General features: G+C 60.2%; 44 protein-coding genes (2 of these 44 only partly in view). 11 read left to right on the forward strand and 33 right to left on the reverse strand.

What is annotated here, in order from left to right:
• The 6 genes from BB029_RS15105 to BB029_RS15130 all read left to right on the forward strand — a co-directional run.
• Positions 1 to 360, forward strand: partial view of a hypothetical protein gene (locus BB029_RS15105; RefSeq protein WP_141157445.1) — the 3' portion only. The gene continues 126 nt to the left of window position 1, outside the view; the window shows 360 of its 486 coding nt (coding positions 127–486); the start codon falls outside the window, past its left edge; the stop codon is at positions 358 to 360.
• Between the two features lie 217 nt (positions 361 to 577).
• Positions 578 to 2,131 (forward strand): hypothetical protein, encoded by a 1,554-nt coding sequence (locus BB029_RS15110; protein WP_065939807.1) that lies wholly within the window; start codon positions 578 to 580, stop codon positions 2,129 to 2,131.
• A gap of 5 nt (positions 2,132 to 2,136) precedes the next feature.
• On the forward strand, positions 2,137 to 2,988 hold the full coding sequence (locus BB029_RS15115; protein WP_032885379.1) for an ABC transporter permease: 852 nt from the start codon (positions 2,137 to 2,139) through the stop codon (positions 2,986 to 2,988).
• A complete protein-coding gene (locus BB029_RS15120; protein WP_065939808.1) occupies positions 2,985 to 4,385 on the forward strand; it encodes an ABC transporter ATP-binding protein in 1,401 nt (466 codons plus the stop codon). The genes BB029_RS15115 and BB029_RS15120 overlap by 4 nt, the downstream gene beginning before the upstream one ends.
• A gap of 177 nt (positions 4,386 to 4,562) precedes the next feature.
• On the forward strand, positions 4,563 to 5,597 hold the full coding sequence (locus tag BB029_RS15125) for a polysialyltransferase family glycosyltransferase (protein WP_141696549.1): 1,035 nt from the start codon (positions 4,563 to 4,565) through the stop codon (positions 5,595 to 5,597).
• Entirely contained in the window at positions 5,597 to 7,300 is a 1,704-nt protein-coding gene (locus tag BB029_RS15130; protein WP_065939810.1) for a right-handed parallel beta-helix repeat-containing protein, read from the forward strand. The genes BB029_RS15125 and BB029_RS15130 overlap by 1 nt, the downstream gene beginning before the upstream one ends.
• A 51-nt stretch (positions 7,301 to 7,351) precedes the next feature.
• On the opposite strand, the gene BB029_RS32210 is transcribed toward BB029_RS15130, so the two are convergent.
• On the reverse strand, positions 7,352 to 8,344 hold the full coding sequence (locus BB029_RS32210) for a glycosyltransferase family 2 protein (RefSeq protein WP_256558294.1): 993 nt from the start codon (positions 8,342 to 8,344) through the stop codon (positions 7,352 to 7,354).
• 489 nt (positions 8,345 to 8,833) lie between these two features.
• Here BB029_RS32210 and BB029_RS15135 point away from each other — a divergent pair, with 489 nt between their 5' ends.
• Positions 8,834 to 10,642 carry a monovalent cation:proton antiporter-2 (CPA2) family protein gene (locus BB029_RS15135; protein ID WP_065939811.1) on the forward strand — a complete coding sequence of 603 codons (1,809 nt, stop codon included), beginning with the start codon at positions 8,834 to 8,836 and terminating at the stop codon, positions 10,640 to 10,642.
• Between the two features lie 72 nt (positions 10,643 to 10,714).
• Complete coding sequence (locus tag BB029_RS15140; protein ID WP_065939812.1) at positions 10,715 to 11,269, forward strand: hypothetical protein; 555 nt, start codon at positions 10,715 to 10,717, stop codon at positions 11,267 to 11,269.
• A gap of 235 nt (positions 11,270 to 11,504) precedes the next feature.
• Here BB029_RS15140 and BB029_RS15145 read toward each other — a convergent pair whose 3' ends face one another.
• The 22 genes from BB029_RS15145 to gspG all read right to left on the reverse strand — a co-directional run bounded on the left by BB029_RS15145 (position 11,505) and on the right by gspG (position 46,584).
• Complete coding sequence (locus BB029_RS15145) at positions 11,505 to 12,224, reverse strand: alpha/beta hydrolase (protein ID WP_065939813.1); 720 nt, start codon at positions 12,222 to 12,224, stop codon at positions 11,505 to 11,507.
• 11 nt (positions 12,225 to 12,235) lie between these two features.
• Positions 12,236 to 12,991, reverse strand: a complete 756-nt coding sequence (gene cobF / locus BB029_RS15150) for a precorrin-6A synthase (deacetylating) (protein ID WP_065939814.1) — start codon at positions 12,989 to 12,991, stop codon at positions 12,236 to 12,238.
• A gap of 45 nt (positions 12,992 to 13,036) precedes the next feature.
• Positions 13,037 to 13,591, reverse strand: a complete 555-nt coding sequence (locus BB029_RS15155; RefSeq protein WP_065939815.1) for a histidine phosphatase family protein — start codon at positions 13,589 to 13,591, stop codon at positions 13,037 to 13,039.
• 118 nt (positions 13,592 to 13,709) lie between these two features.
• On the reverse strand, positions 13,710 to 14,690 hold the full coding sequence (locus tag BB029_RS15160; RefSeq protein WP_065939816.1) for a LysR family transcriptional regulator: 981 nt from the start codon (positions 14,688 to 14,690) through the stop codon (positions 13,710 to 13,712).
• A gap of 51 nt (positions 14,691 to 14,741) precedes the next feature.
• Positions 14,742 to 15,683 carry a peptidylprolyl isomerase gene (locus tag BB029_RS15165; protein ID WP_065939817.1) on the reverse strand — a complete coding sequence of 314 codons (942 nt, stop codon included), beginning with the start codon at positions 15,681 to 15,683 and terminating at the stop codon, positions 14,742 to 14,744.
• Positions 15,680 to 16,141, reverse strand: a complete 462-nt coding sequence (locus BB029_RS15170) for a YbjN domain-containing protein (RefSeq protein ID WP_065924373.1) — start codon at positions 16,139 to 16,141, stop codon at positions 15,680 to 15,682. The genes BB029_RS15165 and BB029_RS15170 overlap by 4 nt, the downstream gene beginning before the upstream one ends.
• A gap of 20 nt (positions 16,142 to 16,161) precedes the next feature.
• Positions 16,162 to 16,788 (reverse strand): hypothetical protein, encoded by a 627-nt coding sequence (locus BB029_RS15175; protein ID WP_027607530.1) that lies wholly within the window; start codon positions 16,786 to 16,788, stop codon positions 16,162 to 16,164.
• Positions 16,789 to 16,806: 18 nt separating this feature from the next.
• Entirely contained in the window at positions 16,807 to 18,507 is a 1,701-nt protein-coding gene (locus BB029_RS15180) for a putative porin (RefSeq protein ID WP_065939818.1), read from the reverse strand.
• Between the two features lie 47 nt (positions 18,508 to 18,554).
• Positions 18,555 to 19,259 carry an energy transducer TonB gene (locus BB029_RS15185; protein WP_065939819.1) on the reverse strand — a complete coding sequence of 235 codons (705 nt, stop codon included), beginning with the start codon at positions 19,257 to 19,259 and terminating at the stop codon, positions 18,555 to 18,557.
• 3 nt (positions 19,260 to 19,262) lie between these two features.
• Entirely contained in the window at positions 19,263 to 19,688 is a 426-nt protein-coding gene (locus BB029_RS15190; protein ID WP_010211136.1) for a biopolymer transporter ExbD, read from the reverse strand.
• An 11-nt stretch (positions 19,689 to 19,699) separates the two neighbouring features.
• A complete protein-coding gene (locus tag BB029_RS15195) occupies positions 19,700 to 21,499 on the reverse strand; it encodes a DUF2341 domain-containing protein (RefSeq protein WP_065939820.1) in 1,800 nt (599 codons plus the stop codon).
• Positions 21,500 to 21,523: 24 nt separating this feature from the next.
• Positions 21,524 to 23,113 (reverse strand): ShlB/FhaC/HecB family hemolysin secretion/activation protein, encoded by a 1,590-nt coding sequence (locus BB029_RS15200; RefSeq protein WP_065939821.1) that lies wholly within the window; start codon positions 23,111 to 23,113, stop codon positions 21,524 to 21,526.
• 59 nt (positions 23,114 to 23,172) lie between these two features.
• Positions 23,173 to 23,766, reverse strand: a complete 594-nt coding sequence (locus BB029_RS34280; protein WP_065939822.1) for a transposase — start codon at positions 23,764 to 23,766, stop codon at positions 23,173 to 23,175.
• Positions 23,767 to 24,204: 438 nt separating this feature from the next.
• Complete coding sequence (locus BB029_RS15210) at positions 24,205 to 36,693, reverse strand: filamentous hemagglutinin family protein (RefSeq protein WP_065939823.1); 12,489 nt, start codon at positions 36,691 to 36,693, stop codon at positions 24,205 to 24,207.
• Positions 36,694 to 36,879: 186 nt separating this feature from the next.
• The gene (locus BB029_RS15215) at positions 36,880 to 38,064 is read right to left on the reverse strand and encodes a substrate-binding domain-containing protein (RefSeq protein WP_065939824.1); all 1,185 of its coding nucleotides are present in this window, start codon (positions 38,062 to 38,064) and stop codon (positions 36,880 to 36,882) included.
• A gap of 518 nt (positions 38,065 to 38,582) precedes the next feature.
• On the reverse strand, positions 38,583 to 39,794 hold the full coding sequence (gene gspF / locus BB029_RS15220; RefSeq protein ID WP_065939825.1) for a type II secretion system inner membrane protein GspF: 1,212 nt from the start codon (positions 39,792 to 39,794) through the stop codon (positions 38,583 to 38,585).
• A complete protein-coding gene (gene gspE / locus BB029_RS15225; RefSeq protein WP_065939826.1) occupies positions 39,794 to 41,212 on the reverse strand; it encodes a type II secretion system ATPase GspE in 1,419 nt (472 codons plus the stop codon). Before gspE ends, gspF begins: the two co-directional genes overlap by 1 nt.
• 142 nt (positions 41,213 to 41,354) lie before the next feature.
• On the reverse strand, positions 41,355 to 43,679 hold the full coding sequence (gene gspD, locus BB029_RS15230) for a type II secretion system secretin GspD (protein WP_065939827.1): 2,325 nt from the start codon (positions 43,677 to 43,679) through the stop codon (positions 41,355 to 41,357).
• Positions 43,676 to 44,188, reverse strand: coding sequence for a type II secretion system protein GspM (gene gspM / locus BB029_RS15235; protein ID WP_065939828.1), 513 nt, complete (start codon positions 44,186 to 44,188; stop codon positions 43,676 to 43,678). The genes gspD and gspM overlap by 4 nt, the downstream gene beginning before the upstream one ends.
• A complete protein-coding gene (gene gspL, locus BB029_RS15240) occupies positions 44,181 to 45,251 on the reverse strand; it encodes a type II secretion system protein GspL (RefSeq protein ID WP_065939829.1) in 1,071 nt (356 codons plus the stop codon). The genes gspM and gspL overlap by 8 nt, the downstream gene beginning before the upstream one ends.
• On the reverse strand, positions 45,248 to 46,126 hold the full coding sequence (gene gspK / locus BB029_RS15245; RefSeq protein ID WP_168166821.1) for a type II secretion system minor pseudopilin GspK: 879 nt from the start codon (positions 46,124 to 46,126) through the stop codon (positions 45,248 to 45,250). Before gspK ends, gspL begins: the two co-directional genes overlap by 4 nt.
• A gap of 8 nt (positions 46,127 to 46,134) precedes the next feature.
• Positions 46,135 to 46,584 carry a type II secretion system major pseudopilin GspG gene (gene gspG, locus BB029_RS15250; protein ID WP_065939831.1) on the reverse strand — a complete coding sequence of 150 codons (450 nt, stop codon included), beginning with the start codon at positions 46,582 to 46,584 and terminating at the stop codon, positions 46,135 to 46,137.
• A gap of 148 nt (positions 46,585 to 46,732) precedes the next feature.
• Between gspG and gspI the strand changes: the two genes are divergently transcribed.
• Positions 46,733 to 47,098 carry a type II secretion system minor pseudopilin GspI gene (gene gspI, locus BB029_RS15255; protein WP_027607546.1) on the forward strand — a complete coding sequence of 122 codons (366 nt, stop codon included), beginning with the start codon at positions 46,733 to 46,735 and terminating at the stop codon, positions 47,096 to 47,098.
• Here the strand turns inward: gspI and BB029_RS15260 are convergent.
• Complete coding sequence (locus BB029_RS15260) at positions 47,085 to 47,516, reverse strand: type II secretion system protein N (protein ID WP_027607547.1); 432 nt, start codon at positions 47,514 to 47,516, stop codon at positions 47,085 to 47,087. The genes gspI and BB029_RS15260 overlap by 14 nt on opposite strands.
• Positions 47,517 to 47,609: 93 nt before the next feature.
• On the opposite strand from BB029_RS15260, the gene gspH reads away from it, so the two are divergent.
• Together gspH and BB029_RS15270 are read left to right on the forward strand one after the other, a co-directional pair.
• Positions 47,610 to 48,062 carry a type II secretion system minor pseudopilin GspH gene (gene gspH / locus BB029_RS15265; protein WP_027607548.1) on the forward strand — a complete coding sequence of 151 codons (453 nt, stop codon included), beginning with the start codon at positions 47,610 to 47,612 and terminating at the stop codon, positions 48,060 to 48,062.
• Positions 48,059 to 48,670, forward strand: coding sequence for a type II secretion system protein GspJ (locus tag BB029_RS15270; protein ID WP_065939832.1), 612 nt, complete (start codon positions 48,059 to 48,061; stop codon positions 48,668 to 48,670). The genes gspH and BB029_RS15270 overlap by 4 nt, the downstream gene beginning before the upstream one ends.
• A gap of 1,458 nt (positions 48,671 to 50,128) precedes the next feature.
• Here BB029_RS15270 and BB029_RS32220 read toward each other — a convergent pair.
• The 9 genes from BB029_RS32220 to BB029_RS15295 all read right to left on the reverse strand — a co-directional run.
• Positions 50,129 to 50,659, reverse strand: coding sequence for an SMI1/KNR4 family protein (locus BB029_RS32220; RefSeq protein ID WP_083236422.1), 531 nt, complete (start codon positions 50,657 to 50,659; stop codon positions 50,129 to 50,131).
• Positions 50,660 to 51,137: 478 nt separating this feature from the next.
• Positions 51,138 to 51,425, reverse strand: a complete 288-nt coding sequence (locus BB029_RS15275; RefSeq protein ID WP_065939833.1) for a hypothetical protein — start codon at positions 51,423 to 51,425, stop codon at positions 51,138 to 51,140.
• Between the two features lie 8 nt (positions 51,426 to 51,433).
• Positions 51,434 to 51,703 carry a hypothetical protein gene (locus BB029_RS15280; protein ID WP_065939834.1) on the reverse strand — a complete coding sequence of 90 codons (270 nt, stop codon included), beginning with the start codon at positions 51,701 to 51,703 and terminating at the stop codon, positions 51,434 to 51,436.
• 124 nt (positions 51,704 to 51,827) lie between these two features.
• The gene (locus BB029_RS15285; RefSeq protein ID WP_065939835.1) at positions 51,828 to 52,103 is read right to left on the reverse strand and encodes a YrhB domain-containing protein; all 276 of its coding nucleotides are present in this window, start codon (positions 52,101 to 52,103) and stop codon (positions 51,828 to 51,830) included.
• Positions 52,103 to 52,489 carry a toxin glutamine deamidase domain-containing protein gene (locus BB029_RS32225; RefSeq protein ID WP_083236423.1) on the reverse strand — a complete coding sequence of 129 codons (387 nt, stop codon included), beginning with the start codon at positions 52,487 to 52,489 and terminating at the stop codon, positions 52,103 to 52,105. Before BB029_RS32225 ends, BB029_RS15285 begins: the two co-directional genes overlap by 1 nt.
• A gap of 740 nt (positions 52,490 to 53,229) precedes the next feature.
• A complete protein-coding gene (locus BB029_RS32235) occupies positions 53,230 to 53,535 on the reverse strand; it encodes a hypothetical protein (RefSeq protein WP_083236424.1) in 306 nt (101 codons plus the stop codon).
• Between the two features lie 285 nt (positions 53,536 to 53,820).
• Complete coding sequence (locus BB029_RS32890; protein ID WP_218188807.1) at positions 53,821 to 54,288, reverse strand: hypothetical protein; 468 nt, start codon at positions 54,286 to 54,288, stop codon at positions 53,821 to 53,823.
• Between the two features lie 93 nt (positions 54,289 to 54,381).
• Positions 54,382 to 54,906 carry a hypothetical protein gene (locus BB029_RS15290; RefSeq protein ID WP_141696551.1) on the reverse strand — a complete coding sequence of 175 codons (525 nt, stop codon included), beginning with the start codon at positions 54,904 to 54,906 and terminating at the stop codon, positions 54,382 to 54,384.
• Positions 54,903 to 57,671, reverse strand: partial view of a DUF637 domain-containing protein gene (locus BB029_RS15295; protein WP_065939837.1) — the 3' portion only. 3,396 nt of this gene lie beyond the right edge of the window; the window shows 2,769 of its 6,165 coding nt (coding positions 3,397–6,165); the start codon falls outside the window, past its right edge — the gene reads right to left on this strand; it ends in the stop codon at positions 54,903 to 54,905. Before BB029_RS15295 ends, BB029_RS15290 begins: the two co-directional genes overlap by 4 nt.

Below are 57,671 nucleotides of genomic sequence, written 5' to 3' on the forward strand. Positions count from 1 at the left end.
GGCTGCGATCAATCGTCCGACAAACAAGGACAGGCTCTTGGCCGCCCCGCCAAAGCGACCCCTGCGGTAACCCTTGAAAATCAGGCGCTTGAACTTGCACTGTCTTCGCCTGAAGGCGCTGCACAATTGGCTGCAAAATCCCCGGAAACCGTTGCCGTCGCGGCAATGCAAGCGTCTGAAAAGGCGCTCTCTGAAATCAAGTCCTCGCCGGAGTCGGCAATGCTGAGGCTTGATGCCTACGTGCAGCTTGCATCGGCCGCTTCTGCAGCAGCCCCGCAGTCACAAGTTGCGAAAGACGCAGCCCAAAAGGCCAAGAGCGCCAAATTGCGTGCCACAGCGGCAATCAAGGATGCTAAATAGATAGCAACCTTACCAAAAAGTGTGGCGGGCGAGTCGTTACCACGAGTAACTCAGTTTCGACCGCTCCATGAACTGTGCAACGGTCGACGGCAACACTCAGAGACCTGCGAGCCGCGTTTTTTGCGAAAGAATTTCTATCCTAGTTTTCCAACACATAACGACTTCATTAGCTTAGCGACGGAGATGTCAGGACGATGCACGCAACAAAAGGTGAGGAATGAAATTGGGCTCTCCACTCCCTGGCAAAAATGTGCTTTTTGTCGTAAACGAAGCCGGGGAGTTCGTCGAGCTTCGCCGTGTCGCAGTAGCTGCCAAGATGGCAGGCTACGACGTCAGCTTCCTTTTCGTACAAGCGGGCTATATCAACCTCAAGCCTGACCGTGCGTTTTGCCGCATGAACGGCTTCGGTGCTTACTACCCGGGGCGTCCGTTGAAACGCTCTCTATTGTCGATGAAGTACGAAAAGATCGCGAAGGAGCTTGAAAACGGTTATATCCCTCACTCCTTGGTGCAAAAGGCCAATCCCAAAGGTCGAGCATTCACATGGGCCGGCCTGATTCTGACGACAGTGCTCAGTCCATTTTTCAAGCTGCACGACTTCGCCACGCGCACCAAGCAAAAGCGCACGGAAAAAGCCAACAGCAAAAACTTCCAACCGTTTAACTACGCGCGTCAGTTATATAAAGTCCTCAAGCCTTCAATGGTGGTTTTCGGCCAGGAATTCCCGGGTTCGGTGAATACCCTGCTGACGAAAATCTGCAACAAAGATAACGTCCCAACACTGATCGTCCCGTTCGCCGTAGGCACGGCCAAGGAAATGGTCGAAAGCCTTTCCGACAAACCGATGTACGAAGCGGACAGGAATATCCTTAACAAACTGGCGGCGTTTCTGTTTCCGCACTGGGTCAACTACTACGCCTCGAAGAAACTCCTTCGTCTGCCCGGCCAGCGCATATTCTTGCTGGAAGCCTTCGGTTTTGCACCGGAACACCCCTGGATCCCCAATAACAGCAGCGTGACCTGCATCGCCGTCGAAAGCCCGGAAATGGAGCGTTACTATCGCCGCATGCGCTTCCCGGAGAAACAGTTGCGCTTGACGGGGGCCGCATACGACGACGTCATGCATGCCGCAAGAGAGTCGCAAACCGCCCGAGAGCGTATTTTCCGACGACTGCGCCTGGATCCTGCAAAGCCTTTGCTCGTCTGTGCCTGGCCCACCGACCAATATGGCTCACGCAGCATCCCAATGGAGTTCCAGGACTACAAGGCACTGTGCAAGGCCTGGGCTAAAGCCCTCGCAAGCGTCAGTCGCTTTACTGATTTCAATGTGGTAATTCGTCCACACCCCGTCACCGACCCCGAACTGTTGAGTGAAGTCCTCAGGCCCTATCGCCTGCATCACCGGGTGACCGATATCGACACACTTGAACTCGTTCCCGCGTGCGACCTGTTTGTCGCGTGCGTGTCGTCCACTCTGCGCTGGGCCACGGCGTGTGGAATTCCAGCTATCAACTATGACTGCTACGACTACGGCTATACCGACTTCGATAACGCCAAAGGCCTTGTTACGACCAACCGCTACAGCGTCTTCCAATCGACCCTGGAGCAATTGACCGACAACAAGGAAGCGTACGCCGAGGCCCGAGCCAATCAAATTGAATGCGCTCATGAATGGGGCCTGCATGACGGTAAATCGATGGCGAGAATTATCGACCTGTTCGACGAACTGACCAGCGCTCAGCCTCTTTCCACCCCCTCAACCAGAACCTGACCCTCATGAGTACCGAAGAAAAAATCCGCCCGCCTCTCAAGGAAACGGTCGTCAACAATTCCCGCCGTTTCGACCTGCGCGGACTGATCAGAACCCTATGGGATTTTCGATTACTGTTGTGGGTATTCTGCAAGCGGGATCTGAAGGGGCGTTATACGCAAACGATATTCGGCTTGGGCTGGGTCGTTCTGACCCCACTCATTACCGTTGGCGTATTCGTTATCGTGTTCGGCATCATGGTCAAGGTGCCGACCGATGGGCTCCCCACCATTATGTTTTACCTGGTGGCGGTCATACCCTGGTACGCCTTCATGAACGTCCTTAACCCCTCGGTCCAGATGATCGAAGGCAACGCAGGCCTGATCACCAAGGTCTACTTCCCTCGCCTGCTCATTGGCGGCGCCTACGCCGTAGGCGCGGCCGTTGACTTCCTGATCGCCTACACGTTACTGATTACGCCGTTCGCCATTATCTATGACGTCTGGACGATTCAATTGCTGCTCATCATGCCGCTGCTGCTGGCCTGCACACTCATGACAGGCCTGGGCATAGGTCTGATGCTCGCACCGTTAAATGCCAAGTATCGAGACGTGAAACATTTGGTCCCGCTGGCATTACAACTTTTTTATTACTCAACACCTGCCATTTACCCGGTCTCGGCTGTCCCGCCTTGGGCTAAACCCTGGTATGCAGTCAACCCACTCTCTCTGGTAATTACCGGTTACCGTGATGCCATGCACGGACATTGGCCAGCACAATCCACCCTGCTTACGCTTATTGCCATTGCAGTGACTTGCTTCTCGGTTGGCGTCTTTATATTCCAGCACTTCGATAAAAATGTGGTAGACACCCTATGACGTGGGCTATTCGTTGCGAGAACGTTTCCAAACTTTATCGGATCGGCAAGTCTAACGTTACAGCCGCCGAAATGATCAATATGCGTATTCGGTGGATGCTCGGTCGAGTCATTAACCCGATGCAAAAGTCGAAAACTGCGAAACCGGTGGAAACCACTCACGAATCGCACACCATTCTCGACGCCACGCAGACCCAAGACGCGCCCCCCAATCACTTCTGGTCTCTGAAGGATGTGGACCTGGAGATAAAACAAGGTGATCGAGTCGGTATTATCGGTCCCAACGGTTGCGGCAAAAGTACACTGCTGAAAATCCTGTCCAGAATCACATCCCCCTCCCATGGTGGCTTTCGTTTCCGTGGACGCTTGATCAGCCTGTTGGAGATCGGCACAGGATTTCACGGCGATCTCAGCGGTCGCGAAAACATCTACCTGAACGGCTCGATCATGGGCATGAAACCTCAGGAAATCAGCCGCCGTATCGAGGAAATCATCGAGTTCTCAGAACTCGGCGAACTGATTGACACGCCGGTGAAGCGTTATTCCTCAGGCATGTATGTGCGCCTCGCCTTTTCCGTGGCAGCGCACCTTGAGTCCGAGATTCTCATCGTCGATGAAGTTCTGGCGGTCGGTGATGCCGCGTTCCAGAGACGCTGTACCGAAAAAATGCTTCAAGTAGCCGACCAGGGACGCACACTGCTGTTCGTCAGCCACGATATGGATGCCGTCAACCGTATCTGCAATAGAGCCGTACATATGGCTCACGGCCGTATCATCAACGACAGCAAAATCGAACTGCCAAAAAGCGACGAAGACCCGCAACTTTCTACACAAAGCGTTTCAGACATCACCCGTTCTTATATACGTTCAGGCATTCAACTGACGCCGGCAGTCACTTGGGCTGAGGCCAGCGCGCCGATGTTTGACGACTGTGTAAGGCTCGATTCGATCATGGTGCTTGATCACAACGGCAATCCGAGCCCCGAATTTGACGTAAAGGAAGAGTTTGTCATCGAAGTCAAGTTCACGGTACTTGAGGCGAAGTGGCCGATTAATGTGCACCTTCACCTGAAAGACCTGGCGGGCCATTATGTCCTGGTGAGCATGGACAACCTGTACACAGGAAGCGAAATCCGGGCCGTGGGACAATATGTCGAGCGCTGCACCGTGAAGTCGCCGCTGCTCAATGTTGGGGACTATCGCATCGATGTCGAACTGTGGCCTGGCGCTGAAATCGACCACCGGATCATCAAACAGGCCGTTATCAGCTTTACCGTTGCCGATGACAGTGAGGCGACCGGGGTTCGTGGGAACTGGCCCAACGCATGGCCCAACTGCATGGTGCGGCCTCACCTGTCCTGGGACGTAGATATGCCCGTAAACCGTCAGGCGCGATAGTCAGTGGTCGCGGACAATGCGCACGCCCTTTCCCCCGCCTCTCGGGGGAAAGAGGTAATTTTGATCTCGTCTCCACATCAACTTTTACATGCTCTCTGCGCGCTACGCTTCGATAGAGAATCCAGGAATATTGCAAGAGAAAGCCCCGCCACTCTCGTGCTCTGGTCCTATCAACTAATGGACCACTCACCACACTCACAAAGCCGGCAATTCTTTGATGCTGCTCTTAAAAGTTTCCCGTTCGTCACCGCAGTGCTGCCATCCCTGAAAGAACGAAAAGGGCCTCTGTCACCGTACCGAAAATTGTCAAAACGCTCTGAGTGGCTCCGTGAGTACTTGAATATCACTCCCGGAGAATGCCCCGCGTTCTACTACGCACACGATGCCAGTTCAGAACATACTGCGCAGGCGTTCATGCAGGCTTTAGCAGCAAAACGGAACATCTGTTATGGAGACTCGCCTGGCTTTCTCTATCCACCCACAAAACCCCCTGCCCCGGCCTTTGATGTAAGCCTTCGTGGGCTTAAACATTTGTTTTGGTTCAGCCGTGTCAACATCGACAGCGAATGGCTTGCAGCAGAGAGAGCGTTGACCGTCATCGATTTTGACGACCTGGACCGCACCCTTCCCGGCCCCGAACACAGCATCATACCTACCGAAATCCTCGTCCAGACGCTCAGCACCCTGAAAAGATTTTTTGCACCCGTACTCCAGCTTGAACAGGAAATTGCCACAAGATCAAAAACAGAGCCATCCTGGTTACTCATCCTCAGCAACTTCACGAGCAGTAAACTGACTGATGAGTCTGACGAGCTTGAACTGTATGTACAAATCTGCAGAAAATACGTGACGCCGGGCAGCACCCTATTTATTAAAAAACACGCCGGAACGCCTGCCACATTCATTGCGCAGCTAATACAGCAACTTGATAACTATAATGCAAAAAAACTGCCTGACAGCCTGGATTGCCTGCCGATCGAGTTCCTAGGTCACGTACTCGAATCTTGCGGCATTATTTCCGTTTCATCCGCATCAGCGCTACTGAGCTTATTGCAAGCCCCCCATCTTATTCACGCACTGACTGCGCAAAACATTGATAAGTTCTTCAGGCCCGCCCACAAAGAATATATGACTCTGGCCAACGAAAAAATACTAAAAAACACCAGACAGACCTCAGCACCACTTCGCCCAACACCTCTAAGAATTAAATAATGCTCCGTCTCAATATAAAAGCCGCTACTCCCATATTTATTGCTGCACTGATAGTCCTCAGCGTTGCAACGCTGATCATTTCCCTGCACAAGGAGACTTACGACGACGCTACTATTATTGAAAGCATTCCCTACACCATCAGTCGGCCAGGAAACTATAGGCTTGAGCGGTCATTGAACAGCGATCGTAACGGCATTGAAATCCTTGCCAGCAATGTCACCATCGACCTTAATCAAAATACAATCACCGGACCGACTGACGGCGACAATACCGGATTCGGTATTTTTTCGTTCGGCCAAAGCAATATCACCATAAAAAATGGACGTATTCGCGGTTTCCAGTACGGAGTATATCTTTCCGGCCTCTCCGATCTCGCCACTCACTCTTCAATGCTGGAAGGACGCGATCATTTAGTCGAAGGCATGAATATTCGCTTCAGTACATTCAGAGGCATTCGGGTTGAGGGTGAGAATTCAGTCATTTCTGACAATATGGTCTCGGACATCGGTGGCGACACGACTACTGACAACGCTTATGCCATGGGCATCGAAACTTATGGCAAAGAGGTCCTCATTCAAAACAACAGCATCATGGAAGTAAGAGGCCAAGGCATTCAGGATATCAGTGAGGGAGTAGGCATTTCACTCTCGCGCTATGGCGAAGGCAGTGTCGTAGACAATAATCGCGTCGCCAATCGGGAGCTCGAAATAAGCAGCACATCTCCCGCCTGGAAAAGCAGATCAAGGTCTACTTACGGCATATGGGTAGGTGGCGATGGCATCAGGGATGTCGTCATCAGCAACAATCGGGTCAACAACTTCAAGCAAGGAATAACGTTTAAGCGATCCGAGTCGGGCTCTTTTCTTGGCAACCGGGTCACCAATGCGTTTATCCCTTATTACCTCCCCGACAATCACGACAGAACAAGAGTGGCAGATCTAGGGCAGAATACTTCGGATGAAGAGACTCTTGATTTGAAACCGGGCCGGGCAACACCCGGCCAAATCGAAACCGTGGAGCCCCCTTACCTGACCTACCTTTCACCGCTGCACCGTCGCTCCAACCCGGCCTTTCTTCCTCGACCGAATCCATCCAACGGTGACGACATCATCATTGGAATCGGCGAGCGGAATATGGTCGATTACTGGTCCCCGATCGACCCAAGCAAGCCCGACAACCCCGTATTCATTGATCTGGCCGCAGGACGAGCGTCTGGCGGCGGTGGTAACGATCGTCTGATCAACATTCGAGGCGCCCAGGGTTCGCCCTACAACGACGTGATCCTCGGCGATGCCCACGACAACTTGCTGGCTGGCGGAGGTGGCAACGATCGTATTGAAGGCGGGGAAGGAAATGACTATCTCTATGGTGATGATGGAGACGACGAGCTTTTTGGCGGCCCAGGTGATGATGTTCTGGATGGGGGTGAAGGCAACGATATCCTGTGGGGTGGCCCTGGCGCTGACACTTTTATTTTCTGGAAAGGCAGCGGTGGCGGAGAAACTATCATTGGAGACTTTTCAGGTAGTGCCGGTGAGCAAGATAGAATTGACCTTGCAGGTATTTTAGCTACCTTCGAAGACGTACTGGATGCCTCGGTAGAGGTGGGCGACAACTTGCTTATCACGCTGAACGCAGATGATTCAATCTTGCTGCTCAATATAAAGAAAGAAGAACTCACCCCAGCTGACTTCATCTTCTGACATAGACATACAACTATCAGGCGCTTGCCAACCGGCTCGCGCCGCCGTTTTCTATACGCGGCGCATAATTACCGCGACCACCAGACCGAGATTCCCGATCAGCGTCTGACGATAGACTCCTGAGCGCATAAAACCCCAAAGCCGCCCAAAAAACCTATTCTTTCTCGCCTCGGAAAATCGCTCAAGGATCTTTCTGTTTTCCGCGGTGAACCGATGGCTGATTACCTGCAACGAAACAATATTGTTATCAATCCAGCGCTGATAACGTCCACGCCAAAGTTCCTTTGCACGTTTACTGTTGTTACGAAACCCACGATTGGTACCGATGCAATTCAAACTGTGCTGGCGATAACGCACAGTGGGCGTTGAGTCATAATAAATTCGACCATTACAACCGCTGACAATCATGTAAGCCCACCAATCGTGAGACGCCGCAGGCACACGATCACCCGCCTCACGGATCAGATCCATCAGTGCCTGGTTGAAAACCATGGTATTTCCACCTGCAATATTTTGAACGAGTGCGTTCTGAAATGTTGCAGGCTTTGAAAAAAATGAGGAAAAACCGATACTCTGGCCATGCTCATCAATTAGCTCAGTGCGCGAACAATAGAGTGCCGGCACAGAACTATCGCCACCGGCAAGCTTATCTACAGCTATCTGGAGTTTATCCTCATTCCAAATATCATCCTGATCGCACCATGCATAATAGTCGGCATTTACATCAGCTCGACAACTAACGGATAAAAAATTCCGGGCAAATCCCTCAACTGGGCCGTGAGTCAGTTCAATGCACTCATGCCCCAAGCGCTCAACGTGAGCTGTAACGATGGCTCGTGTAGAATCACTGGAGCCATCGTCAGAAACATAGATTTTAAAGTTCTGATGGGTTTGACGAGAAATTGAAGCTATTTGCTCTTCGAGGAAGCGTTCACCATCTCGTGTGCACAACAATACGGCGACAGAAGCAGTAGCAGCCAAGCCCACACCATCCATTGGTACGTGATCGGGATCTAAACCTTTTGAAATCCTGTTTACAGTCACGTTTCGTAAATCCCCAAAATCCAAGTATCAGTGCCGATAGCAATAAAAATTTGCGTTTCACAAGCCGAGAATACTTTCGAGCTGTTTCTCTAGCGTAAAGTTCAAATTCGATACGCACAAAAAGCGCGACCAGCGCAAATCAGAAAAATCCGTTCTCGAATTGGCATTTTCCACTCCAGCTGTACGATTGTCTATCCTACTCTGAGTGAAAATCGATTCTCTAACACATTGCAAATTGCCACTAGTCAAATGTTCACCACTTTCCATGTAGGAAATACCTTACACATACGGCGGCAGACCTTGTTAGACGAAACAGCAGTAGCCCTCAAAAACTCATGAATTGAAGGCCCTTAATATTTTTCTGGCGCCCTATAAATGGGAGTTTCGTCCAGTATTTATTGGCATTCACCTCAAAAACACAATTTTCGAAATGTAAAAAGCGCTCTAATACCCTCCTGTCGATTGGTTTTAAAGATCCTGGAGTTCGCAATGCCCCATGAAGGCAATCTGTTACAAGCAGCCGTGGTGTTCCTGCTCGCCGCCGTGCTGACCGTGCCCCTGGCCAAGCGCCTGCAATTGGGCGCAGTGCTGGGTTATCTGTTTGCCGGTGTGATCATCGGCCCGTCGGTATTGGGCCTGATCGGTAACCCGCAAAGCGTCGCGCAGTTCTCCGAACTGGGCGTGGTGTTGCTGCTGTTTATCATCGGCCTGGAGCTGTCGCCCAAGCGTTTATGGGTGATGCGCAAGGCGGTATTTGGCGTGGGCCTGGCCCAGGTGCTGCTCACCGGCCTGGTCATGGGGGTGGTGGCGTTGTGGCTGTTTGGCCAGTCGTGGAACAGCGCCATCGTGCTCGGCCTTGGCCTGGCGCTGTCCTCCACCGCGTTCGGCCTGCAAAGCCTGGCCGAGCGCAAGGAGCTGAACCAGCCCCACGGGCGCCTGGCGTTTGCGATCCTGCTGTTCCAAGACATCGCCGCGATCCCGTTGATTGCCATGGTGCCGCTGCTGGCCGGCAGCGATCATCCGGCCACCGAAGCCCAGGGCCTGCAACACGTCCTGCAGATCCTCGGCAGTATTGCCGTGGTGATCATCGGCGGGCGCTACCTGCTGCGGCCGGTGTTTCGCATCGTCGCCAAGACCGGCCTGCGCGAAGTGTCCACCGCCACCGCCTTGCTGGTGGTGATCGGCACCGCCTGGCTGATGGAACTGGTGGGTGTGTCCATGGCCCTCGGTGCCTTCCTCGCCGGCCTGCTGCTGGCGGACTCGGAGTACCGCCACGAACTGGAATCCCAGATCGAACCGTTCAAGGGCCTGCTGCTGGGGCTGTTCTTTATCAGCGTGGGCATGGGCGCCAACCTCAGCCTGCTGCTCAGTTCACCGCTGGTGGTGATCGGCCTGACCCTGCTGTTGATCGGTTTGAAGCTGCCGCTGCTGTACGCCGTGGGTCGTATGGTGGGTGATCTCAACCGCGAAAGCGCCCTGCGCCTGGGTGTGGTGCTGGCGGCGGGCGGTGAGTTCGCCTTTGTGGTGTTCAAAATCGGCCGCGACCAGGGCCTGTTCGAACCGCACCTCTACGACGTGCTGGTGCTGACCATCACCCTGTCCATGGCCGTCACCCCGCTGTTGCTGCTGGTCTGCCCCAAGCTGTTCAAGCCCAAGGTCAAGCCGGTGGAAGTACCGGAGGAATATCGCACCATCGAAAGCGATGCGCCGCGCGTGGTGATCGCCGGCATGGGCCGTATGGGCCAGATCGTCGCGCGTATCCTGCGCGCGCAGAACATCTCCTTCATCGCCCTCGACACGTCGGTGGAAACCATCGAGCTGACCCGCAGTTTCGGCGGCATGCCGGTGTTCTACGGTGATCCGCAACGTCCGGAGATCCTGCACGCCGCCAAGGTCGACCAGGCGGAGTTCTTCGTGATCGCCATGGACGACCCGGAGATCAATATCAAGACCGCCGAACTGGTGCGCAACCTCTACCCGCATATGCAGATCATCGCCCGTGCGCGTAACCGCCAGCACGTGCACCGCCTGGTGGACCTCGACGCCTCGCCGGTTCGCGAGACCTTCTACTCCAGCCTGGAAATGAGCCGTCGCACCCTGGTGGGCCTTGGGTTGACCCAGGCCCAGGCCGACGCCCGCATCACCCGCTTCAAGCACCACGACCTGCAAGTGCTCGCCGCCCAGCACGCGGTGTACGACGATGCGGCCAAGGTGATGCAAACCGCCCAGGAAGCCCGGGCGGAACTGGCGCGACTGTTTGAGATGGATCGACTTGAGGAAGAGTCCGACAAGGTGTGAGGCTAAGGGCGAACGATATTGCGAATTTTCTGACAGAATGTGCCGCAATTTCGTTCACCCCTGGAGCGCTTCATGGCCACGTTCACCAAGACCGCTATCCTGCTGGCCCTCGCGCTGACCGCCGGCAGCGTCTTCGCCGCCGCCAAGCCGGCCACGCAAACCATTTCCACCTTGGGCGGTAAGTTCAACTTCAATCTGCCCAAGGCCTACGCCGCCGACACCCTCCCGACCGGCAAGGCCGAGGACGGCACCGCTGATACCCAAGGCACGATGTACGCCAACCAGAGCACGAAAAGTGTGGTGATCGTCGCCGAAACCGTGCGCAACGACGGCGTAACCATCAAGGACAACGACCCGCAGTTCCTCGATGGTGCCGTGGCCGGTTTCGTCAAGGACCAGAGTGCAGCCCTGCCCGACTTCAAGAAGCTGAGCGAGAAGAAACTGACCTTCAAGGGCCTCGGCCTGCGTCAGGTGGACAGCACCGCCACCCAGGGCGGCGGCAAGACCTTGAACTCCACGTTCCTCGGCGGCTCCGGCAACCACTTGTTGGTAATCCAGGCGATCTCGCGGGCCGATGATGCGAAGGGGCATGCAGAGCTGGTGAAGCAGATTACCGGCGGCAAATAACAAAGAGTCCTGACAACACCCATCAAAGGTCGGAGGGAGCTTACCCTAATGCCAGTCAGTTAAGCGTACATCGCCTCCTGTAGGAGCGAGCTTGCTCGCGAAAAACGTCAACGATAACGCGTGCCTCCTGAATGAACGCGGCGCCTGTGAGTTTTTCGCGAGCAAGCTCGCTCCTACAAAAAGCCTTAACTGACGGGCATTAGGGCAAGCCCCTTCCCACCTTCATTCAGCGTGCTCACTTCAAATTCGTTTCCAGCCACGCTTTCAAGTCCTGCACCTCCGCCTCACTGACCGTGTGGTTCATCCCCGGATAGCCATGAAACTCCGGCTTCAATCCAAGCCCCACCAACACCTCATTTGCCCGCGTCGCCGAGGCATAGGGCAGTGCCTGGTCCAGGGTGCCGTGGCCGATAAAGATCGCCAGTTTATTCAAGCGCTCATCCGGCTTGAGCTCAGCCTTGAGCACCGGCAGCACGCTGCCACTCAGCGCGGCAATGCCACGCACCAGCTGCGGGTCACGTAAAGCCACCTCATACGCCATAATCGCGCCCTGGCTGAACCCCACCAGGAATACCCGGTCAGGCTGGGTGTGATACTTGGCGGTGGCCTGGCCGACAAAGTCCTTGATCAGCTTGGCGCTGCTGTGCAAATCGGCGGTCACACCATCGTAATCGCCGTCACCCGGGGCCTTGGTAAACCAGCGAAAGCCACTTGGCTGCACCGGTGTCGGCGCACGGGCCGACAGGTAGGTCCAGGTGGACGGCAGTGCGTCCTTGATGCCGAACAGGTCTTCCTCATTGCTGCCGAACCCGTGCAGGAAAATCACCAGCGGCTCGTTGCGCGCATCGCCCTGGGTCTGTTCCAGATACGCCAGCGGCAAATCGGTGTGCAACTCGGAATCGGCGTGGGCAACGCCGGCCACCAGGGCCAGCGCGAGGGCAAGCAGTTTGAGCATGGGACGTGACCTCATGGTTTGCGCAACAAGTAAGTGTCCATGATCCAGCCATTCTCCAGGCGCGCCGCCTTGCGCACCCGTTCGATCTGTTCCGCCACTTCACTGACCTTGCCGCTGATCAATATCTCATCCGGCGTGCCCAGGTAGGCGCCCCAGTAAATCTCCAGGTCCTGATGGGCCACCGTGCGGTAGGAATCTTCAGCGTCGAGCATGACCACCAGGGTATCGGCCTCGCTGGCCTGCCCCGCCGCCAGGCGACGCCCGGTGGTGATCTCGATGGACTTGCCGATACGGTTCAACGCCACCTTATGCTGGGCCGCCAGGGCCTGCACACTGGTAATGCCGGGAATCACCTCGAATTCAAAGACGCAGCGGCCACTGGCCAGGATCGCCTGCAGGATGCGAATGGTGCTGTCGTACAGCGCCGGGTCGCCCCAGGCCAGGAAAGCGCCCACTTCATCGTCGGCCATTTCCTCGTTGATCATGCGTTCGAAGGTGGCCTGCTTGTCGCGGTTGAGGTCCTGCACGGCGGTGGTGTAGTCGATCTCACCGCGCACGCGCTCGGGGCAGTCGGCCTCGACAAAGCGGTAGCCGGGTTCGGTGATATAGGTCTCGCAGATCTCACGGCGCAGGTCGATCAGCTTGTCCTTGCTCTGGCCCTTGTCCATCAGGAAAAACACGTCGGTGCGGTTCAGCGCCTTCACGGCCTGCATCGTGATGTAGTCAGGGTTGCCGGCGCCAATGCCGATGATCAGGATGCGTTTCATGGGTTGCTCTCATTGCGGGGCGTGGATTTTGCCATGTTCACGCACTCAGGCGTGAGTTTCCAGGCGCAGGCGCCACACCGTGTTGAAGCGCAGCTCGGTGGCGGACAGCGGCTCGACGTCGATCCGGTAGAACATCGACACCGGGCACTGCATGACATGCAGCAACGCGGCGCGGATGACAAAGGGATGGGTGATGGCCACGATGTGCCCCGGTTGGGCCTCCAGGGTTTGCATCCACTGCGCCACCCGCCTGCACACCTGATCGACCGACTCGCCGCCATGGGGCGCGCTGGCACTGTTGGTCAGCCAGACCTGTAATTCGTCGCTGTCGACATGACTAAGGCGTTGGCCTTTCCACCGTCCCAAATCGCCATCACGCAGCGCGTCGTCAATGACCGCCTCACGGCCATACAAACCCGCCGTCTGCCGGGCACGTAACTCAGGTGCACAGAGCAAATGTGTGTGTTTTGGATAGCGATTGACCAGCGATAACGCCGCGCCTTGCCAGTCCATTGCAACGCACTCGTCATCAGCAAAGCGCCCCTGTTTTTGCAGGGACGTTGCGGCATGGCAGATCAAGGTCAGGCGGGTGGCTTGCATTGCGGGTCGCTGATACGCAGAGATCGAGGCGTCCAAGCCTGGCGCAGTTAACCCGATGACGCAACGCCTTCGTTCCCACGCGGAGCAAGGGAACGATCATTGGCCGCGCACTGCAGCGCTAGTCAAACCACTCCCGCCGCCCCTCGAACGTGCCGACGATCAACTCGACGATCATCTGCACCGCCTCGGGATGGCGCACCTGCGCATTCACCGCCAGCCACACCTGGCGCTGCATGCTGTCCTCGGCCAACAACCCCGGCAACGCCACCAGCCCCCGGTCGAAGCTGCTCATGTAGTGCGGCAGCAAACCGATGCAGGCGCCGCAGCGGATCATCTCCAGCATCAGCGAATAGGCATGCACCTGCACCACCGCCGCCTGGCGTTGTTGCACCACCTGGTTCCACGGCTGCAGGGCCTCGACCTGGGCGTCCGGCTGCCATTGCACCAGCATGTAGTCAGCCAGGTCTTCCACGCTGTCCGGGCGCGTGGTCAGGCGTGAATAGCGCTTGGCGATATGCGGCAGGTACCGCAATCGCGCCAGCGCCCGCGGCGGTTCGGTGACGAAGCTCGGGCCGGGCACCGGGCCGTCGGTGTCCGCCAGCCACAGCACCACATCCACGTCCACCGCTTGCAGGGACAGGTGGCTGTCGAGGGAGATGATCTCCAGGCGCACGCTGGCATTGCGGCGCAGCAAGGCGATCAGGTCGCGGCCGAGGATGTCGTGCAGGATCGGCTCGGCCACCGCCAGGCGAATCAGCGGCTGTTCCAGTACCGGCAGGCGCCGTTCATGGGCCAGGGCGATCAGTTGGGCTTGCAATTGCTGGCCGTCGCGGCTAAGCACCAGGCCGTTGCCCTGGTAGCTGAACAGCGCATGGCGCAGGTGTTCTTCCAGCTGGGCCAGGCGCTTGCGCAACAGGGTTGCCTTGATATTCAGGCTGCGCGCGGCCTGCATGAAACAGCCGCAGCGCGCACTCACCAGAAAGTAGCGGGCCACCTCCGGGTCGATCTCGCTGGCCAGGGCCAGCCAGGCACTGCGTGGCTCGGTAGGTGCACGGTAAGCAGTGGGCCCCTGTGGGGCAGACGGTTCAAGAAATGCCATGGGAGACTCCCTGTCTGGTTGGTCTGTGCATCCAATGCGGGTTGAGGCGTGTTACTCCAGCACTTTGTTCAACTCGGCGCCGTCGATACTCAAGGTCGCGGTGTTGAGCATGCCTTCCAGGTAGGCCTTGGCGATCTGTTCCTGGCGCTGGGCGCGCAGGGCCTGGGTCAAGCGTTCACGCAGCTCGTCCAGGGTGGCGGTACGCGCCGGCTGCTGGCCGATGAGCTTGAGCACATGGAACCCGGCCGGGCTCTGCACCACATCCGAGACCGCGCCGACCTTGAGCCGCGCCACCGCGCCGCGCACCTCCGGCACCAGTTGCTGCAACGGCTGCATCCCCGAATCGCCACCGCGCGCGGCACTGTCGGGGTCCTGGGAAAACTGCGTGGCCAGGGCGGCAAAATCAGCCGGCGCGGCCTGGGCCTTGCGGCTCAGTTCCTGGGCCTGGCGCCGTACGGCATCGAGGTGTTGCGGGTCATTCACCGCGAGGAAAATCTGGCTCACCTGGTACAACGGCGGCGTCACCCATTGCGCCTTGCCGCTGTCGTACGCCTGTTGCAGTTCGGCGGCGCTGGGGTAGTCCGCCGGTACCTGGCTGACCGACAGCATGTAGTCGCGAAACACGATCTGCTCGGCGGCGGCGCGGGTCTGCTGCTCCACCTCCGGGCGCTGGCGCCAGCCCTGGGCATCGGCCTGTTCAAGCACGGCTTTTTGCGCCAGCCTCGAGCGAATCCAGGTTTCCAGGGCGCCACGGTTGCCGCGCAGTTGCTCGCGGGATTCGGCCGGCAAGCTGGCCAGCACGCTTTTCAACTCCGCCAGGTCGATCTGCTGATTGCCCAGGCGCGCCACCGCTGGCCCGCTCGGCGCGGGATTGATCACCGGCGCCGGTTGCTGCGCCGCCACCGGGTCGCTGCCCGGCCGCATGCTCAACGCCACGGCCACCACCAGCACAGCCAGCGCCCCCGCGCCGAGCATCAGGGTTGGCTTTTTCACAGCACCGCCGCCTCTTCACCCACCGCGGCGGCCTGCAACTGCGCGGCCTGCTGGCTGTACTCACGCAGGTAGACGATAAATTCCTGCAACAGGCGATCCCACAATTCCAACTGGCTGCGCAGGTGCGTGACGCCAACCCCGGCCACCACCACGTCCATTTCCATCAGCAGGAACTCGCCCTGCACAGACAACCGCGCAAAGCGCCGCGAGGCGTTCCATACCGGGGCCAGGCCTTCGGGCAACTCGCCCTGCACCCGCAACGCGCAGCTGTAGGTGAAGTCCACATAGCTGCCCTGCTCCGCCGCCGGGTTGCCGAAGCGCACGGCGAAGCCGATGCCCTGGCTGGCGCTGAGCAACTGCACGATGCCGTTCTGTTCGCTCTGGTTAACCCGGTAGCCGGCGTCCTGCAACAGGTCGGTGAGGCTCTGGACGGTGACGCTGGTGATCAATTCACTCATGGTGATCTCTTCCTTGTCTATCAGTGATTGGCGGCTGCCTGGGGCGCATCAAAACGGCTCTTGTACAGATCGTCGCCAAAACCCTGGGCCAGTTCCTCGAACTTGACCCGTGCGCTGCTGGCGAACGGCTGGCGAATGCTCATCACCTCGGCCACATCGATTTTTTCGTAGGCCGCGAGCAACTGCTGGGCCACGCCGTACATCTGTTGATTCTTGACTGAACATTGCTGCACTTGTGTGTCACGTTCGCTTAAGGCCGCCTGCAAACGCGCGCGCTCGGCTTCCTTGCCCTTGGCCAGCACCAGCAGTTCGTCATAGGCCTTCTTGAACTTGCCGATCTGCTCGTTGCTCGCCGCCACCTGGGCTTGCGCCTGGCTGTGCAGGCTCTGTTGCTGACCGGCCAGTTGCTCGGCGGTGCCACGGGCCTTTTCCAGCTCGGCCGTCAGTTGCTTGATTTGCGCCTGGGCCTGTTTGGCCTGGTTTTCGGCGGCCAGCCGTGCGGCACTGGCCTGGGCCTGTTCGCTTTGCAGCGCCTGCAATTGCTGGGTGGTGCTGCGCAATTGCGTGCGCAGGCGCTCCTCCATGCCTTCGGCCGACGCGCCGGTGCTCACCAGCAGCAGTAACAGCGCGCAGATTCGTGTGTTCATGTGGCATCTCCCTGCGCATCAAAAGCGCGTGTTGAGTTCCAGTTGCATCACATCGACTTCGAACGGCTGGCCATACACTTCGGAGGCGCTCAACCAACGCGCACTGGCGTAGATGTTCTTGTCGATACCGTAGTTGCCGCCGATGAAATAACCCTTGGCGTTGGTGCCGCCCAGGTGGAACGACGAGTCGTTGAAGCCGTCGGGCAAGGCGTCGGGCTGGATGTACTTGTAGCCGGCCAACAGATTCCAGTCGCCGCGCTTGCGCATCTCCAAGGCGCTGCCGAGGGTGAACGAGACCATCAGCGCATTGCCGCCACTTTCAAACTGGCCGTTGCTGTTGATGTTGTTGACGATCTCGCCTTCGCTGCGCTTGAGCATCTCGCCCTTGTCGTAGGCCAGGTTGTGGATGAAGTTGGCCTGGCTGCGCAGCTTGAAGTCGCTGGGCAGTTCGCTGTCCCACACCAAGTTAAGGTCCAGCACATCGAACTTGGACGCCAGGCCTACGTATTGCGGGTCGGGCGTGCGGACAGGATCAGCCGGGTTGGTGGTGTTGTTGCGCAGGTTGAACACGGTGTTGCCTTTTTGCATGAAGGCCACGCGTGTGCCGTCGGTGTCGCAACCTGCCGCGCCCTGCCAGGTGGAGCAAGGGCTGGAGCGCTCGCCTTCGATGTCCTGAAACTGGTAATAAGCCGCGGCGAGTTTGAGGCGGTTGCTGCGGTTGATTTTCCAATCCGCGCCGATCTGCCCGCCAAACAGCCATTTGGTGTCGCTGTCTTCCTTGTCGATACCATTGGTGCTGGCAGTGTCGGAGGTGTACTCCACCGGGAAGGCGCCGAGGGTACCGAACAGGCCCCACTCGCTGTTGAGGCTGTGGTTGAAGATCGCCGCCACGCCGTCGAAGTTGAGGTCGTTGGAATACATCATGTCGGTGGAATAGAACGGGTTGCCGATGCGCCCGGCGGTCAACGTCATGTCGTCGGTGGTTTTCCAGCTCAGGTAACCCTGGTCGAGCCAGATGTCCTTTTTGCCAAAGCCGCCACCCAGGGTCTGGGTGGTGGACACCGGGTTATTGTCGGAGCCGGTGGCGATGCGAATGCCGGCGGTCCATTCCGGCGAAATCACCGCTTTCATGCCCAGGCGTGCACGCAGGCGGAACAGGTTCTCGCGGTCCTCGCGGGTGTTGAGCAGCGGCGGGAACTTGGTGTTGGAGTTCTTGTTGACGTCGTACGGGCCGGTGTCATTGAGCTTGGCAAAATCGGTGATGCTGTTGCTGTTATTGCCCGAGAAGTAACGCGACTCGTCGCGCAGACGAATATCGCCATCAAAGCTGATGCGCGAGATCCAGTCGGGGAACGTATTGGGCTGCGCCCAGTTTTCCTGCTTGGCGGTGGACATGACTTCGGCTTTGACCTGGTCGCGGATCTGGTCGCGCACCGCCTGCGGCACGTACTGCACGCGCACATCCCCAGGCGCGGTCGCCGGGCCGCTGGCAACCACCGGCGCGGCGTTGGCCTGGCGGGCCTGCTGGGCTTCCTTTTCGGCCTGGGCGATCAGCCCATTGGCGGTGTCCTGGGTCAGCACGCCTTGCTGCACCAGCAGGCGGATCAGGTTGATGGTGACGTTTTCCGAGGGCGCAACCGGGGCGGCAGCCGCCTGCCCGACCAGGGTCGCGATGACCATGCCAACCGCCAGGGTCAGTCGATTCACGGGGGAAATCATGTGTACGCAACTCCTGTAAAAAACCGTAGGTAAGAGGTTTCGTGCAATCAATCCGGGCGCCGGCCCTTGAGGGACAGGCGCATGGGCAGCGTCAGCGACGCCGGAGGTTTCTGGGTGGCGCGAGGCGCACGGATCAGCGCCAGCATCTGCGCGTCGGTGTCGGCATCCCCGCTGGACTTGGCCACCAGCGCCTTCGTCACCTGGCCGTCGGCGCCCAGCCACAGGTCGATCTGTATCGCAAAGGCCTTCTTGCGCAGCTCCGGGTCTTCACGCATCAGGCGTTGATAGGTACCGGCCAGGTACTGCTTGTACGTGCCGGTCCCCAGCCCGCCGCCGCCACTGCCGGCCATGCCGCCGCCCTTGCCGGCGCCGATGTTGAAGCCGTCGTTACCGGACTGCGCATCGCCGTCGATCTGCATCGGGTTGGCCAGGTCTTCATTCGGTGAAGGCGGTGCTTCCTCGGCCGGCTTGACCTCTTCGGGCTCGGGGCTGGGCACCGGCTCCGGGACTTTCTCTTCAACCTGGGGCTCGGGCTCCTTGGGTTTTTCCGGGGGTGGCGGCGGCGGTGGCGGCAACGGAATAATCGTCGGCACCTTCGGCGCTTCACGGCGTACGCCACTCATGTCATTGGCCCACTGCCAGAGAAACCAGGCCGCCACGGCGCCCAGCAACAGGCCGGCGCCCCACTTCAACGGGCGCAACGGCGGTTTGTTCTTCACCGGCAATGGCGTGATCGGGATCTGTGCGGTCATGACTCAGCCCTGGCTCGGTTTGCCGGTGACCAGCCCGACCTGGGACAGCTCCAGCCGGCGCAGCAGGTCGAGCACCTCGATGACCTTCTGGTACTGCACCATCGCATCGCCGCGCACGATCACCGGGAAGTCCGGGTTCAACGCTTTCTCGATGCGCAGGCGTTCCTCCAGTTCGCCGAGGGTCACCGGGTACGCGTCGAGGAACACCTGGCCGCCGTCATTCACGGAGATGGCCTTGGTCTTGGCCTCCGACAGCGACACCGAGGCGCTGGCCTTGGGTAGGTGGATCTGGATCCCCGAGACCTGGGCGGTGGCGGTGAGGATAAACATCACCAGCACCACCATCAGCACGTCCACCAGGGGCGTGATGTTGATGCTGTCGACGGCGGCATCATCGTCATCGTCGTGGGAGGCATTTACGGAAGCCATGGCGATTCTCCTCAGGCCGGAACCGATGCGTGATGGTCGCGGCGGTGCGCGGTTTCACTGTGCTGGCTCTCGCCGTGCATCTCCGCCAGACGGGTGATGAACTCGTCGACGAACACGCGCATGTCGGCGCTGACTTCCTTGTTGCGCGTGATCAGGCGGTTGTAGCCAAACAACGCGGGGATCGCGACGAATAGGCCCATGGCCGTGGCCAGCAACGCCGCCGCCATGCCCGGAGCGATGGCGTTGATGTTCACGTCGCCGGCCATGGCCGTGCCGAGGAACACCACCATGATCCCCAGCACCGTACCGAGCAGGCCGATGTACGGACCGCCGGCGATGGCGTTGGACAGGGTCGACAATTTGGAACTCAGGGCCTGGTTCTCACGTGTGCGCACGCCGTCCATGGAGCAACGGATCGCTTCGATGGTCGCCGCCGACACCGACGAAGTGTCGGCGCCCTGGGCACGGCGGGTACGGATCTCCTTGACCGCCACCAGGTACAGGCGCCACAACGAAGAATGGCTCAGGCGCTCAGCCAACTGCGCATCGTCGGCATACATCTCCAGGCGCGTGCCGATCTGGGCGAAGTGCTCGCGGAACACTTCGTTGGCACTGCTGAGGCGGCTGACCTGGCGGTTCTTGCGCAGCATGATGATCCACGACTGGAACATCATCGCCACCAGCACCAGGATGATCACCCAGGCGTCCACCGGCACGGCGTTGAGCAAAAAGCCCAGGCTGCCGAAACCGAAACCGGACTGTTCTTCATCCACGCCGTAGGCCACCAGTTTCGACTCGGCGCCCTGGGCGCTCGCATCGGCCAGCAACAGCGCGGCCGGGCGCGCCACCTTGGACAGGCGCAGCTCATCCATGGCCCCGGCGAACGGCAGGTGCGCGCTGCCGGCTTCCGGCAGGTCGGCGCCGACCGCCAGCTGCGTGTTGAACCCAGGCATGGCCACGGCGAGCGTGGCGCTTTCACGGCCATTCACATACAGCGTGACCTTGTCGCCCTCGGCGGTGAACGCCAGGTGCTGCCATTGGCCTGGGTTCAGCGGTTGGGTCGACACCGCGCGCTGGCCGTCGATCTCCACAAACGGCGAGCCCTGGTTCAGGCCCAGCAACAGGCTGTGGGCGCCGTCACGCCGGGCCAGCACGATTTGCTCGCCACTGGCCTGGTCCAGGCGCAGCCAGGCGCTGAACGTGAAGGCAGCGCCGGCGGCGTGTTGCAGCGACGGGCTGGCCGGCAACAGCAGCGGCTGGCCGCCGAACTGCAAGGCACGGCCGATCACGCCGTCGATGCTCGCGCCGGTGGCGTTCAACGCGGTGTTGGCGTAGGCCGTGGTGTCCCGTGGCGGCGTCGCGTTGGCGCCATCGAAGTGATAGAGCGCGGTGTAATTCGGATCGAACGTCAGCTGGCCATTGGCGGTGGCCGGGGCCTTCTGGTTGCCGTAGTACATCCAGAAGTCCTGGCGCTGGCCGCCTTCGACCTTGGGCACATCGACCCAGATCAACGCCATGCCCATCAACGGGTCGAAGCTTTCGATCTGGTGATTGAACACGGTCTTGTCATCGGCACTCACAAAGCGCAGGTCGGCGCCGTCGTCCTTGACCCCGTCAAAGGTGAAGTTGCCGGTGTGCAGGCGCACCAACAGTGCGGTGCGGCCCAGGGCCTGGCTGATCGCGGCGCCCTGGGCGGTGGTGTCCACCGAAATCTGTTTGCGGTAGTGCCAATCGTCCTGCCACCAGGCATGGGCAGTGGCCGGGAGCGCGAAGCCCAGGCAGATCAACAGGCTCAGGAATAGGCGTTGCATGGGTGAAGTCTCCGGAAGAAAAAGTCAGAAAGTCGCCTGCACACTGAAGTGCAGTCGCGAGTCCTGTTTCTGGGTGTTCGGTCCATCGAGCAGCGGGTAACCCCAATCCAGGCTGCCGGACAACCACTTGCTCAAACTGGCGCGGGTGCCCAGGCCGACACTGGCCAGGCTGTATTCGTCTTCCTGCTCGGGCAGCGGGTCGTGCAGGCGCATGCGCGCGCCTTCGGCGAACGCATAGAAGCGCCACTCCTGCACATAACTGCCGAGGAACTTGGCCAGGGACGGCGTGCGCAGTTCCTGGGAGAGCAAATACCCCTCGTCCCCGGTGCGCTCGGCCGCCAGGTAGCCGCGCACCGAGGTGGCGCCGCCGGCGGAATACTGCTCGTTGGACACCAGCGGTCCGGAGGCCAGCTGGAAAGCGCCCTTGGAGGCCGACTGCCAATCGTTGGCGAAGGTGTAGGTGTAATTCAGGTCGCCCTTGAGCACGGCAAAACTGGCACTGGCCTTGTAGCGCTTGTAATCGAACTCCTCGGCGTCGCTGCCGTAGCCAAAAAATGCACGGGTGCCGACCACCAGGTTCAAGCCCAACCCCAGCTGGGATTGCTCGGTGTAGCGATAGCCGTTGTAGCCCAGGGTGAACGGCGCGTACTTGAGCGGCACCTGGTCGCTGCTGGCGCCGAACTTCATCTGCTCGTCAAAATCCTTGAAGTCCACACCGAACGAGAACGAGTTGGCCCAGTTGCCCGCCGCCGGCAAGCTGTAGATGGCGGACACGCCGTAGGAGTGGCCCTTGCCCAACACGTTACTGCCGCCGATGGTGGCGATGTTGCTGTCGGACTGGTAACCGGAGAACTGCAAGGTCCAGCGATCATCCAGCGGCGCGCTGTAGGAGCCCGACCAGACCTTGGCGTTGTCGGTGTCCTGGGGCGCGGTGAAGTAGGTCAAGGAAATGCTGTGGCCCAGTTGCCAGAGGTTGTCATAACCCAGGGTCGCGACCGAACGTAGTTTCTCGGTGTCGGCGCTGTAGTCGTTGTTCAAACCGATACTGGCGTGCCAGGGGTTCTGGTCCTCGACCTGCAGATCCACGTCCATGGTGCCGGGGCGCTGGCCTTCGCGTACCAGTGGCGTGACCTGCCGACCGGCACTGCGGTTGAGCCCGGCCAACTGGGTTTGCACCGTGGTGAAATCCGGTACCGCACCTTCCTTGAGCCCCGGCACTTCCTCGCGGATCTCCACCGGCGAATAGTGCTTGGCGCCGACCACACGCACGCGGCCCACCTTGGTCTCGCTGACCTGCAGATAGACGATGCCGTCATCGACCTTCTGCTCCGGCAGCTCGACAAACACCGACTGGTAGCCACGCGCCTGGTAGATCTTCTGCAACGCATCGCGCGCGCCTTCGATATCGTCCAGGGTCTTTTGCGGGCCGAGAAACGGGTACACCGCCTCCTCGATCGTCGCCGCATCGAGCACGGTATTGCCGCGCACGAAGTACTCGTTGACGTCCACCTTGCGCGCCGGGGCCTCACCGCCCTCCTCGGCCCACACCGCTTGCGCCAGGACGCCCAGCGTCAGGCAGCACAACGCCAGCGTTGATTTGAACAGATGCTCCACACCGCCCCCTAACTGTCTAAGATTTTGCGCCGTCGCCGATTGCACGGCGTCTGGCCTGCTCAATTGCTGCTGGTCGAAAGATGGCTGTGCCGCGCCAGCCAGGTGTGCAGCAAGGCGAAGTTCAGGGAGAACTCCGGCATGTGCAGCAAGGCGCCACAGAACACTTCACCGATGATGGTCTGGATCAACTGCACGGCCTGCGGGTTGTTCAACAGGCTGGCGATGTCGCGCTGCAAAGCGTGGATGCTCCACACCTTCTGGTTCAGCTCCAGGCCGACGAACCAGCGGAACAGCAGGTTGTAGTTCAGTTGCTCGTGCAGCTGCTGTTCGCTGGGCACCGAATACAGCAGTTGCAGCAGCAGGATCTGCACCACGGTCTGCGGCGCGATCGACATGCCCGGCGCGACCTGGAGCAGGTCGCGATGCTGCTCGAGCACCTCGTCGATCTGCGGGCGCAACAACACCAGCGAATGCCCCGCCGGGATGTAGCTGGACACTTCCTTCAAGGCGCCCTGCCAGTCGTCCTGGGAGACGATCCACACCCACGGCGCGCCGTAGCGGTACACCGAAACCGGCTTCTTGCGCGCAGCCTCAACGATCTTCGACAGGCGCTGGTCGAGCTCCTGCATGCCTACTTTCGAGTAACGTTCCATAGTTCCCATTGCCCCACTCCTGGCGTCCCGCTGACGGCTGGGGAGGCGGCTCGTGGCGGCCTCCAGCGCGTTACATAGGCAAGACGGAAGTGGCGATGAGCTACCGAACTTTTGTCATGAAAGCTTCATTTTGGATTGTGAGGGGGGCAATTTTTCCGGGTCGGCATGTGTGGCCGTACTCGGTGGGAAATGTGGGAGGGGCGGTGCGACGATTCGACTTGCCCCCTCCCACATTTCAGTCCCAAGGGCACCCGTTAGAGAGTCGTCGGCTCCCGAGCCGCCACGGGGCAAGTCGAATCGTCGCACCCACAGTTTTAACCGAGTCTCCCCCACCATACCGGTCGGCTAATAAGAAGCTCGCCACCCTTCTGCTTGCGCAAAAAAATGGGGCGATCACTGATCGCCCCGAACGGTACATCGAGAGGTCCTTCTAAAGTTCTACAAACTGATCTGCTTGCGCTCCTCATCCGTCAACCGCGCCCGCGCCTGTTCACTCAGCGGCCCCGCGCCCAGCACCTGCACCGGGCTGTCGGGGTTGTAGCCCGAGGTTTTCCGAGGTTCCGGTTCACGCGGTAACGGCTCGGCGCCCAGGCTCAGCACCTCCACGGTCATGATCGACGGCCGGCCCTGTTTGGCCGCCGCCTGCTGACTGCGCGCCGCGTCTTCTGCGGCCTGGGACGCCGCCGCTCCCGCCGCGCTGGCCGAGCTCATGGCGCCGGTGTTGACGGCGGCCGACACCGGCACCCCGGACGACTTGCCCTGGGTCTGGATGTTCGCCGCGTTCACCACCCGCAGGGCGGCGATGTTGACGTTACCCGATACCCGAATGCCCGCCTCCCCCGCATCGATGGTGCCCATCGGCGCGATCAGGTCGATATCCCCCGCCGGCACTTCCGGGATCGGATTCAGCGTGGCGATCCCCGCACCGGTGCTCGGCACCGACGGCGACAGGCTCACGTTGCCCCAGTTGTCATAGACGCGCTTGGGCGGGGTGTACACCACGGTAGTCTTGGAGCCGCGACCGGCGTTGATGTCGCCCTGGGCGGTCCAGGCCAGGATCGAGCCGCCGAAGGTGGTCATGATGCGGCTCTGGCCGAGCAGGATGCTGCCCAGGGAATACAGCTGGATATCCCCCGAACCCTGGGTGATCAGACCCGCTGTCGACGGCGGCGCCGCGCCTTCGATGCCGAAGGTCTGGCTGCCGCCCGGGGTGAGCATCTGGATCGAGCCACCTGCATTGGTGTGTACGCCCGAGCCGTTGAACAGTGTGATGTCGCCTTGGTAGGTGATCGCGTTACCGGCCACGTCCTTGTCCGGGAACAGCGCCGCAATCGCCGCGCGACCGCGCAGGTAACTGCCCTGGCGCACGCTGCCGTCCTGGTTGTACTCGCGGCCGGCGGCCTTGAGTTCGGCGAAGTACACGTCGCGGGCAAATATTCGTTGCTGCTCGGCGGGCAGCGCCGCGTAGTAGGCGCGGGCCTGCTCGCTGTCGCCGACAAAACCGAAGCGCTCGGCGAGCCAGGCAAGCAGTTCGTTTTCGTACGTCTTGGCGACCTTGGCCCCCTGCAACGACTCGCCCGCTTGTGCCTGGTTGACAGGGTTCAGGTAGCGCTCGACAAAACGCTGGTAATCCGGCCCGTTGGCGCCGACACCGGCCTGCATCACGATACTCGCGCCGGGCCGGCTATCGCCTGGCAATACCCCACCGAGGCTGGTCACGCTGTACTCGCCCGCAGGTCCCGTCATCAGGATATTGCGGCCTGCCGACACGTCCAGCAGGCCAGGCCCGGCCACCTCGAAGTTGCTGTAGAGAATGTCGCGACCGGCCGACACGATGGAGATATCGTTGGCGTTTTTGTGCAGGAACAGATTATTGCTCGAAGGCGCGTCCGTCCTGTCCACACCAAAGCTACGCCCACTGCTGACGATATCCCGTCCGGCCATCATCCGGACCGGGCCATTCCCTTCATACCAGGTCTCGCCCTCATGCAGGGATCCAGGGTCACTGCTGAACGTGATTATCCGACCACTGCTCACCCCGACCAGGTCCCCGTCTATCGCATAAAAACGCGCCGGCTCAGCACTGCCAGCGGATGACGCGGCTGCCGTGCCGGAACCGAACGCCAACAGCGACAGGCTGACCAGGCTACCCGTGGGCGGCAGGTTGCTGACCACTACAGCATTGCCAATACGGGCCTGGTACGCAGGGTTCCAAGGGGTTGCCATCGCACTCGGCGCCGCCCCGGACTGGCTCACGGCCATGCCACCGGCGTAGATCGAGCCCTGGGCGAGGAACTGCAACTGGCCGGCCGGCCCGGGAGCCAACATCAGGGGGTCTGTGTAGTTGAGGTCAGAGTTCTCCTGCGCACGGGCCGCTTTACCGTAATACAGACTGCCGCCGGCCGCCGTTGCCCTGACGATTGACGGGTAGGCCACAGCCAGGTCAGCCGGCGTGTCGGGCAGGCTGACGGGGGTCAGGTTACCGCCCAAGGAAAACAGATCAATAGCCGTGTCCTTGGTCCACAGGGTAAACCAACTGCTGCCGGTGCCGAGGGTGGTGCCTTGTGCAAAAGGCGAAGAATGGCTAACCGGCACCCGGCCCGGGTCTTCGACGGTTTTCACCACCTGGTCACCCAGGGTCTGCACGTTGAACGTGGCGTCACCCGGCACCAGGGTCAGCCCACCGCGCGCCACGCCACGGGTCGAGACCAGCGGGTCGAAGGCACGGGTCTCGCCCGGGCTCTGTTCGGTAGAGGTTGCCCCGTACAGCAAATCGACGCTGCCCACACTGGCGCTGCGCAACTGCACATCACCACGAAGATTGACCAGCATGCCGTCACGATGGTCCGCATTGGCAACGACAACACTGGCAGGGTTCATGCTGCCACCGATGCGCACCCGCAGATCGCCCCCACCGGTCACTTGCAGGCTGCCATCGCTGGCGACCCTGCCCGTGCTGCCCACTGCCAGGACCAGGCCTTGGCTATGGGGGTTTACGGCATCGTTGCCGAAGCCATAACCCAGGGTGTTCAAGACCCCGGCGTCGCCGCCGACATTGACAGCCAGGTCGCCACCGCCCAGGGTGCCGAAGCCGGTGAAACCCAGCATTTTGTCCGCGCCTGCAGCCGCTGCGGTGTAACTGCCGAAATTGATCCACCAGGCGCTCGGTTGAGCCTGGCCACCCGTCGCCACATCGCTGCTGCCCTGGCGCCATAGCCAGTTGCCGATTGCCGCCGAATCGAACCCGAGATCCTTGGGGTTGGGTCGCCCGATGTTGCTCTGGGCGATGCTGGTGATATCACCGGTCAAGTCACCCCCGGTATTAATCGTCAGATTGCCCCCGGCCTCTGGATACCAGGCCCGGTACAAGCTCGTGGACGAGCCGTTGACGAACTGCTCGAACAGGCTGCCAGGATCACCCAGCACGGTGGCCCCCTGCTTCGCCTTGGGCTGATTGTAGGGGTCGCCCTGGAAGGTGCCGGCAGAAGACGTACCGGCGGTGTACACCCCATACAACGAGTCCATGCTCAGGTTACCCGCGCTCAGCAACTCCAGATCGCCGGTCCCGGTGCGGATCACGCTCAAGCGCGTGCTTGCCGGTGCAGCGGCGTATTCCTGCGGGTTTTTCATCTGGCAATACGTGGGGCTCGCGCACAGTTGCTCCACGGTAATTTGACTGAAACTGAACGCCAGCGCCTCGGTGACCTCGTCCCCCGCCTTTACGATGATGCCCTTCCTCGCGAATCGAGCGACTGCCGCCGGAGTGAATATGTAAGCACCCGTGGTCTTGCAGAATTGCGGGGATGCACCGCAGAAATCATCGATTGAGCCCTTATTGAGGCCGTCGAGCACACGCTGGTCGATCGGATCACCGGCCTTGACGGTCACCCCGACGCCCGCCAGGTACGTGACCCCGGCAGCCGTCCAGGTTTCCACGCCACGGGGTGGTAATGCCTTGGCGAACATGCCGTAGTGAGTGTCCGCCAGATGCAGGTCGCCGCTGCGCGGGTGCGCTTGCAGGATGCGACTGTCGGCAGCCTCGGTATCGGCGCCCGCGACCAGGCGCAGCGACCACGACTGGGTGCCTTCGGCAAGCATCGGCGAGATCGCCCAAAGCTGCCCGGCCGCACCGGCGCGCAACGCCACCGACTGGACCCCGGCAGGCAACTTGACATCCGTGCCGGCAGGGATCAACGCACCTTTGGGCAAGGCCTTGAGGCCATCGAGCAGCACAATGTTAGTGGTCAGGCCTGCCTGGTCCACACTTGGCAGCGGTACGCCCTTTGGCCAGGTCATGCCTTGCAGCACGGTACCCTCGGTCAACAGCGTACCGGCGCCCAGTTGCGTACCCGCCACCAAGGTCTGCGCCTCGCCGAGCAAGGTACCGGCGGCAAACAACAGAGTGCCGCCGGCATCGCGCACATCGGCCGCGACGACGCCGCCCGCAGGCAATACCAGGTCCTGGCCCAACGTCGCGGCCACTGGCAAACGCGTATTGGCGGCGACGGTCAGGCCCTTGATCGGCAGGTCATAGTTAAGGGTCGCGCCGGCCGGGAAGGCGGTGCCGTCGGCCAGGGTCACGCCGTTGCCAGGCACCACCACCGTGCCGCCACGGTAGTCGATACCCGGCAACAGCACCCAGCCCTTGTCATCGGCAGACGCCGACGGCGGTGCGAAGCCGTCGTTGATGCTGCCATAGATATTCAGGTCACCCCCGGCGCGCAGGGTCAGGCTGCCGGATTCACCCGAGCCGTAGACGGCATTATCCTGCTGGCTATGGGGGTTGAGGCTGGCGTAACGGTAGCGGGACAGGTCCACGTCGCCCTGCACGACCAGGTCGCCGTCCGCCGTCTTGCTGACGATTTCCACGCCAGGGCGCAGGTGGAAAGCATCGGCGTAAGTGGCGTTGTTCAATCCGGCGAGTTTGTTTTGCAGCAGGTTGCTGTTCTGCAACGCCGCCTTGATAAAGGCGTCGCTCAAGGCGTGCTTGCCATCCAGGTAACCCTGGGTGATTTCCTGATACGGCTTGCCGCTGGCGGTAGGGTCGGTTTTTTCCGGGGCGTCGTCGTAGGTGATCATGCCGTTGAGCGCAATCGAACGCGCGCCTTGGATAGTCAACTGCCCACGGGCGTCGATGGCGATGTCATTGCCGCCCACTCGCGGCGCGTTGAGCTCCAGCGTACCGCGGCTGCGCCCGTCATTGCCGGTCGCAGCAGTACCGTGACGCAGGTCGATACGTGCCCCCTCGGCGAGGGTCAGCTGGCCGTCACCGGAGCCCAGCACCACCATGGCGCGGTTGGGCGAGTCGATGATCTTGCCGTAGCTGTCCACCCGCAGTTTGCTGCCATGGGCGTCTAGCACCGCCGTGCCGTCGAGAGTCAGGCCGTGCTTGCCGGCCAGGTTGATGCTGCCGACCCGCTCACCGCTGGCGTCCACCAGGCCATTCACACGCAGGCTGCCGTTATCCATGGACACGCTGATGGTGCCGGCCTTGAGCCCGTTGCCGATGGTCAAGTCGCCCTGCTTGAGCTGGAAGCTGCGGGCACCGAAGACCGCGCCCTGGTTGAGGCGCTGGTTAAGGTCGGCGAACTGCTGGTCCAGGGAACCGCTGCCGCCCAGGTGCTGGGCCTGGAGTTCCACGGTAGCGGCCTGGTAGGGCATCGAGGTGCCGCCAGCCGCGTAATAACCGCTGCTGCTGCCAAGGATCCTGCCTTGCAGGTCGACGGTCCCGGCCGCCGCATCCGTGGCCACGGCCCGCAATTTACCCGCCTGGTTGTGCTGGGCCGACAGGTCGATGGTCGAGCCCGCCGCCTGGCGGATATTACCGCTGCGGCTGTCCAGCAACACATCGCCGCCCCAGCCGTATTGGGTCACATCGTTGAAGGCAATGGCGCGGCCGGCCACGTCGATCAAGGCGTCATCGGTCAAGACCACATCGCCCCGGGCGCTGAGGCTGACCTTGCCGCTGGGCAACACCACCGCAGCGGCCACGCGAATGCTGTCGCCTTGCAGGGACAGCTCGGCCCCCTGGCCGTTGGCCGTGCCACGGGGGCCGGCCGACGCGCCGATATCAATCGCACCGCCGGCTTTGATCGTGTTCACCGAGCCGGCCTCACCGGTCATCAACGGTGTACGGATCGTCAGGTTGCCGCCGCTGTACTGGAAGCCGTTGACCGGGTCATACGCGCCCTGGCGCTGGTACACCGACAGGCTGCCCTTGTGGTTGGCGGTGATGCGTTCGCTGGCGTTGAGGTTGACGTTGGCGAACCCCAAGGCCAGGCGGTCGAAACGCTTCACCTTGCTCGTCTGGCCGAACTCGCCATAGCCGAATTCGATACGCTCGGCGTTGATGTCCAGGCGTCCACTGCCGGTGCCCGCGCCGCCCGTCACCACCGCGCCAGGGGCGTTGGTGGCGCCCAGCCAGATCAGGTTGGCGGTGTGGATCGTCGCCACATCGTTGGCCGCCCCGGCGCCATACATCGCCGGGGTGGACAGCATCAGGTTGTTCAGCAGCGATTTGCCGGTGACGGGGTCATAAGTGTCCAGGGACGTGGTGCCGTAGAAATTGAAACTGTCACGGGCCGACAGTTGCAGGGTTTCCAGGGCAGGCGCGCCGAATTGCGTGTCACCGCGCAGCAAGCGGTCGAGCAGCGCCTGGGTCAGGGTCAGGCCGGCCGGCACGCGGTTTCCGGCAGCGGCGAGGGCTTCGGCGCTGCCCAGGTTGATGGTGCTGACACCCAGGTTGAGGTGACGCGTGCCATAGCGCACCTGGTCGCCCAGTTGGAAGGTACTGTTGGTCAGCGCCACGATGCTGCCGTCGGAGTACAGGCCGGTCTGGCCGCTGCACGTGCCGCCGTCGCAGGCGCCGATGTTAATCCCGCCGCTGACCCCGTCTGGCGACGGCGCACTGACCACATTGAGCAGCCCGTTGGACACCGCCAGCATGTTGGCAACCCGATAGATAAACCCGTCACGTGCGTCGTAACTGGCCTTGCCGCGGCCCAGGGTGTTGATCGAGGCGCCCTGCTCCACCACGATTGCGCCGGTGTCGCTCACCAGAAAGACTTCAGGGGCCGCCAGTGTTGCCCCTTCGCGCAGCGTCACCGTGCTGTTGGCACCATTCGCGCCGGATGCCAGGTTGATAAAGTTCCCGGACTGGCCGTACTCCACCACCGTCATGCCGCCCACCACCAGCCGCGATGCACCCAAGGCATTGAGGGTGTCGGCCTTGAGCGTGATGCCGGCGAAGTCTGTAGTGGCGGACTTGCCCGCGCCGATCACTTCGATACCCTGCCGGGTTGGGTCCAGCACTGCCACCGTACCGCCGTAGCCGCCTGGGGCGGCATCGAAACGGCCGATGCCCTCGAACGAGAAGGCATCCGCACCCGCACCAGGGCGCAGCGACAGTTTCAAGGTTTTGGCATCGGCTTCCAGCATCGGCCGGGGCACGCCGATCCGGGCTGCATCGGCTCTGGCAAACTGGGCGTAGCTGGTTTCGTTGTATTGGGAATAACGGCGCAGGGTATCGGCCGAGGTCAGGATCAATTGGCTGGCGACGCTGTTGCTGATCCCCGTGTGGGCAATCGACAGCTGCCCCGAGGTGGCCCACGAGCCATTGCGCATCAGCGTGGTCGCACCATCGCCGCCAAGCCCGGCCAGCCCATTGATTTCGACGCGAAAGGCCCCCGGCATCAGGGCATAGGTCGACGGCATCAGGGTGTAGGTGCCCGCCGGTAACCCCGGCACACCAGCGCCGATGGTGATCTGCTGGCCGATCAACGGCGCCACGGCACCGCCCTCCGCCGCCACCGGCGCCGCGCCTGGCTGTACCCCGGGCACAATCGCATAGATCGGGTTAGTGGACAGCCCCGGCAGCACAAACCCGCCGTTGGCGCCGAACTGCACCAGCGGGTTGTAGCGCGCATCGGTGGAACCGCCGCGCCCGGAAATGAAGCCGGCGCCCAGCAGTTCGCCACCGCCGGAGAGGTCCAGCGTGGCATCCGGCTGCACGGCGACGGTGGTACCGCCCAGAATGACGCCGACGCTCAAGTCGCTGTTCAGGTTGGCCACCCCGCCCTGGCCGATAAACGTGACCTTTTGACCGTTGTAGCGGTACTCCTGGCCATCCAGCGTGCCGCCATAAGGCAGCACCAGCCCCTTGCCACTGACCGAGGTGATACTGCCCGGCAACAGTTGCACCAGGTTACTGCCCATGCTGCCGATATCGATCAGCCCCAGCGGCGCCCGCACCACACCGCCCTGGCGAACCGTGGCGGCGCCCAGTTGCAGGCGGCCGAACGCCGAATAGGGAATGGCGGCGTCGGCCGTGCCGGTACGGCCAATGGTCAACGTACGCAACGGGTCGAACAGGATATCGTTGATACCTGCCTCACCCAGGTAGCCCGCGATCACCCGCGCGCCGACCTGTGTGCCGGGGTACAACTGCGCCGCGCGCAAGGTCATGTCGCCCTGGGTCAGCAATTGGGTGCTGATACCCAGGGCGACTCCGTTCTCATTGGCCCCTGCCAGAAACCGCAGGTCACCCTCGCTGGTCAGGTTGACCTGGTCAAAGCCACGCCGTTCCATATCCAGCAGGCTGCCATCCGCCTGGCGCAGGCTACCCTTGACGCCAAACAACACGCTGCCGCGCACATCGATCAGGTTAGCGCGGGCGTTGAACTGAGCGGCGGTTTCACGCTGGGACGGGACAGGCAGCACAATCGCTGGACGCACATACCCGTCCCGGCCTGGCGTGTTGACGCCAGCCAGCAATAGATACGGTGCAGCCAGGTTGACCCGGGTGTTGTCAGCGGCATTTTCACTGAGGCCGAAGGCCGTACCGAACAGCCGCAGACTCTGGCCCAGCGTCAGCGAAACATCGCCATCGGCACTGATGAGCCCGTTGCTCATCAAGGCCAGGTTGTCAAAACCGCCCGCGCTGACCTGGTCCACTCCCAGACGCCCATGGCCGTACTCCAGGCTGCCGGCAGCCTCCTGCGGCGTACCCGCCAGGTCGTGGCGCTGGTGCGTCTGGCTGATCAGCAATTCACGGCCTTTGAGCACCTGATCAACCACGGTATTAAGTGTGTAGAGCGGGCTGTCCAATGCGACCGCGAGACTGCCGCCCGCAGCACCGGCGCCCCCCGCCCTGGCGACAAAGCTGCCGTCCAGGTACAGGCCGTTATTGGACGCCAGGCTGATACTGCCGCCATTGCTGGCCTGGCGCACCATGCCCTGCCCTGGAACATTCAGCAGGGCCTCGGTGCCGGAGGCATCCAGGCGCGCACCTTCACGCACCACCACAAACACGTCACTGGCCGTGGCCACCCCGGTCTGCAGATCGAGCGTGCCGCCGATAGTGATGGTACCGCCGTCGCGGACCAGGCCATACGCGCGGCCAAGGTTGTCAACCGCCGTGGCAGCACGCGCTGCGACATCGATCAGCGCATGCTCTCCGACCCAGATGGAGCGACCATGGCCAGCCGCATTCACATCCTCGGCAGACCCAGCCTTGATGCCCCCCAGGGTCACGCTGCCACCCCAGGCGTTCAGCGTGCCGTCCATGTTCAATTGGCCAACGCTGCGCAGGCTGATGGCCTGGCCGGGGTCGACATTGATGACCGCGCCCTGGCCCACCGTCAGGGCAGTGGTTGCCAGTTGTTCGGCGGTGGAGTCGACGTAGCCCGCGTTCAGGCTCAAGCCGGCGCCACGGCGCTGGGTCAGCAGGCTCCTGGTCGGATCTTCCTGATAGAGCATGGGCGTCCAGCGCTCCAACGCACTGACCGGATCGCTGCCGGTGGCGATCGACGACGCCTGTGCGCCCAACCGATACACCGGGACCGTGACATCGACTTGGGTACCGTCGGTGACGATCAAGCCCTCGTTGCCGGTGATGTCGTAGGCCGAAAAACCTTTATTGAAGAAGTCAGCGGCCAGTTTCAGGGTGTCGGCATCCGCCGCAAGGGGGCTGTCGCCGATCTGCACCTTGCGCGCCTGCAACGCCAGGGTGCCGCCGCCGGTGACGCCATAGCCGCGCACCTCGCCGTCCAGTCCCAGGGCGCCGAGCGCGCCCAGGGTCACGTTGCCGCCCTTGCCGCCGGTGAGCCGGCCATCCACGCCGAGGGTGCCGCCGGAAGAGGCGTCCACCACGCTGCCGGCCATCAGGTGCACGTTGCCCGTGCTGCGCAGCGACACATTGCCACCGTTCACATAGGCCACGCCGGTGCTGTTGGCCGCGTCCAGCAGCAGGTTATTCCAGCGCCCGCTGGCATCCAGCTTGACCCCGGCGGCGACCGTCACACTGCCGTCGCCCGGCAGGATCGTGTCCTCGACAGCGCCGTCCTTGGTCGGATCGACCTGGCTGAGGATGTTCCCGGCCTGGAGGCTGCCACCGTGGGCCGTCAGGTTGGCATTGATGGTGACGCCAGGCCCGAGCAGGGTGATAGCACCACCGTCCGCCACGTTGAGTGCACCGTTGACGCTGACCTGCTGGTTGGCGGCGACCTTGATTGCGCCCAACTGGAAACCGTTGAGCTGGTCACTGTCGAGCACGATCTGCCCTTGGCGTTCCGCTGGCAGCGCCGTCGTGAGGTCCAGGCCATCGGCGATTTTCTGTGTATTGCTGTCGATCAGCACCTGCTCGGTGCTGCCGGTCAGCGCATAGCGCAGGGTGCCGGTGGTCTTGTTGTAGACCGGCGTGTAGCCGCCAATGATCAACTGCGCGCGCTGGGCCATGGCCTTCTGCGACTGCTGGTAACCGTCAAGGTTGATGTTCGGTGCCTGGGTCTGGCGATCGCCCTGGAACACATCGCTGACCACCTGGCCTTCCAGCACCGCACTGGTGGTACCGACCACCAGCTTGCCGGCATCGCGGCCCACGGTATAACCGTTCTCGTAACGGCGCTGCTTGGCGATCATCGGGTTGTAGTAGAAATCGGTCTGGCCCCAGCGCTTGCTGGTGTCTTCATAGCCCTTATAGAGCCCGGAATAGAGAATGTCGCCGGGCGCGTTGGACAGCTCATACAAACGCCCGTCCGGGCCCTTGAGCCAGGTCTGCTGGATATACCCGGCCTGCACATCCACGGTGCCGCCCGACAGGTTGATCTGCGCACCCTTTTGAGTCACCACGTCCTGGCCGGTAAAGGTCACGGTACCGCCCTGGGCCATCCACTCGCCCACCGAGTGGCCCTGGGTGCCGAGGTAACCGCCAACCTCCAGCAAGCCGCCGGCGGTGTACCAGCGGTCCGTGGCATAGCCGTTGGTACCGGCCGGCACAAACACCAGTTCGCGCAGGTCGACCCACACATCGTTGTTGATCAGCTTCCCGTCTTCACGGTTGACCGGTGCGTCGCGTTGCTCGTTGCCCTGTACGTTGATCTTGATGTTGTTGGCTTCCATCGACACCTTGACGCCCACCGCGCCGGACACGTCGATCATCGCCCCATCGCGCACCAGGCTGCGCCCGCCCGCGCTGACCGCGACCTGGCCACCGGTCGCCAGGGTGATCGAGCCTTTCTGGAAGTCCACGGTGCCGCCGCTGACGATCTCGATACGCGACTGGTCGGTACGATCGGCCACGGCGCTCAAGTGGTTGAATTGCTCGGTGATCAGGTTGGCGGGCTTGCCATCGAACGAAGTCAGGCCATTGTTTTTCTGGGAATTGAGGGCGCTGCTGCCGCTGGCGTCCAGCAGGATCGCGGTGGTGCTGCCCTCGCCCAGGGTGACGCTGCCGGTGGTGTCACTGGCCGCGTTGAGCAAGTGGATGGTGCCGCGCGTATCCACCGAGGTACTGGTCAGGGCCACACCGTTTTGCTGGACCTGGTGGCCGGTCAGGGTGATGTCGCCGGTGGAGGCCATGATCAGGCCGCTGTTGGTGACCTTGCCCGCAGTGCTGTCGGCGTTGAGGGCCGTCGCGACTTCATTGCCACGGGTGGTGGAGCGCTCGTTGCCGGCGGTGCCGACGCCTTTGCGGATATAGAAGCTGTCGCCGGCCGCCAGGGTCGTCTGGCCTTTGGCAGTGATGAGCGTACCGGCGTTTTCAACCTCGGTGCCGAGCAGCAAGGCATAGCCGCCGGCATTGGTGGACGTGGCGGCGTTGTGGGTCTGGATCAGCGCGCCACGTTGCACCTCGACCTTGCCTGCCGCGTCGGTGAAGGTCGGTTGCGTACCGGTGGTATCGACGTAGAGGCCACGCTGGGTGAACTGCTCATCGGTGATGTTCGCCGCCGCTGCCACCAGGTTGCGCACATTGACCTGGCTGGTGCCGCTGAACACCACGCCGTTGCGGTTCATGATCATCACCGTGCCGGCGCCGTTGATCTGGCCCTGGATCTCGCTGGGCCGGGCATCGGGGTCGTTGACGCGGTTGAGCACGGCCCAGTTGGATTGCTGCTGGAAGTCCACCGTGGTGTTGCGCCCGACGTTAAACGTCTCCCAGTTGAGGATCGCCTTGTCGGCGGTCTGCTCGATGCTCACCGTGGTCTTGCCGCCGGCCTGGGTCTGGGTCGGCGCCTTGGCGTTGGTCCAGCCCTGGGTCAGGCTGTTGTCCACCTGCAAGCCGCCCTTGCCCAAGCCATCGGGAATCGTCGACACCTGGCCGAACGCAGCCTGGCGCCCCGCCGCTTGCGCGGCCTGTTGCGCGGCAATCGCCGCGACACTGGTGTTCAGCGTGCTGATGGAGCGCGCCAACTGCTGGTTGACCCGTGCCTGCTGGTTCAGCGTCGGAACCCCCGGCACCTGCCCGGCACTGAGCCGCGCCGCCGTCGCCGCCTGGGTCGCGCCCTTGTCGGCAAACCAACTGGAACTGAACGCCGTAGCCGCATGGGCATTGCCCGCCACCATCAACAGGGCGATGGCCTGGGCCAGTGGCTTGAGGCGCAGGATCGTCTCTTGGGCTTTCAGGTTAACCGGTGATTTGCAGCGGACCATCGGGGATCTTCCTTCTTTGTTATCACGCAGGGAGCAAGACACGCTCACGTATGAGGGTTAGGCGGTTGGCGAGGAGCGCGACTGAACTTCTGTCATGCAAAGTTCACATACGGCTGCTAACGCAAAAAAATCAGCAACGGCATAGGCCGTTGCTGATCAGGTGTTGCGGGTCGTTGAACGCTTGGGTTACAGCGGACGACCGATGCCGTTGCAGACGCTGGTGTTGCCGATGCCTTGCGCGCTGGAAGCGGTAGCGAAGGTGTCGGTGATCGCTTGTTTCCAGTTGCTTGGCAGTGGTACGAAGCGGTTGGCGCTGATGGCAGCGTCGTTGTTATCAACGCTGTCGTAGTGACGCAGGAAGAAGTCTTGCACTTGAGTGGTTTGATTAGCGTCGGCGTAGCACTGGCTGAAGATCACGTTGGTGAAGCCCAGGATCGGGTAGCCGGTAGTTGGGTAAGCAAAGGTGGCTGAGCCGCTCGCGGTGGCAGCAAATACTGGGACCCAGTTGTCTTGGTTGGTGGCGTCGATGAACGTGCCATTAGGGCGGGCTTGGGTTGGAGCAAGGATCTGACCGATAGCGGCCGACACGTTGGCAGGCGCAGGCGAAACACCGGCAACCTTGGCGACTTTGGTGGCGTCATCCAGACCGGCCAAAGTAGTCGCGGCGTAATCCGGGCTCATGTAGGTGATACCACCGTCCGTAGCGTTCAGCGCAGTCATCACGCCTTGGCTGCCGGTCGCGGCCACGGAACCGGCCGGCACGCTATTGGCCACGTTGCCGTAGCTCGACGAGAAGGTGGTGGTGATGGCGAACGTTTTGGCTTCGCTGCACTTGGCGTTCAGGAAGCGGGTGAAGAGTTCAGTGGTACCGCTGGATTCACTGCGGTAAACAACTTTGATCACACCTGTGCGGCCGGAACCGGTGATCTGGTTCCAGTTGGTCAGGCGACCCGAGAACACGCCGCACAGCTGGTTAACGCTCAGGTTAACCGCCGCGGTACCGGCCTTGTTGAACGGAATGGCAACCGACGTGGCAACCGATGGCACCTGGATCAATTTGCCCCAGGCCGCTTGGTGGTCATTTTTGTAAGCCAGCAGCTCGGCCGCCGACAGTTTGGAGTCGCTGCCAGCCCAGTGCACGTTCTTGGTGCCAGTGCCGAACTGGCTATAGTCGTTGTTCAGGAACGCCAACTTACCTTTGCCGCTGCCCACACCGATGTAAGGGGCGAAGCCAGCGGTCAGGACGCCGGCGGTCTGGTACAGCGGCTGTGGCAGAGTCGCGCCACCGCCGTTTACGTCAGCGAATGCAGCCTGTGCCGAGCACAGTGCAGCGAGGGTCATGGATACCGCGAGAACGTTGCGCTTAAACATGAAGAATCTCCTTTCGTCGTGTTTGTACGTTGGGGTAGATGGCTCTTGCATGACGCCATGGCTTCGGTCCCGAGCCGTGTCTCGGGGGTGGCAAGGGGTGAGGCCATGGGTAGGAAATTTCGCAGCTTCCGATGACAGCAAAAGGAAAAAACCTCGGGAGGAAGGGCTTGATTTTTAAAAAGATTCTCGGGTGTTTTGGTCATGATTGTGAGCGGTTTGGCGGCAGGTGACAGCGAGGTTTCAGCGTGGGTTTCGCCAAGGCGGCGCGGGCTGTGGCGCAGGGCCTGGATGTGACGGAATGAGGAACCCGAGGTTGGGAGCCGGCGATATCGGCCTGCCCCAAAACCAGCCTCAGCAGAGTTTCTGATACACCGCATTCTGCTTTACTGGGGCTGCTTCGCAGCCCGACGCGGGGCAAGCCCGCTCACCACAGAGGAACTCACCCGTCTCTGAAAGTTGTGTAAATACCCATGGCTATCAGGGGCAACCCCCCTCCCACATTTCTCAACTGCATGCATTCAGGTAACGAGTTGGTTGATCTCGATGATCGGCAACAGCACCGCCATCACGATCACCAGCACCACCGCGCCCATCACCACGATCATCAGTGGCTCCAGCAACGCGGTCATGCCCATGGCCCGCCGTTCGATATCCCGCGACAAGGTCTGCGCCGCCCGCTCCAGCATCGGTGGCAGCGAGCCGGTTTTTTCGCCACTGGCGATCAGGTGGATCAGCACCGGCGGGAAGACCTTTTCCACCGCCAGTGCCGGGGCCAGGTTGACGCCTTCGCGCACCTTGGCCGTGGCATCGTTGACGCACTGGCTCAGGCGCTCGTTGGACAGGGTTTGCCGCGCCGCTTCCAGGGCCCGCAACAGCGGCACCCCAGCACCGCCGAGAATCGCCAGGGTCGATGCAAAGCGCGCGGTGTTCAGGCCCAGCACAAAACGCCCGATCAGCGGCAGGCGCAGCACGCGGCTGTGCCAGTTCAAGCGCGCCACCGGGTTGCGCAGGTACAGGCGCCAGCCCCAGAACCCACCGAGAATCCCGCCGAAACACAGCCAGCCCCACGCGCGGATAAAGTCGCTGGCGTTGAGCATCGCCAATGTCAGCCCGGGCAGATCCTGACGCGCCTGGGAAAACGCGCTGACCACCTGGGGCACCACGTAGCTGAGCAAAAAAATCACGATACCGATGGACACCAGCCCGACCACACCGGGGTAGATAAACGCGGTGAGGATCTTGCCGCGCAGGTTGTTGCGTTCCTCGATGTAGTCGGCCAGGCGTTCCATCACCTGGGCCAGGTCGCCGGACTCCTCCCCCGCCGCGATCAGTGCGCGGTAGATCGACGGAAAGTCCCGAGGCCGTGCGGCCAACGCATCCGCCAGACGCATGCCGCCGCGTACATCGGCACGCACGGCGGCCAGGGTCTGGGCGATGTGTTTTTTCTCCGCCTGTTCCACCGTGGCGCTTAATGCCGCCTCCAGGGGCAGGCTGGCGCCGAGCAGGCTCGCCAGTTGCCGCGTGGCCCAGGCCAGGTCGTTGTCCGAGAGCTTGGCGCTGAACAGGCTGCTGCCGGCGGCGCTTTGCTGGCCGCCCTCGACCTGCACCAGCAGCGCGGTCAGGCCACGGCTGCGCAACACGGCAAACGCCCCGCTCTGGCTGTCGGCCTCCAGGTGCCCGGCCTCGACTTTGCCGCTGGCATCGGCGGCTTCATAGCGGTAGCGATTCATCAGGCGTCCCGTGTCACGCGCAGGATTTCTTCCGGTGCGGTGGCGCCGCTGCGCACCCAGCGCTCGCCGTCTTCACGCATGCTGAACATCCCCGCACGGCGCGCCGCCACGCGCAGATCCTGCTCGCCGGCGCCCTGGTGGATCAGGCTGCGCACCTCGTCGTCGACGCAAAACAATTCATGGATACCGGTACGTCCGCTGTAGCCGATCTGGTTGCACTGCGCGCAGCCCACCGGGCGCCAGGTGCCGGGCGCGGCCGGGTCTTCCTGTTTGCAATGCGGGCACAGGCGGCGGACCAGGCGTTGCGCCAGAACCCCCAATAACGACGAGGCCAACAGAAATGGTTCGACGCCCATATCGATCAGGCGGTTGACCGCTGACACCGCATCGTTGGTGTGCAATGTAGCGAGTACCAAATGTCCGGTGAGCGAGGCCTGTACCGCGATTTGCGCGGTCTCCAGGTCGCGGATTTCACCGATCATGATGATGTCCGGGTCCTGACGCAGGATCGCCCGCAGTGCCAGGCCGAAGGTCATGTCGATCTTGGCATTGACCTGGATCTGGCTGATGCCCGGCAGGTCGTATTCCACCGGGTCCTCCACGGTGAGGATATTGCTGGTGCTCGCATCCAGCCGCGCCAGCGCGGCGTACAGGCTGGTGGTCTTGCCGCTGCCCGTGGGCCCGGTGACCAGCACAATGCCGTGGGGCTGGCGAATCAAGGTGTCGAGGCGCGCCAGCAACTGCGGCTCCATGCCCAGGGTCTCCAGCTGCAAACGCCCGGCCTGCTTATCGAGCAAGCGCATCACCACGCGCTCGCCATGCCCGGTGGGCACGGTCGACACACGAATATCAATCGGCCGCCCGGCCACGCGCAGGGCGATGCGGCCGTCCTGGGGCAGGCGTTTTTCGGCGATGTCGAGCTGGGCCATGATCTTGATCCGCGACACCAGCGCGCCATGCAGCGCCTTACGCGGCGACACCACATCCCGCAACGTGCCGTCGACGCGGTAGCGCACCACGGAGTGGGTTTCATAGGGCTCGATGTGAATATCACTGGCCTCGTCCCGCGCGGCCTGGGTGAGCAAGGCGTTGATCATGCGGATCACCGGTGCGCCGTCCTGGGTGTCGAGCAGGTCGGTGATCTCGGGCATGTCCTGCATCAGGCGGTCGAGGTCGACCTCGTTCTCTGCCGCGCCCACCACAGCGGCGGCGCTGCCCGTATCGGCATAAGCACTGGCGAGGAGGCCGTCGAGTTCATCGTCGCGTACCTGCTCGAGGTGGGCCTGGCCGAACTGGCGCCGTACTTCGCTGATGGACCAGCCGGGGGTGGAGGGGCAGACGGTCAGCAGCATGCCGTCGTCGCCGGGACGCAGGAGGATGCGTTGGGATTTGGCCCAGGCATAAGGGAGAAGGCTCACAAGACATCTTCCTGACCGAGCGCGGTCCAAATGTGGGAGGGGGCTTGCCCCCGATAGCGGTGGGTCAGTTTGTACATCTGTGGCTGACACACCCTCATCGGGGGCAAGCCCCCTCCCACATTTGGTCCTGCGTACAGCAGGCTCATGGTCGTGCACCTACAGGCACCGCGCGAATGACTGCCCTCGGCCCCTGCTGCTGCCCCCCCGGAATCGCCTTCTCCACCGCCGGCAATTGCGGCGCCTGCACATCCGGCATCGCCCAACTGTGTTCCGGCTGCAACCCACTCTGCGCCCGGCGCATAAACTCATAACGGTTCAGGGTAATGCTGCGCCCCGCGCCACTGTCGCGGATGATGTAAGGCCGCAAAAACACCATCAGGTTGGTCTTGCTCACACTGCGCTTCTCGTTGCGAAACAACGCCCCCAACCCCGGAATATCCGAAAGCCACGGCACCGCGTCATTGCTCTGGCTGTAGCCGTCCTGCAACAGCCCGCCGAGCACCATGATCTGCCCGTCGTCGAGCAGGATGCTGGTATCGATCGCGCGCTTGTTGGTCACCGTGCCCGCCGACACCGACGCCCGTGTGTCCACGGTGCTGACCTCCTGGTAGATATCCAGCTTCACCGTGCCGCCCTCGGAGATCTGCGGGCGTACATTCAGCTTGAGCCCCACCTCTTCGCGCTGCACGGTCTGGAACGGGTTATTGCTGGTACCGCCGCCACCGGTCACATAACTGCCGGTAACGAATGGAATGGTCTGCCCGACGAAAATGCTCGCCGCTTCGTTGTCCAGGGTCAGCAGGTTCGGCGTGGACAGCACGTTGGTGCCGCCCTTGCTCTTCAAGGCACGGGCCAGGACCTTGAGGTCGAGCACCTTGCCGATCCCCGGAATATCCACGGTGCCGTTGACCACGCCGATATTCAGGCCCTTGGGCAGTACGTCGATGCTGGTGGGACTGGCGGGCGTGCCCACGACACCGCTGCCCCCCAGGTTCACCCCGCCGAAGCCCCCTCTGCCCGCCAGGTTGCCGGCCTGCCATTGCACACCGAACTCGGTGGCATCGTCCTCGCCCACTTCCACGATCAGGCTTTCGATCACCACCTGGGCGCGGCGCTGGTCGAGCATGTCGATCACTTCCCGCAGGTTGCGGTACAGCGGGTCCGGCGCGGAGATCAGCAGGGTGTTGGTGGTGGCGTCGGCCTGGATGGTCACGCCGCCGGCGCTGAACGCGGTGTCCTGCTCGTTGGCGGTATTGCCGCTGCCAGTACTGGTGCCGGTGCTGGAGCCGGTGGCTTGCCCATAGCCCGACTGCACGCCACTGCCGGTGGGCGTGCCGCTGCTGTTCTGGGCATTACTCGTGCCCTGGCTGTTATTGCCATTGCCGCCCATGGCGCTGAGCTTGCCACGCCCATCGTCGCTCACCCCGGAATCGCTCTCGCCGGTGAGCAGCCCGCGCAGGGACTGGGCCAGCTTGGCCGCCTGGGCGTTGCGCAGGTACACCACGTGCATATTGCTGGGGTTGCTCTGGGCATTGTCGAGCTTGTAGATGAGGTTGCGCGCCAGCTCCGTACGTTCAGGGCTGCCGGAACGGATGATGATCGAATTGGAGCGCGGGTCACCGACCACGTTGATCTTCTGGGTCTGGTCGGCGCCCTGGGTTTCCAGCAGCTCGGAAACCATGGCGGCGATGTCCACGGCAATGCCGTTCTGAATCTGCACCACATCGGTGTCGATGGCGCTGGGGGTGTCGATGCCGCTGATGATCTGGGCGACCCGCGCGAGGTTTTCCGCATAGTCGGTGATGACGATGCTGTTGTTGCCGGGGTAGGCGTTGATCGGGTTGTTCGGCGACACGATGGGACGCAGCACCGGGATCAGGTTCACCGCATTTTCATATTGCAGACGGAAGGTGCGTGTCTGCATGCCACTGCTGCCGGCACTGTAGATCGGCCCGCCGAGCAACTTGGCATCGGCCTCCGGCACCACCTGGGCCACGCCACCCACATCCACCACACTGAAACCCTGCATGCGCAGCGCCGCCAGCAGCATGTCGTAGGCCTGATGGGCCGGCACCTGGCCTTCGCTGACCAGGGTGAGCTTGCCCTTTACCCGTGGGTCCACCAGGAACTGCTGGCCGGTGGCACGGGACAGCGCGCGCACCACCGCCTGGATATCGGCATCGACAAAGTTGAGCTGCACCGGCTGGTCACCCAGCGGGTTGCGCGCCTTGATCGGCGCCGGGGCCTGGCCACGGACGCTGTTAGTCACCGGGTGCTGGACCCGCGGTTTCGGCGCTTCGTCGCGCTGGCGATCCAGCAGGGTATCGCCGCTGCGACGGGTATCGGCCAGGGGTTGGCCAAGCTCACTGTCCACCAATAACGGCGTGGTTGACGGGCTGCTGCACGCACTCAAGGCCAGCAACAGCAACGGCGCGGCCTTGCGAAAAGGGAGGACTGACCACTTCATGAAGCTTCCTTAGCGCCAGGCGCCTGATCCATGCGAACGGTCCCGGACACAGTGCCGGCCGAGTTATCGACGGCATCCGCAGCACGTTGCAAACGCGCCTCGGACACCTCCAGGGAAAATGAACGGGGATTACCCAGCAGCCAGGCCACCACGGCGTCGGCCGGGGCGTTGTCGAAGGTCAGGCGCCAACCGCCGGCGTCCAGCGCCTGCACCTGGTAATGCCCTTGCAGGCCGGCACTGTCCAGGGCCTGGCGCAACGCGGCTTCGTCGGCCTGGCGCGGCGCGGCGACGTCCTGCAACAGCACCTGCAAGGCTTCGGCCTGGGCGCGCAGCCTGGGGGTTTCGGCCTGCCAGTAGTCGATCTTTTTCAACGCCGGCTGCACCAGCACCAGCCAGGTCAGCAGGCTTGCCAACACCAGCCCGGCGCCGATCAGCAGGCGTTTCTCGCGCAGGGCCAGGCCGCTCCAGAACACCTGGGCCTGGGTGCGCAGGCGCAGCCACCTATTCATCGCCGGCCTCCGGTTTTTCCGTGGCCGGCGCCGGGCCGATGCGCCAGCCCTGCTCATCGCGCGTGGCGGCAAAACCGGCCTGGGCCAACGCGGCCTGCCACTCGCCCTCGGCCGCCGGGTTGCGGCTGTCAGCAAGTAACGCCAGGTGCAAGGTGCCCTGTTCAAAATTGAGGTTGTCGACGCTGCCCACCATAAAGGGCAGGTTGCTGCCTGCCAGTTGCAGCAGGCTGCTGAAGCGTTGGCCCGAATCGGCAGCCGCGCCGCTCTGACGTGCGGCCAACTGTTGACGGGCCTGCTGCAAGGGGTTGAGCACCACGGGTAATTCAGGAAACGCCTGGCGCACCTGTTGGTTCATCAAAGCCTTGAGCCGTTGGCCTTCGTCGACCTGGCGCGCGGCATACAGGTTGAGGCCGACGGTCCAGACGGCAGCGGCCAGCGCCACACAGGCCAGCGCCCTGCCCCATCCGGCGCCGGAGGCTTGACCGAGGCGAGCGTGCAAGCCCCAGCCAGGCACCGTGCCGCTCCAACGCTGCGCCTCTGCCACCAGCGGCACGTCGAGCGCCTGCAACCCCAGCGGGTGCACAGCGCCCTGTTGCAGGCTGTCGCGGGTCAACAGATAGCCGTCGTCCAACGCCGCCGCCCCCACCGGCAACGCATAGGGCGCCGGGTACAGGCCGCGCAGCTTGAGCTGCACCTGGGCCAAGACCTGACCCAGCCGTTCCAGCCCGGCCTTGGGCACCCAGCCCACCTGCACGCGCCCATCGCTTTCGCGCGGGCCGTGGGCCACGTGCATCTGTTCCACCGGCCCGAGGATCAGCGCCTGGGCCGCACACGCCACCGCCGCCTGGTTTTTTGCTGCGGGCAATGGCGGCAGCTCCAGGCTGGTGAGCAGGCTGTCATGCGGGTGCAGAAAGCAGTCCACCGCCTGCCGGCGCTTGCCCAGTTGCGCCAGGCTTTCCTGCCCCTCGGACACCACCACGCCACGCTCGAGCCAGGCAAATTTCACCTGGCTTTCAGCACGGACCTGATCCAGCGGCGGCAAGGCAATGCGCAAGCGTTTCATACGCCCACCCGCGACCAGATCACCTTGGGCTCACGGTCTTCGGGGCGGTGCAGCAACGCGTCGATTGTCACCCGCCGGCGCTCGCGTCGCGCCTGGCCCTGCAGGCGAAACCACTCGCTGGTAATGCCCACTTGCACCGCTTCCAACTCCACCTGGGGCAAGTGCAGACGGTTGACGAAATCCCCACGGTTGATAAACCAATGCCCGTTGTCGCGCTCGGCCACCAGCCCGTGGGCCTGGGACAGGCTGAGCTGCGGCACCACCGCGCTGAGCACTTCGGCGCTGGCGGTGTTGCCGTTGACCCAGGTATTGCCGGGCAGCACGCTGACGTACGCCTGCAGGCGCTGCAACACCTCCGGGGTCAGGCCTTCGAGGCCACTGAGGTCGTCGAGGCTGCGCAGCATCGGGTATTTGGCGGGCAACCCGTTCTGTTCGTAGGAGGCAATCACCCGCTGGCTGATGCGCCGGCTCACGGCCGGGGCCACGCCCAGGGTGCGGCACAAGCGCTCGAAGCTCTGCAATTGCTCGGCGTCGGGCTGCTGGCGGTTAACCAGGTTGCGCAGGTTGAACTTGCCCTGTTCATCGTCGATCCGCCCCTCGAACACGCCGGCCTGGGCCCGCGCCCAAGGTTGGTCAAGGCGGGTCAGCACGTCCTTCTGGCGCGCTTCCCAGAGCATCTGCCGGCTGCGTTCAAGGCCACCGAGCAACAGCCATTGGCCCTGCACGCGCGACTGTTCGGCTTCCAGGCTGCGGGTGAATACGGTCTGGCGCGTGAGCATGCCGCCGGCGATCACCGCCACCACCGCCGCGATCAGCAAGGCACTGATAATCGCCATGCCGCGCTGCTTCGCCGCTGGGGGCGAATACCCTTTCATGGCGCGCCTTACAACTGCCAGGAGCCGATATCGGCATTCACGCCATCGCCATCCGGTTGGCTGTCGGCGCCCAGGGAGAACACATCGACTTCACCGTTGGCGCCCGGATTGAGGTAGTGGTAAGGGTGGCCCCAGGGGTCGTTGGGCAAGCGCTCGAGGTAGGCGCGCCAGTTGCTGTTCTTGGCATCCGCCGGGCGCTCCACCAGCACTTTCAGGCCCTGGTTCATGCTCGGGTAGGTGCCGTGGTCGAGGCGATACAGCTTCAACGCCTGCATCAACCCGCCGATGTCCTGTTTCGCGGCGGTGGCCCGCGCCTGGTCCGGGCGATCGAGGACCTTGGGCACCACCATCGCCGCGAGGATCCCGAGGATGACCACCACCACCATGATCTCGATCAAGGTGAAGCCACGCTGGCCGCGAGGGCCTGGCAATGGGGATGTTAGGCGCGCGATATCCATCTCGACATTCCTTGGCTTGGGTACATTTCGTGGCGCAGTGTTGCAAGAACACATGTCAGTCGTATTGAAAATCCTCGGGAGTTTCGGTCGCCAATCGGTCAACTGCCGGCGCTAGTCTGCGGGCCTGTTTCCCGGCTTTGAGAACGCCATGTACGGCCGTCGCAAGGAGCAAGGTTTTACCCTGATCGAGGTGCTGGTGGCGCTGGCGATTATCGCTGTGGCGATGGCCGCTGCCATCCGCGTGGCCGGGTTGATGACCCAGGGCAATGGCCTGCTGCGGGACAAATCCATGGGGTTGCTGGCGGCGCAGAGTCGCCTGGCGGAGTTGCGCCTGGAGGGGCATTTGCGCGACGGCACAAAGACCTTCAGCTGTGACCAGGGGCGCTTGAAACTGCGGTGCGAGCAGACCATCAGTCGCGATGGCCGTCTGTTTCAAGTCAACGTGCAGGTGCTCGACGCCAGCCGCGAGGCGCCGCCGCTGGCCCGCGTGGAGACACAGGTCAGGGCCGAGTGAGCCGCGGCAAGGCCGGCCCATCGGGCAATTTGTCGAGGTTGACGCGCAGCTTCTCGCCGCCGCGCTCGATCTCGACTCCGTCGCCTTCGATGGCCGTGAGCCGCACGCCAGGGCTGAGGCGCTCGCCCAGCAGGAAACTGCGCGGCGGGCCGTCGTTGAGACTGAGGATCGCCACCGCACCGCGCGCCCCGGCCAGCACCCCAGAGACCTTGACCTGCAACGCCGCCGGCGCATTGGAAAACCATTGCAGCGCCGGGTTATCGCTGCGCGCCGCCAGCACCTGGGGCGCGGCCTGGGGCGTATGGGACTCGGCGGACGTCAGCAGCAGCGGCGTCCAGACCGCCACACCGGCCAATGCCGCCAGCAACGCCACGATCTGCACACCGTGGGCCGGTGAGAAACGCAGGGTGAATGCCATGGGAAGGACCTCCTGTTTGTCCATGGCACCAGCCTACAGGCCAATTCGCACGTTTTTATTTCACAAGCTCACCAGCTTTCGAGGGGCCTACCGATGAAACAGCAAGGCTTCACCCTGATCGAGTTGATGGTGGTGCTGGTGATCATCGGCATCGCCAGCGCCGCCATCAGCCTGACCATCAAGCCCGACCCGCTGCACCTGCTGCGCAAGGACGCCGAGCGCCTGAGCCAACTGCTGCAAGTGGCCCAGGCCGAAGCCCGCGCGGACGGCCGCCCGATCACCTGGCGCGCCGACGCCAAGGGCTTTCGCTTCAACCGCCGCACCGACGATGGCAGCGGCGTCGAAGCGTTCCAGGGCGACACCCAACTGCGCCCGCGCCTGTGGGAAAGCACGCCGATGCACATCAATATCGAACCCCGGCAAACCCTGGTGCTCGACGCCGAATGGATCAACCCACCCGTGCGCATCGTGCTGTCCGACGGCCAACACAGCCTCAGCCTGCAACGCGACACCGCCGGCTTGATGCGCGTAGTGAGCCAGCCATGAAGCGCTCCGAGCAAGGCTTTACCCTGATCGAAGTGATGGTCGCGATCATGCTTATGGCCGTGGTCAGCGTAATCGCCTGGCGCGGCCTGGACAGCGTCACCCGCGCCGACCAGCACCTGCAGGCAAGCAGCGAACGGACCGAAGTGCTGCTGCGCGCCCTCAACCAACTGCAGCGCGACATCAGCCTGCGCGCCAGCGTCGAACTGAACGCCCCGGAGCCCTCAAAGAACAATGCAGAAAAGCTCGATGGACTGGCGGCGATCACCGTGCGCAGTTCCGACAGCAAAGGCTTTCGGCTGGACATCATTCGCAGCGCGCCCGTCGCCGGCGATGGCCTGCAACGGGTGCGCTGGTGGCTCAAGGGCGACAGTTTGTATCGCGCTGCCGCACCCGCGCGGGATCGCTATCCGCTGCCGGCGGCGAAAGATGGGGTGGTGGTGTTGAGCGGGGTCCGTGATTTGCAGGTGCGGGTGTGGGAGGCGGATAAGGGCTGGCGGCAGTTGAGCGGGAATCGGCGTGAGGATCCGTTGGGGTTGGAGATCAGTTTGGTGCGGGAGACGCCGCAGGGGGTGGAGAAGTATCGGCAGGTGGTGGGGCCACTGAGATAGCCGTCCCCCACACGCGCTTCTCATGTAGCTGGCGAGCGCAAGACATTGCAAAGCAGTCGGTCCAAGAAGGCTTAACTATCCCGCTCCAGAATGTAACAAAGGATAATTTTTCTTTATAGTCACCACACCAAAATCAGAAGCACGTTTGAGTTTTTCATCGAGCTGCTTCTGGGTAGCTCTAGTTGATACCTCAGCATCACTTTCATATTTTGCGCGAACTTACTCTCGAGAAGCTAAATTCTTAGCCGCTTGATGCAAAACAATCACAAGATCCTCAAGTTTCAAGTTCAATTTACCTCCCTCAATAGCGGAATAAATTTCTATTTCAATTGATCTTCCTGGCTCATGCGGTACCTCAGCCAACTGACTCGACCCCGCCCAAATTTCGACTACACAATTCTCTCGGTCTGGGGGGCTTGTTATCACAGTTGATAAAAGACTCATGGCTTCGGCGGCTCCAATAACCCAATAAATTTTCCATTCGAATCGTAGCGAAGCCGACGACCATCGGGGGCAATCACATCCATGACCTTCCCAAATCCACCGGCGTCTTTGTGGTCGCCGGGGATCACTCGGGGTCAGACCCCGTTTACCCTCTATTTCGCACGCCAATCTGGGTATTATGACCGAGGACCGACTCGCCACAGGTCTTCGGAAGTGTAGAAGCTGTTTAACCTCCAATCGTGGCTGTGACTTTTGCACCGCTTCAACCCAGTAACAGGACGTTGTTTTTCATTAAATCACACACTAGAAAGCTTCCACAGTATCGCGTAAGGCAGCTCATCATCAACAATATCATGCAAGCGAAAATAATAAACAGCCAATGAACTTTCTAAGCCCTTATGAACAAATGCACCATCAGACATAACACGATAAGAGGCGTACTCCATAAACTTGTCAGAACCAAGAGAGCTAAGGGCATTTTTTATCTGACTATAGGTCTCCCCGCCCCAACTGGAAGCAATTCAGGCGGCGGCCGGCATACGGCCATATCATCATTTTCAACATCCCTGTAGTAGGCTCTTCTAAATGCAGGCTCACTGCAGGCCCAGTAGAGGGATAGCAAACGAAGTTTTTCCTCTCCCTCATCAGAAGACTCGTCAGCTAAAAAATACTGATCGTCTGAAATTTTGTATACACCGTCGTCCATAGCGATAACGCATTGCTCCCGTACATCAACGGCGCCCCCAACTTTTGATTTGCACAGCGATGACCATTCTTTCATCTTAAATACCTCAAGCCTATTGTGGCCATTTGAATATTCGGCCTTCGACCCTGCCAGCCTTAAGCGCACTCTCTGCGGCTGCTTTGGCCGATCCCTCCGGCATATTTTTAACGGAATTTATGATCTCTGACTGCCAGGCCTATAACTTTGAATCTGGCAAGGAAGTCGGATAGTACCGTTATCGACTAATTTCATTTCACCAGACGGCAAGCCGCTCGCAGTTCCTTTTGCACCTAATCAGCAGCTGTAAAAAAATGCTTATCTAGATCAACAGGAGGAAACTGACCAGGTAGAATTTTTGACGAAATATCTCTGCTAAGCAGCTTTAAAATAAACTCAACACAGCCGAAGCTGTAGACTTCCTCTTCCCCCTGATCCGAGCTATGAATAGCAACTTTCCATGAGTCTGGTTCTCCATCAACCAACCAAACAAAAGTTTCTCCATTATCCGTTACCGCCCAAGGAAGAAAAGAGCCTTCCGCAGGGTAATCTGGTCTTGGATAGTCCGATAAAAATTCCTGCCTCATTACAGCGTACGCGCCTATAAAATATTGGCTTTTGTCAAAATTCAAATTTGAGCTTTCTGAAAATGGATCTAACACCCATACGAAATCGTCTACTGCTCCACATCCGTAAATTGATATGAACTGTTTAAAATCAGACGGTAATCGCAGTCCTCCCTCAGATTCAAAGGTCGCCCAAGCCGCATTATCAAAGATTCGCTGAGAGGGTGGTGAAAGGAGAGCAATCAGTTTATTTATCATTCTTACTTAACTCCACTCACGTTCGGAATTGATACATCAAGAGTAAAACCGCCTGCCCCACGAGCAGACAACGTTACACCGGTTGGCATTGGGTTTGTACCTGTATAAATGGGCACAGCACTATAGCTTACTGTTTCACCACTGGTACGGTCGATTGGTTACGAATGGCGCAGCTCGTTTGTAAACAGTCGGTAACGTGCCTCAACAAAAACGTGCTGACTCCATACCCGAGAGAAGTTGCATTGAACTGAGCTAGCAGGATTCCGGAGCAAGCTACTCCAGTCCTCTACAAACTTAGCTTCAACAGCAGTCCGTTGCCCATTAACAATAGTTGTGTACTGCCGCTCCGTATACGGAACATTACCATATACATCTCGAAGAGCCCCCCTCGTAACTTTGTGCCTTATCAATTGCGCGCTTCCCAGTCACGACAACAGGACTGGTTGTCTCTAGAGCCGTTGCTGCGCCTTTTGCACCATCAACTATCTTGCGTCAATATCTTTACAAAACTCTCAAATGCCTGAGAAACAGATTCTTCCTCTTCTGGAGAAAGCAATACATTCATAACCTGCTCATCAAGAGCACAGTCATATATATCAATACCCACCCAACCTTTAGACCAAAATTCGACAGTTCCTAGCTTGTTAAAACCTTCCAGCTCTATCCTTTCAAGGTCACCAAAATCCCCATCAGCAAATGATGAGTACTCTAGAGAAAACCCCTTCAAAAGTGGCTTTACACTTTCATTAAACCAAGAGCCATCCATAAGACTTCTCACTTCTTATCTAAAACTTCAATGTTCTTGACCGTCGGAAGATGCTCGCCGCCCTGCTTATTAAGCAAGAACTGCTGAGACTTACCTTCATCAGGGCCAATCATTTTAAACCAGCCATCTTTCCCGCCCTGAAGCAAGCTGTTAGCTGGAAAATCAAACTCAACATAGACAGAGCCTCTGGGTGCAGCTTCTTTAAAGTCGGAGATGCCATTAGTCGAAATAAAGGTTTGACCTCCAGCGCCTTGCATCACTTTATTTGTATTTTGCATCTGCACCCGCTCATCAGGATGACATCCACCTTCCTACACGAGTCGTGCTGACATCGTTGATTACCTTGGTTTCGCCATGTTTTAACGGAGAACTGACTGTTGCTTTTGCACCGAAAAACCAATCTTATTTTTTTGACTTACTGATTACATAGTGATCAAGATATTCTTTCAGCGGCTTGGCGGTCCTTAAAACATGAAGCTCTCCAGTTTCCTTATCAATCAGGAATGGTCCGTTTCCAGCCAGGTGAGCCGACAGGCTCCCTGTTTCCAAATACTCTTTAGATTGATAGCAAAAAAACCATCCCTCAGAGAACTCGCCCTCATGTGTTAGCTGCAAAGCAATCTCAGAGTCTTTCAAATATTCCTGAGCTCTTTCCAAAGCGTATTCGTAGGTAATCATTAGTTAGTTCTCAGTAGCCGCAATGTCTTAAAATCACTCATATTTGCCGGCTTTCCAGTCTGCCCATCGAGATAGCGAATAGCCCCATTCTGATTAACCACGTTGAATACATGGCTTGGCTGACCTGGACCATAGGAGTCAAACACAATCCCACGTGCGCCGTCCCCGCCACCAATCATGTTCTGGGTGATGGTTTCGGGTGAAGACACACCGCTAAACTTAGCTCCATATTGCTTCTCCAGCACGGTCAACGGAACACCCTTGGTGGAATTTATCGGCAATGCAGATGCTGGATTACCTGCCAGTGTAGCATCAGTAGCAATTGAACAATTAACGCAGTTATGAGTTCGCCCAGCGCCTGGATAACCTGGATTGACATTCCTTATTGAACCGGCAGTTTCGTCCGCAACCCCTGCCGCTTTTTCACCATTAAATCATGTTGAGTTCTCGTAGTTTTTTCTCGTTCACAAACTCCAACTCTCCACTACCCACCTTAGAACTATCTGAGTAAGTGGAATGACCACAGACGTTACACTGGAAAGCAAGCAACCCGTTATATCTACCGATAAAAATTCGCATCCCGTCGGATAGACACCTAGGGCATTTCCTATCGACCTCAACAGTTATCAACTGTTCCAGTGTGTCACGTAGAAATCTCGCAATAGCCTCTGCCTAATTAGCTTGATACCCAAAAATCAATTTCTTCAAATGAGCTATATCGCTAGGTAGAAATGATGAAAAGTCAACCGGGATAAAATTCTCATCAATGTGCGAAAATTCATCAAACCTATAGGTCGAAACGGCTCAACCGGGAAGCATTTGTAGTTCCCCCTAATCCACGAAAGAACCACCACAAAAACCTCCCTTAAAGATGAATTCTCATCCAGCAGCGTCATAGCCAATTGAAGTTCACGCCATACATACACTGGGAGAGATCGCATTAGTTCGCTGCCTTAGCTGGGAAAGCTGTTATCAAACTGCCTGCCTTATCGGTAAAATTTGCTGCGCAATATTTTTCAGATGTCGTTATAGGACGTTTTTACCAAATTATTTTCCCAGTGAAAGGCTCGAGTCGAAATTACTTTCGACGCCCACACTAAATAGATACTCCCTTGACCTTGCGAAATCATTCTTTGCGACGGTAAACGGCCCTATCAACCCCAGACATACTAGGTAGACTTTCACTCCCAACGAAAATTTCCGACCTGCACTTCAGGCTCACCCCTTGATATGCAGTGTATTGACACATGAGATCCTCTATCTCAGAAATATCATCCGCAATATGCTTTTCAAGATAAAACTTAATCAGCCAAACACCACTTTCACGGGATAAAACCACCATTCGGAAATTTGGAGTTATCCCACCCAACAATGCTTGACTAAGCATTAACACCTGAAAATTCCAGCATTCTAATTTAGCACTATCATTCATTTATTATTCCAATTATTAGTGAGAACAAATACTCGAGCTTTTTGTACTTCTCAAGTCATACTAGACTACTGCTGGGCTATTTTTGTGAAAATTGGTCACTCAGGGCCAGCCCCGCGACAAACAACAAATCATGGCTTTGCAATTCACTTCAAAAACTAGTCACCGACAGAATAAATATCAAAAGAACATTCTAAATCCAAATCCGCCAAAGCCCTCATTTACTCCGGCCAGAGGACGGGACTACTATGGCCCAGCGAGGAAAACCAGACACACCTTAATGTAACCTTAACGCCATTCCACTGCTGAATCAGTCTTAACCATTCTCGATGGGGAGTGATTTTTTACCAACCAATCAACATGCTCCCTAATATCTTTTGAAAGAAAATATCCCTCAGTAGATAGAAACCAACCTGATTCTTTCACTCTCCTTGTTACTCCACGACTATTAGCAACACTACTCCCCGCAACATCAATTGGAGTCAGCACAACCGTCATAAGACGAGTGATTTCTTCCAGACTCATACCCCCAGGACATATCATTAATTTTACATAGCATTCGGCACACGCCTTAAACTCTGGCGAAACAAGAGTTATCCTAGACTCTTTATCCATGGTAATTAACGTCTTAGGACCACTTGGGATCAGGCCTCGTCTACCTTTAATGAACGCAATCTTTTTCGAGGAGTATATTAATTTTTCGCCACCTCCTAGAAGTCGACTCCATGCAAACTTTAGAAGAACTGTTCCATCCATGGCTTTTTGACCAACTAATATTCCACAATTACATCTACAGCTTCTCCCTTAATAGCTACTCGCCCCCAGTCACCGGTTAGCTCATAGCCACCATTACAACCAACGAAGCTCCGACAGGGTGTAAGAAACATCTCCCGAGTCGCGCCAAACTCCATTCGCAAAGCTTATCGGCCGCTGCGGATAACAAACCAACAACCCTTCGACGAACTGACGAAACGACAAGTCAAGTCGCGTTATCCAACGCATATTGTCGATTTCCAACAATCGCCAGCTGTCTCCACTGTCGAAACCGAAAGCAGTCCCGGTGCTATCCCAGCCGAACAGCCACACCTCGCCCTTAGCACCCGATTCATAGGGTCCGTCTTTATAAAACCCATCATCACCAAAGTAGTCTGCCGCAGGACACAATATGGGTTGAATAGTCAAAAGCGACAGCACGCAGTCGTCCTCCTTTATCTCACCATGCCCCCGCTCCTGCATAAAAGTAAAGTAATCATCGGGAGCTGCTGGCCACTGCTGTCGCATCCCACTCACGTCACCAGAAGAAACAGGGGTCAGACGCTCTAATAGCACGCATGCGAGTGCATTGAAGGCTTCTAATTTTTCGTACATGGTCATGGTCGCCTCGGAGGGTTCTGCGGAAATGCTGTAGTTGTTGGACTTGCTGGGGCATGAACGCCACCTTGGTGAGCACTTCCACCCGGCACCGGATGCAAATTCCACCATTGGTTAGGTCCACCATACTGCTGTGGTATCACATGGTGCGCTTGGAAATCCACACCACTCTCCGTCTTCGGCCATATCAAGCCAGTATTCAACTCCCACTCACGCTTGAGATTATTTCGCTGGCTATTGTATTCACGCTGTAAGGCTTGATAGTCGCTTCTGGGCGCGACATAAGTGTGATCCACCTGACGCAACTCATCTGCAAGTTGCGTGCGCTGATTAGAGGGCATCGGCACACCTGAATAGTACTCGACGTCCCGGACCACCGCGCGAGCGTCACTCGAGATGCTCGTCCATCCTGATGTGGATGTTGCTGTAAAACTCGCATCATCAGCCGCTGGTGTACCGTTATCGACTAATTTCGTTTCACCAGACGGCAAGCCGCTCGCAGTTCCTTTTGCCCCCGCCGCCACAGCCCTCCTATAAGCCACCACCCCCGCCGCTGTCCCCACCCCAACCGCCAGCGCGATCTTCAAATTGTCCGCAATGTCCTGCGCCTGAGCGTCGCTCAGTTCCCATTTCGCCTTGAGCGAATCGACCATCGCACCCACCGAGTGCTCGGTCGTGGCGGTCGCTAACATTTCCTGGAATTCGTAGTTGCCGTTGATGAGGTTCTGTACTGCTGCCCGGGCCTCAGGCGAGGCGTCGTCAGCGATATCGCGGATGGCGTTGAGGTTCGCCTGGGTGTTGGCGACTTCCATGGAGCGTGCGGCGCAAGAGTCGGGGTCGGCCTGGCAGCTGACTATCGCGTCAATGTCCTGCTGCAGGCTCAGTTCTATGAATTTGCGCGTCGCGTCTTCGATGCAGGAGGCGTCGGTGCATCGCGTTATCTGTTTGGCGGCTCGCTCCAGTTGGTTGTGTGACAGGTAGTTGTATTGCGTAGCGTTCTTCGCCACCCAACTGCCGGTCTCCAGTTTGGCTGCGTCCGTATCGCTCTGCGCCGCAGCCGCGAGCACGCCGACGATCTGCGAGCTCATGGTGAGCAGGTTGTCGTTGCCCTTGACCAAGTCATCCAGGTGGCCAACCAACGCTTCGCTCGCCGCAGCAGCCAATGCGCCGGTTTTGAAGTCGCCGCCGGTGGCTTCTGCCAGCAACCCACCGACCATGGCGTGAATCACCACCTTCGGGGCCGAGCCGTCCGCCAGGAGGTTTTTCGTGTAATCCCCGACCAGGTTGAAGCTGGCGGCCGCCAAGGTGTTGAACAAGGCATTTTTCAGCGCGTCACTGACACTGCCGCCCTGCCCCAAGGCTTTGTTCAGCAACACAGAGGTGCCGTTCTGCAGCGCCTGGTTGGCTGCGAATTGGCCGACACCGCTCCAGGTGCCCAGCGAGCCGGATGTAACAATTTTGCCTATGTCGGTCTGGGTGTGGGTGCCGGTCCATCGATCGAAATGGCCCACCGTCAGCCCGGCAGTGATCGCCGAAATCCCATAGCCCTTGATGGCATCGGACGCCGTCACATCCTTGAGAACCGCACCGAGATTGCCCCGGTTATTGACCACGCTGACGCCGGCATTGGTCGACGCGCCGGTGGCTACTGCACCGACCATGGCGCCGCCGACGCCGCCCCCCGCGGCTGCCGCTGCCATGGGCCCGATGACCGCCGACATCACAATGGCAATGATCATTTGCGAGGCGGGGCCCAGCCCGGAGTGGCTGTACTTGAAGCTGTCGTGGACTTCCCTGACCTGACGCCAGTCCACGTCCCCGCGTTGCTCTGCGTCCTTGAGCCAAGCCAATTGCGGGTCGGCCTTGACCATCGCATCGATGGACTGGGTGACGCTCTGCTGGTTGACCTGCTTGATGTCGATCTTCAAACCGTCGACGGCTTTGATCGCAATGTTGCCCCCGGCAACCAGCTGACTCTGGCGCAGCGTTTCGTCAGTGCTGCCCTTGCCCTTGGATGACACCCAGAATGCGTTGTTGTTGGTCTTCTCGTGGCTCTCCTGATGCAGGTCCTTCACCGCTTCGAAGGTCACCGCCCCGCCACTGGTGATGGCGATATCCGCCGCGCTTTCCAGCCTGGCCCCTTGATACAGCTGATCGCCGCCGCTGATCAGGTTGAGGTTGCCGCCTGTGGTGACCTGGCTGCCCACCGCGCGCAGGTCGGTGACTTCGTCGCGTTGGGTCTTGAGTGCGCCGAAGCTGCCTTTTTTCTTGTAGTCATACAGGCTGTAGTCGCTGTCATTGGCACTCAGCAGCTGCAACTGCCCACCGGCCACCAGATACGCATCCTTGCCGCTGCGAACCTGGCTGGCGTGCAGCACGATGTCTTGCCCCGCGCTGGCGGTAAGGGTGCCGCCGGCAGTGAGCTGGCTGCCCACGTGGCGGACCTGGGTGGTTTGCTCATGGACCCTGGCGCCGCCGCGTTTGCTGTTGACCTCATGATCGGTCTCGTTGGCGGCGGCCAATAGTTGGAGGTTGCCACCGGCGGCGACGGTCAGGTCTTTGCCGGCGTTGGCCTGGCTGGCCAATAGCGTGATGTCGCGCCCGGCGTGCAGGCTCACGTTACCGGCGGCGTTGAGGTTGGCGCCGAGCTGTTCAGTGCGGCTGTGTTGGGTGACGCGGTGGCCGCCATTTTCCGTGGTGCGGACCTGTTGGGTGTCGGTGACGGCGATGAGGTTGATGTCGCGCCCCGCACTCAGGCTGGCATCGCC

The organism is Pseudomonas sp. S3E12, assembly GCF_001702295.1.
Lineage (GTDB): Bacteria > Pseudomonadota > Gammaproteobacteria > Pseudomonadales > Pseudomonadaceae > Aquipseudomonas > Aquipseudomonas marginalis.

Coding starts and splice junctions, on each gene's coding strand:
- BB029_RS15120 (WP_065939808.1), top strand. CDS start 2,985: ATGACGTGGGCTATTCGTTGCGAGAACGTTTCCAAACTTTATCGGATC.
- BB029_RS15175 (WP_027607530.1), bottom strand. CDS start 16,788: ATGAACACACGAATCTGCGCGCTGTTACTGCTGCTGGTGAGCACCGGC.
- BB029_RS34280 (WP_065939822.1), bottom strand. CDS start 23,766: ATGGAACGTTACTCGAAAGTAGGCATGCAGGAGCTCGACCAGCGCCTG.
- BB029_RS15195 (WP_065939820.1), bottom strand. CDS start 21,499: ATGCAACGCCTATTCCTGAGCCTGTTGATCTGCCTGGGCTTCGCGCTC.
- BB029_RS15115 (WP_032885379.1), top strand. CDS start 2,137: ATGAGTACCGAAGAAAAAATCCGCCCGCCTCTCAAGGAAACGGTCGTC.
- gspL (WP_065939829.1), bottom strand. CDS start 45,251: ATGAAACGCTTGCGCATTGCCTTGCCGCCGCTGGATCAGGTCCGTGCT.
- BB029_RS15160 (WP_065939816.1), bottom strand. CDS start 14,690: ATGGCATTTCTTGAACCGTCTGCCCCACAGGGGCCCACTGCTTACCGT.
- BB029_RS15145 (WP_065939813.1), bottom strand. CDS start 12,224: ATGCTCAAACTGCTTGCCCTCGCGCTGGCCCTGGTGGCCGGCGTTGCC.
- BB029_RS15125 (WP_141696549.1), top strand. CDS start 4,563: ATGGACCACTCACCACACTCACAAAGCCGGCAATTCTTTGATGCTGCT.
- gspF (WP_065939825.1), bottom strand. CDS start 39,794: ATGAATCGCTACCGCTATGAAGCCGCCGATGCCAGCGGCAAAGTCGAG.
- BB029_RS15270 (WP_065939832.1), top strand. CDS start 48,059: ATGAAGCGCTCCGAGCAAGGCTTTACCCTGATCGAAGTGATGGTCGCG.
- BB029_RS15215 (WP_065939824.1), bottom strand. CDS start 38,064: ATGTTTAAGCGCAACGTTCTCGCGGTATCCATGACCCTCGCTGCACTG.
- BB029_RS15285 (WP_065939835.1), bottom strand. CDS start 52,103: ATGATTACCTACGAATACGCTTTGGAAAGAGCTCAGGAATATTTGAAA.
- BB029_RS15260 (WP_027607547.1), bottom strand. CDS start 47,516: ATGGCATTCACCCTGCGTTTCTCACCGGCCCACGGTGTGCAGATCGTG.
- BB029_RS15155 (WP_065939815.1), bottom strand. CDS start 13,591: ATGCAAGCCACCCGCCTGACCTTGATCTGCCATGCCGCAACGTCCCTG.
- BB029_RS15185 (WP_065939819.1), bottom strand. CDS start 19,259: ATGACCGCACAGATCCCGATCACGCCATTGCCGGTGAAGAACAAACCG.
- BB029_RS15140 (WP_065939812.1), top strand. CDS start 10,715: ATGGCCACGTTCACCAAGACCGCTATCCTGCTGGCCCTCGCGCTGACC.
- BB029_RS15275 (WP_065939833.1), bottom strand. CDS start 51,425: ATGGATGGCTCTTGGTTTAATGAAAGTGTAAAGCCACTTTTGAAGGGG.
- BB029_RS15210 (WP_065939823.1), bottom strand. CDS start 36,693: ATGGTCCGCTGCAAATCACCGGTTAACCTGAAAGCCCAAGAGACGATC.
- BB029_RS15190 (WP_010211136.1), bottom strand. CDS start 19,688: ATGGCTTCCGTAAATGCCTCCCACGACGATGACGATGATGCCGCCGTC.
- gspI (WP_027607546.1), top strand. CDS start 46,733: ATGTACGGCCGTCGCAAGGAGCAAGGTTTTACCCTGATCGAGGTGCTG.
- gspG (WP_065939831.1), bottom strand. CDS start 46,584: ATGGATATCGCGCGCCTAACATCCCCATTGCCAGGCCCTCGCGGCCAG.
- gspK (WP_168166821.1), bottom strand. CDS start 46,126: ATGAAAGGGTATTCGCCCCCAGCGGCGAAGCAGCGCGGCATGGCGATT.
- BB029_RS15130 (WP_065939810.1), top strand. CDS start 5,597: ATGCTCCGTCTCAATATAAAAGCCGCTACTCCCATATTTATTGCTGCA.
- BB029_RS32235 (WP_083236424.1), bottom strand. CDS start 53,535: ATGAATGATAGTGCTAAATTAGAATGCTGGAATTTTCAGGTGTTAATG.
- BB029_RS32890 (WP_218188807.1), bottom strand. CDS start 54,288: ATGGATGGAACAGTTCTTCTAAAGTTTGCATGGAGTCGACTTCTAGGA.
- BB029_RS15170 (WP_065924373.1), bottom strand. CDS start 16,141: ATGAGTGAATTGATCACCAGCGTCACCGTCCAGAGCCTCACCGACCTG.
- BB029_RS15280 (WP_065939834.1), bottom strand. CDS start 51,703: ATGCAAAATACAAATAAAGTGATGCAAGGCGCTGGAGGTCAAACCTTT.
- BB029_RS15110 (WP_065939807.1), top strand. CDS start 578: ATGAAATTGGGCTCTCCACTCCCTGGCAAAAATGTGCTTTTTGTCGTA.
- gspH (WP_027607548.1), top strand. CDS start 47,610: ATGAAACAGCAAGGCTTCACCCTGATCGAGTTGATGGTGGTGCTGGTG.
- gspD (WP_065939827.1), bottom strand. CDS start 43,679: ATGAAGTGGTCAGTCCTCCCTTTTCGCAAGGCCGCGCCGTTGCTGTTG.
- cobF (WP_065939814.1), bottom strand. CDS start 12,991: ATGAAACGCATCCTGATCATCGGCATTGGCGCCGGCAACCCTGACTAC.
- gspM (WP_065939828.1), bottom strand. CDS start 44,188: ATGAATAGGTGGCTGCGCCTGCGCACCCAGGCCCAGGTGTTCTGGAGC.
- BB029_RS15290 (WP_141696551.1), bottom strand. CDS start 54,906: ATGACCATGTACGAAAAATTAGAAGCCTTCAATGCACTCGCATGCGTG.
- BB029_RS15180 (WP_065939818.1), bottom strand. CDS start 18,507: ATGATTTCCCCCGTGAATCGACTGACCCTGGCGGTTGGCATGGTCATC.
- BB029_RS15135 (WP_065939811.1), top strand. CDS start 8,834: ATGCCCCATGAAGGCAATCTGTTACAAGCAGCCGTGGTGTTCCTGCTC.
- BB029_RS32220 (WP_083236422.1), bottom strand. CDS start 50,659: ATGATAAATAAACTGATTGCTCTCCTTTCACCACCCTCTCAGCGAATC.